This window comes from Pseudochelatococcus lubricantis (assembly GCF_042432495.1).
Taxonomy (GTDB): domain Bacteria; phylum Pseudomonadota; class Alphaproteobacteria; order Rhizobiales; family Beijerinckiaceae; genus Pseudochelatococcus; species Pseudochelatococcus lubricantis.
This window is the reverse complement of sequence record NZ_JBHLXC010000002.1, coordinates 114322-170578: the sequence shown is the minus strand read 5'-3', so window position 1 is coordinate 170578 and position 56257 is coordinate 114322. Positions and strand designations below refer to the sequence as shown.

The following is a 56257-nucleotide window of genomic DNA, read 5'->3' as shown; positions in this document are numbered from 1 at the left end:
CTCACTTGTCGGGATGGTCGCGCCGAGGGAGGCCCGCCTCGCGGCGCCGGTTCGGCCATCCGGCGCCTCCTGTTGCACGGCAGCATAGCATAACCGGCGGGCGCGGGCAGATCCGCCATGCTGCCGGCGTTCAGAACCCCAAACAAAATCTCGCGGCATCCTCAGTCCGGAGGTTTGTCAGGGCTTCTTGGTCTCGTCCGGATTGCCGGCCGGAGTCTGCGCGTATGTGTCACGAATAACAACCATGTCCTTCAAAAACGCAACTGAAAGTTGCATATTGCGTGAAGGTGTGTATATAAACGACGGGTCAAACGACAAATTTCGCAATTTTTCGGTCGTTGACGCAATTTATGCGCTTTTCACCGTCATTATCAATATCGGGTGCCGCGGCGTTCATGTCGACCAACGGACACTGGTTCACTGAGCCTGTCATGTTGGTTTCACTAGAAATCTTGAGAAAGTGACGAATATGGACATCGACGTAAAACAAAAGTATATCGACGGAAGACGTGATCGTATACTGTTGACAACGGATGGCCCGGGGGTTGATGCAAGCGCTATTGAAACCATACGGTGCGTCAATTCCGCGGAATTCAACAAGGCATGTGGATCGGTAGTGTCTGCGACCGCCAGTCCGGACGATCATTCGTTCAGGGCGGACATCGGGCTGACGCCACAACTGTCCGCTGTTGCCGCGACATGCGGCGAGCAGATACGCCATGTCGCCGGGGAGCGGGACATGCGCGAACCGGCCGTGATCCTGCTGTTCCGGCGCGCCGGCGGCATGACGCTGCGGGTCGGCGGCAAGCTGACGCCTCTCGACGTGGCGATCGTCAGCTCCGATACCGACTTCGCCATCCGTGCGGGCGACGTGCATGCGCCCTGTTCCATCGGCTGGATCAGCCTGACGGGCACGTCCGCTCTCGCGGCTCGCATGCGGCAGCCGGTGGTCGTGCCTCACACTGCTGCCGCGCCGGCAGATGACGGCGCCAGCCAGGCTGACGCGGGCACGGCGCTGCGGCAGGTCGGTGGCTCCGTTCTCGCGGCGCTGGCGCACGGCGATCCGGCGCCCGGCGCGGATGTGGCACATCTTGCGGCGCAACTGGCCGGCCTGATCGGCGAGGTGCTGGAGAATTGCGAGAGGACCGGGCGGCAGGCAACGGGAGAGGCCGGTCAGGCCGCGGACGGAGACAGGGACGACCGCGACATCATCGCCGCCGTGCAGCGCTATCTGCGCCAGCATGCGCGCGACGCAGACCTGACGCCCGCCCGCCTTGCGCGCCATTGCGCGGTTTCGGTCCGCAAGCTCTATAATGCCTTCGCGGAGGCCGATCTTTCGCTGCACGGCGCGGTGCTGAGCCACCGGCTGGAAGAGGCGCGCCGCCAGTTGAGCGCCCCCGGCGCGAAGAAGGTCACGTCGATTGCCTTCGACTCCGGCTTCAAGGACATATCGACGTTCTACCGGAATTTCCGCCGCGAATTCGGCTACTCGCCGCGCGGCTCCGTGGCGCCTTCGCCGATACAACGGGGGGCCGCGCCGGATCGCGGCACGGCGCGGCCGGTGGCGGAACCGGCGGGCCGAATCGGCGCGCGGCGCGATGAGGAGGGGGAAACCGTTCCCTTGCCGCGCGAAATGCTGTTCAGGCGCCGCGCTCCCCGCCGCGCCGTCCGCTGCCACCCGATGCCGGAGGGCCGCCGTTTCACCGAATAGGGACCCGTTCCGCTCCCGGTTACTCCATGCCGAAAAGTCTGAAGCGGCGCAGCAGCCATTTCTCGATTTCAAGTACGATCATGATGGCGATGCCCAGCAGAACGAGCAGGCCGCCGTCCTGCCAGGTGACGGGCCGCGTGTCGAAGGCCGCCTGCATGAACGGCGCATAGGTGAAGATGAACTGTCCCAGCGCCACGGCGCCGACGGCGGCGAGCACCGCCCGGGTGCCGAGCGCTCCCCGCAATGTAAAGGAGGAGGTGTTGAGATAGCGCACGTTGAACAGATAGAATGTGTCAAGGATGACCAGCGCGTTGACGCACAAGGTGCGTGTCAGGGCGAGATCGTCGCCGCGCGACAGACTGTAGAAATAGACGGCGAGCAGCGCGATCAGGAACAGGACGGAAACCAGAAGCACTCGCCAGAGCATGAACGGCGACAGCAGTCCCGCACGGGCATCGCGCGGCCTGCGCGCCATCACGCCCGGCTCGGCCGGCTCGAACGCCAGCGCAAGTCCCAGCGTGCCCGCCGTGATGAGGTTGAGCCACAGGATCTGCGCCGGCGTCAGCGGCATGGCGAGGCCGGCCGCGATGGCGAAGACAACGGCGAGGAGTTCGCCGCCGTTGGTGGGCAGCGTCCAGGCGATCATCTTGCGAATGTTGTCGTAGACCGTGCGTCCCTCCGAAACGGCGGCGACGATGGAGGCGAAGTTGTCGTCGAGCAGCACGACCTGCGCCGCCTCCTTGGCGGCCTCTGTGCCCTTGCGGCCCATGGCGATGCCGACGTCGGCCTGCCGCAGGGAGGGCGCGTCGTTGACGCCGTCGCCCGTCATGGCGACAACGGCGCCCGTCGTCTGCAGGGCCTTGACGATGCGCAGCTTGTGCTGCGGGCTCGTCCGCGCGAAAACGTCGGTGCGTGCGGCGAACGCCGGCAGTTCGTCGTCTGACAGGGCCTCGACATCCGCGCCGGTCGCCACGGCCGGGGTCGGCGAGAGACCGAGCTGCCGGGCGATCGCGGCGGCGGTGGCGGCATGGTCGCCCGTGATCATCTTCACCGCGATGCCGGCGGTGTGGCACTCGCGGATGGCGGCGACGGCCTCGTCACGCGGCGGGTCGATGAAGCCGGTGAGGCCGATGAACACCAGCCCGTCGCGCAGGTCATCGAACGTGAGGCGGGAGGCGAGCTTCGGCAGCGGGCGGAAGGCGAAGCCGAGCACACGCTCGCCATGCGCCGCTGCCTTGGCGATTTCCTCATGCCAGTAGTCAGCGTCCATGGCCGCGTGGACGTCGTGCCCGGTTCCGTCGCCGGCCATCTGGCTGGTGCACACCTCGATCAGCCGCTCGGGTGCGCCCTTTATGAAGATGATGCCTCCCCCGCCGGGGGCGTGGTGCAGTGTGGCCATGAAGCGGTGGCCGGAATCGAACGGGATCTCGTCCAGGCGCTCCCACGTCCCGCGCTCCTGCGAAGGGTCTAGGTCGGCCTTGCGGGCGAGCGTCAGCAGCGCGCCCTCCATCGGGTCGCCGTCGACGATCCAGCGGCCGTCGCGCCAGTGGAGTTGCGCGTCGTTGCACAGCGCCCCGGCGAGCAGGAGCCGCCCGACAGGGTCTGTCGCGGCAGGGTGCACGGCCTCGCCGTGGAGCGTGGCGATGCCGCCCTCCGGCGCATAGCCCGCGCCCGCGACGCGCAGAAAGTCTTCGGCAGTGATGATGCTGCGCACCGTCATCTCGTTGCGGGTCAGCGTGCCGGTCTTGTCGGAACAGATGACGGAGGTCGCGCCGAGCGTCTCGACGGCTGGCAGACGGCGGATCACGGCGTTGCGCGCGGCCATGCGCCGCACGCCGATGGCGAGCGTGATGGTGATCACGGCCGGCAGCCCTTCCGGCACCACACCCACGGCCAGCGCCACCACGGCAATGAGCGCATCGGCCCAGCCGAAGCTGCGAGCATGGACGGCGAAGAAGAACAGCACCACGCCGCAGGCCAGCGCCAGCAGCGTGAAACGTCGCGCGAATTCGTTGATCTGGCGCAGCAGGGGGGTCGACATCGGCTCGACATTGGCGAGCAGCGTCGAGATGTGGCCGATCTCGGTGGCGGTGCCTGTCGCCACGACGATGCCCGTACCCTGTCCCGCGGCGACCATGGTGCCGGAGAAGGCGAGGCTGGTGCGGTCGCCCAGCGGCGCGTCGGGGGCGGCGGGTACGTTGTGCTTTTCGGCGGCGATCGATTCGCCCGTCAGGATCGCTTCGTCGATCAGCAGGTTGCGCGCGTGCGTCAGGCGCAGGTCGGCTGGCACCCGGTCGCCTGCCTCCAGCAGCACGATGTCGCCCGGCACGAGTTCATCCGCCGGGACGCTGGTGCGCGCGCCGCCGCGGATGACGTTGGCGCGGGGCGAGATCATGTCCCGGATGGCGCCGAGCGCCGCCTCCGCCTTGCCCTCCTGCACGAAGCCCACGACAGCGTTGACCACCACCACCGCCAGAATCACCGCCGCGTCGATCATATGGCCGAGCACGAGGGCCGCGACCGCCCCCGCCAGCAGGACGTAGATCAGCACGTTGTCGAACTGGGCCAGAAAGCGCAGGATGGGGTTGCGGCGCGGCGGCTTCGGCAGCCGGTTGAAGCCGTGGATGCCGCGCCGGCGGCGAACCTGCGCGTCGTCGAGGCCGTCCTCGCCGACCTCCAGTTCCCTGCGGACCGCCTCGGCCGGCAGGGCGTGCCACTGGGGCGCGGGATCGGCGGGGGCTGCTGGCGGTATGGCGTTCATGAAACCTCGTCGGCATCGATGGGGAGCGGCGGAAGGCTAACGTGTATCGCTTAGGCCGCAATGTTCATGCCAGGATATCGCAACGTCGCCGCAGGCGGATGAACGGGAGATGACAAAGCGGCGCAAGGCGGCTGACGATGGCGGTTGCCCTCGGGCGCCGGAATACTCTATTAGCGTCGGGCGGCATGCCTGACGCGCCTTGCCGCGTTCAGGGTGCTTTTCAATGCGCGCGCTGTCGCGCCCGGACCGGGACAAAATGTCGCTACGTATCGTTTTCATGGGCACGCCGGATTTCGCCGTTCCCACACTCGCCGAGATCGTCGGGCAGGGGCACGAGGTCGTCGCCGTCTATACGCGCGCGCCGGCGAAGCGCGGCCGGGGCCTTGCCGAGCAGCCCTCGCCGGTGCACGCCATGGCGGACAGGTTCGGCTTTCCCGTGTTCACGCCGCGCACACTGCGCGATCCGGAGGCCGTCGAGACCTTCCGGTCGCTGGAGGCAGACGTGGCGGTCGTGGTGGCCTACGGCATGATCCTGCCGCAGGAGGTGCTCGATGCGCCCGCGATAGGCTGCCTCAACCTGCACGCCTCGCTGCTGCCGCGCTGGCGCGGGGCGGCGCCCATCCAGCGGGCGGTGATGGCGGGCGATGCGGAGACGGGCGTCGCGGTGATGAAGATGGAGGCTGGCCTCGACACCGGCCCTGTCGGCATGCTGGAGCGCGTCGCCATCGGCCCGGACGAGACGGCGGGCGAACTGCACGATCGTCTGTCCCGCCTTGGCGCGGACCTCATGGCGCGCGCGCTTGCCGCCCTGTCGCGCGGCGCGCTCGGCTTTGTGCCGCAGCCGGAGGAGGGCGTGGCCTACGCCAGCAAGATCACCAACGAGGAAGCGCGTATCGACTGGTCCTGGCCGGCGAAGAAGGTGCACGACCACGTGCGCGGCCTCTCGCCTTTCCCCGGCGCGTTCGTGCTCGCCGATCTCGGGCGCGGCGCGGAGCGGCTCAAGGTGCTGCGCACCGCCGTCGCCGGGGGGGCGGGCGAGCCCGGCACCTTGTTGGATGACGAATTGACCGTCGCCTGCGGCGAGGGCGCCGTGCGCCTGTTGCAGGTGCAGCGTGCGGGCAAGGGCGTCGTTACGGCGGCCGATTTCCTCAACGGCGTTTCCCTGCGCAAGGGCGCTGTCCTCTCCGCATCGGCGGATGACGGAAAGCCCGACTGAATGCCGCGTTACAGGCTGATCGTGGAATATGACGGCACGCCCTATGTCGGTTGGCAATGGCAGGACAACGGGCGGGCGGTTCAGCAGGCGGTGGAGGAGGCGATCGCCGCCTGCACGAATGAGCGTATGCGCGTGCAATGCGCCGGGCGCACGGACGCGGGCGTGCATGCCACGCATCAGGTGGTGCATGTCGATCTGGTGCGCGATTGGCGCGCCGACCGGCTGCGGGACGCCGTCAACGCGCATCTGAAGCTGCAAGGAGATACGGTGGCCGTGGTTGCCGCCGATGCCGTCGACGAGGCGTTCGACGCGCGTCATTCCGCCATCCGGCGTCACTACCTCTACCGCATCCTGAACCGCCGCCCCCAGCCGGCTTTGGAGCGCAACCGCGTCTGGCACGTGCCGCGGCAGCTCGACGCGCCGGCCATGCATGAGGCGGCGCAACGCCTTGTGGGAAAACACGATTTCACGACATTCCGCGCAGCCGATTGTCAGGCAGCGAGCCCTCTCCGCACGCTGGAGCGGCTCGATGTGGAACGCACGGGCGACGAGATCCGCATCTTCGCCGCCGCCCGTTCATTCCTGCACCATCAGGTGCGCTCGATGGCGGGCACGCTCGAACTCGTGGGCGCGGGAAAATGGACGCCGGACGACGTGACCGACGCGCTCGAAGCCCGCCAGCGCGCCCGCTGTGGCACGATGGCGCCGGCGTGCGGGCTTTATCTGATCGGCGTGGATTATCCGTGAGGGCCAGGGGGCGGCTAGAGTGTGTTCCGTTCAGATGAAATCATCTGAACGATCAGAATTCGCTCAAAATAAGGAAGCGAGAATCTGTCCTGTTTCAACTTAAACAGGACAGATTCTAAGGTCCGAAATAGCGCTCCAGCGCACCGCGGTAGATGGCGGTGAGGCTGGCCAGATCGTCGACCGCCACGAACTCGTCCACCTGATGCATGGTGCCGCCAACGGGGCCAAACTCCACCACGGGGCAACAAGCCTGGATGAAGCGCGCGTCGGAGGTGCCGCCCGTCGTGGAAAGCGCCGGCCTGCGGCCCGTCACCGCTTCGACGGCGGCACTCACGATGTCGACGAACGGGCCGGGGTTGGTGAGGAAGGCGACCGCGTTGCTGTAATCGAAGGTGAGGCTTACCTCGGCGTCGCCCTCGCGCCGCGCGCGGGCGAGGCGCCCTTCGATCTCGGCCTTCAGGCTGTCCAGCGTCCAGCGGTCATTGAAGCGGACATTGAACACCGCCTTCGCCTCGCCGGGGATGAGGTTGGTGGCCGGGTTGCCGACGTCGACGGTCGTGACTTCCAGATTGGACGGATCGAAATGCGCGGTGCCATCGTCAAGCGCCGGCCCGGTGAGGGCTTCTAGCGCGCGCAGCAGCGTTGGCAGCGGATTCAGGGCAAGGTGCGGATAGCCGACATGGCCTTGCCGCCCCGTCACGGTCAGCCGCCCGGTGAGAGAGCCGCGCCGGCCGATCTTGATCATGTCGCCGAGGCTCGCGGGATTGGTTGGCTCGCCCAGGATGCAGTGCGAAAACTGCTCGCCGCGCGCCTTCGCCCATTCCAGCAGCTTCACCGTGCCGTTGACGGCCGGGCCTTCCTCGTCCCCCGTCAGCAGGAAGGCGATGGAGCCGCCGAATGACGGATGGGCGGCGATGAAATCGGTCGCTGCCGTCACCATCGCCGCGACGCCGCCCTTCATGTCGCACGCGCCGCGCCCGTAGAGGCGCCCGTCCACGATCTCGCCCGCGAAGGGATCGTGCCGCCAGCGCGCAACATCGCCCGTCGGCACCACATCCGTATGCCCGGCGAAGACGAGCAGCGGCGCGCCCGTGCCGTAGCGGGCGTAAAGGTTGTCGACGTCCGGCGTGCCGGGGGCGGAGAAGGTCACCCGCTCCACGGAAAAACCGGCGGCGGCGAGGTGGGAGGCGAGCAGCGTGAGCGCGCCGCCCTCCGCCGGCGTGACGGAGGGGCAGCGGATGAGATCCTGCGCGAGCAGGACGGCGGGGTGGATCGCGGCGTCGGACATCGGGAACTCAGTCGCGCAGCAGGTCGTTGATGCTTGTCTTGGCGCGCGTCTGTGCGTCGACGCGCTTGACGATCACCGCCGCGTAGAGGGAGGGGCCGGGCGTGCCGTCGGGCAGGGGCTTGCCGGGCAGACTGCCGGGCACCACCACGGAATAGGGCGGCACCTCGCCGCGGAAAACTTCGCCGGTCTCGCGGTCGATGATCTTTGTCGAGGCGCTGATGAACACGCCCATCGACAGCACCGCGCCCTCGCGGACGATTACGCCCTCGACCACCTCGGACCGGGCGCCGATGAAGCAATCGTCCTCGATGATGACGGGGTTCGCCTGCAACGGCTCCAGCACGCCGCCGATGCCGACGCCGCCGGACAGATGCACGTTCCTGCCGATCTGCGCGCAGGAGCCGACGGTCGCCCAGGTGTCGACCATTGTGCCCTCGCCCACATAGGCGCCGAGATTAACGAAGGAAGGCATCAGCACGACGCCGGGCGCGATATGGGCGCCGTAGCGCACCGTGACGTTCGGCACCGCGCGGAAGCCGGCCTCGCGGAAGGTGGGCGCATCCCAGCCGGCGAACTTTGAGGGCACCTTGTCCCACCACACGGCGCCGCCGGGGCCGCCTTCGATGACGTGCATATCGTTGAGGCGGAAGGAAAGCAGCACCGCCTTCTTCAGCCACTGGTTGACGCGCCACGCGCCGTCGACCTTCTCGGCCACCCGCGCCCGCCCACTGTCGAGCAGGCGCAGCGCCTCCTCCACGCCGTCGCGAATCTCGCCGGCGGTGGCGACGGAGATTTCGGCCCGCTTTTCCCAGGCGCTGTCGATGATGGAGGCGATGGCGTCGTATGTCATGGTTATCCGTGTTCTCGTTGCGGCACGGTCGGGAGCGTGCATCGAAAACGCAAATTTGCCCGCCGCCGCCCGCCTGTCAATGGCCGACGACAGGATCTGGCCACAGGCGGGACCGGGCACGATCTCGCGGAACGGCATGCCGGAATCTCAGCCCCTCGCGGGGCTACCCTCGGCATAGCCTCTCTGTCGATGCTGCCGGCGGTTTTCTCGATCGCCGGTAGGAGGGAAGAGCTGCCGATTACTCGGTAACCGGCAGATCGCTTTCCACGGTTTTCTTGCGGGTGCGCGTCGCCCGCAGCTTGCGCACGGGGGGGGCGGCCTCTTCTTCGCCCACGCTGCCTTCCTCCACACTGGTGACCGCTACGGCCGTGGTGCGGCGGCGGCGGGTGCGCGGCGCGGGCGCCTCGGCGGGCTCTTCCGCGGCGGTGACGGGAGCAGGCGGCGCCGGCTCCGGCGCAGCAACGGCGACCGGCGCGGCAGCCGCCACATCGGCAGTCTGGTCGCGGGGAGCGGCTTCGGGCGCCTCATCGGCGGCGCGGGGGCGCGCGACAACAGGCTGCTCATCGGTCTCGACAGCGGTGGTGCGCACCGGCGTGGTCAGGAAAGCGGGCAGGGAAGGCTGGCGGGCCGCGCCGGCATCCTCGGCGGGTTGCTGCGCATAGCCGTTGATGTTTTCCTCGCGCCTGCGGCGGAAGCGTTCGCGGCGGTCCTGCCGTTCGCTCCTGTCGTGCGCTCCGCGCTCCTGCGGGGCGCCATCCTGCGTGCGGTCCTGTCCCCGGCCGGACCTTTCGCTGCGTTCGCGCTGGGGAACGGGCTGGCCCTCGTCATCGAAGGCGGCAAGACGCGAGTCAGTCTGACGCTGGCCGCCCTGTCGCTGGTCGGAGGCGCGCGTATCGGGCTGGGGCGAGCCGTAGTCCTGCACGCCATAGCCGTAGCCGCCGTCCTCGCCCGCATCCTCCTGATCGTCGTCGAAGGGACGCGGGAAACCGAAGTTCTGCTGATATTGCGCCTGGGCGGCGAGAATGATGCGCAGGTAGTGTTCCGCGTGCTGGAGATAGTTCTCCGCCGCCACCGGATCGCCGGCGACGTGCGCGTCACGCGACAACTGCGTGTATTTCTCGGCGATGTGCTGAGCCGTGCCCCGCACCTTCACGTCCGGCCCATTTGACTCGAACGTCTTCGTCAGCGGGTTGGGAGCCTTGCGGTTGCGGTTGCGCATGCGTCTGTTTTGACCTGGTCTCATCGACTATCTCATTGGGAGCTGTAACTGGGGGACGTCACGTCCCCGCTGCCATCCGGTGGGCCGCGGAAATGCCGATCGCTCGCTGCATCGGTTACTCGTCCGTAACGCCGGTACTTCAACCCTCGCGCTCATGCGGCAAGGGCACCTGGTTGCCCCCGTCGCGCAAGGGCGGCAAAAGGCCTTTGGTTCGTTAATGTTCTTATATCCTCGATACCGCTTTCCAGAATCCGCGCACGCCCGCAAGCATGCGCTCCGGCGATGTCTGGCCCGGCGCGCGGGATGCCACGCAATTCAACAACACGGCGAAATCCGCGACCGCCCGCACGCGCCCTCGGCGGGAAGGCGCGCTGCGACAGTCGAAAACAGCCGGATACGTCGATGGATCACACGAAATCCCGATCTGCTGGAATCATCCATTACGATAGATGCGATCAGTTCAACAGATTGTGCGAAAAGCTGCCCGGAACCTGCACGCAGTGGAGGCGTCCCAGGTAATACAGTCAACAGCCAAGCCTGATTCACGCTTCGACACTACCGGCTTACCCCTGTCCCGCCAAGCGTTTTTTGTCTGGAAAGTATCAAGCAGCCTCATCTTTCATATTAATGTGGCAACAATGACGCGCTCGATTCCAGACAGGTCGGCGAGCGGCGGGTGGGCGGACAGCCCCTGCGCCCGCGCGATATCCGCAACGGACGCCGCCTGTCCACGGCCGAATTCCACGATGACGGCGCCATCCGCGCGCAAGAGCCGGCGCGCATCGGCGAATATCTGCCGGTAGGCATCAAGCCCATCGGCACCGCCATCGAGCGCGAGATGTGGATCGTAATCCCTTACATCGGGTTCCAGCCCTTCCACGTCAAGGGTTTCGATGTAGGGTGGGTTGGAAAGGATCATGTCCGCGCTGCTGTCGGCCAGCGCCGATCCCCACGATCCCGCGATGATCGACAAGCGCTCCGCGACGCCGTTGCGGCGGGCGTTGTCGCGGGCGACCCGCGCGGCATCGGGAGCGAGATCGACGGCGATACCGCGCGCCGCCGGCAGTTCGTGTGCCACCGCGACGGCGATGCAGCCGGAGCCGGTGCCGAGATCGACAAAGGTGACGGGCGAATCGCCACGCGCCGCGGCGATTCGCCCGTGTTCGGCGACGGCCGCCTCGACGACGAATTCCGTCTCCGGGCGCGGCACGAGCGTGGCCGGGGAGAGGGTGAACGGCAGGCCCCAGAATTCCCATTGCCCGAGAATGCGCGCCACCGGCTCGCGGGCGCGGCGGCGGCGCGCCATCGCCGCAAGGCGCGCGAGCGCGGCGTCGCCGAGCGGCGCGTCGGGCCAGGCATAGAGATCGGCCGTCGACAGATTCGCCGCCGCCTTCAGCAGAATGCGCGCGTCGAGGGCGGCGGTGTCGATGCCCGCTTCCCGCAGGTCTGCGGTCAGCCGCTTCAGGGCCTGCGCGCGGGAGGTCGGCTGCGTCATCGGCCGGCGATCATGCCTGCGCCGCGAGCTGTTCGGCCTGATGCTCGGCGATCAGGGCATCGAGCAGCTGGTCGAGGCCGGTGCCCATCATCACCTCGTCCAGCTTGTAGAGGGTGAGGTTGATGCGGTGGTCCGTGACGCGCCCCTGCGGGAAGTTATAGGTGCGGATGCGCTCGGAGCGGTCGCCCGAGCCCACCTGCAGCTTGCGGTCCTGCGCGCGCTCGGCGTCCTTGCGGCTGCGCTCGGCATCATAGAGACGGGCGCGCAGCATGGACATGGCCTTGGCGCGGTTGCGGTGCTGGGAGCGCTCCTCCTGCACCAACACCACGGTGTTGGTGGGGATATGCGTGATGCGGATGGCCGATTCGGTCTTGTTGACGTGCTGGCCGCCCGCGCCGCCGGAGCGCATGGTCTCGATGCGCAGGTCCGATTCGTCGATGGCGACATCCACCTCCTCCGCCTCCGGCAGCACGGCGACCGTGGCGGCGGAGGTGTGGATGCGGCCGGACGCCTCCGTATCCGGCACGCGCTGCACGCGATGCGTGCCGGATTCGAACTTCAGGCGCGCGAACACACCCCGGCCCGTCACCTCCGCGACCACTTCCTTGTAGCCGCCGGCCGTGCCGGGGCTCTCGGACAGAATCTCGACCGACCAGCCCTTCGTGGCGGCATAGCGCGTGTACATGCGCAGCAGGTCTCCCGCGAACAGCGCGGCCTCGTCGCCGCCCGTGCCGCCACGGATTTCAAGGATGGCGCTCTTCTCGTCGGCGCTGTCCTTAGGCAGCAGCATGATCGTCAGCGTGCGCGCAGCTTCCGCAAGTTGCGCCACGGCTGCCGGGCGCTCGTCCGCCGCGAAGGCGCGCATCTCCCGGTCCGTCTTCGGATCGCCGATGAGCGAATCGATCTCCGCGAGGTCGCTCTCCGCCGTCTTGAAGGTGCGGATCGCCTCCACGACGGGGTCTAGCTCCGACAGCTCCCGCGACAGCGAAACGAACGTGTCGGAATCGGCACCGGCCGCCAGCGTCGCCGTCAGCACGGCGTGGCGGTCGAGAATGGCGGCGAGCCGGTCGGCGGGAGGGGTGATGATGTCGGTCATGAATATCTTGTCGGGGAAATGGATGCGGCAGCGTGGAACCGCAAGGGCGGCGGCGCGAAACGGAGACACGCTACACCGGAATCCCCCGCGCGGCTGCAAAGCCCGCCAGCGCCTGGCGCAGCGTGCCCCGGTCGCCCGCCGTCGCCAGCAGCCGGTTCATCTCCGCCGTGATGGCGCCCGTGTCGAGCGACAGCAGCATGGCCTTCACCGGGCCGATGGAGGCCGGTGACATGGAAAGCGACCGGTAGCCCAGGCCGATGAGCGCCATCGCCTCCAGCGGCTTGCCGCCGATCTCGCCGCACAGCGTCACCGGCGTGTTGCCGGCACTGGCGCTGTCGTGAATGACCTTCAGCGCGCGCAGCAGCGGCGTGCTGAGCGGGTCGAAGCGCTCGGCCACCTGCCGGTTCTCGCGGTCGGCGGCGAACAGGAACTGCATCAGGTCGTTGGAGCCGACGGAGAGAAAGTCCGCGACCCGCACCAGTTCCTCGATCTGGAACACCAGCGAGGGCACCTCCACCATCACGCCCACGGCGATGGAGGAGGGCTCGACATGGCCGTGCTTGCGCAGGTAGGACAGCTCGCGCGTGACGATGGCCTTCGCGCGATTGAACTCCTCGACGGTGGCGACCATGGGGAACATCACTTTCAGCGCCCGCCCGCTGCAAGCCTTCAGCAGCGCGCGCACCTGCGCCCGCAGCAGGCCGGGCCGGTCGAGGCCAATGCGGATGGCGCGCCAGCCCAGCGCCGGATTCTCCTCCTCCACCGCCTGCATGTAGGGCAGCACCTTGTCGCCGCCGATATCCAGCGTGCGGAAGGTCACCGGCGCGCCGTTCAGTTCGTCGAGCACCTGCCGGTAGAGCGCCTCCTGCTCGCTGGTGGAGGGCATGCGCTCGGCGATCATGAACTGCAGTTCCGTGCGGAACAGGCCGACGCCGTCGGCATTCGTCTCCGACACGTGCGGCAGGTCGACGAGCAGGCCGGCGTTGAGATTGAGCGATATCCGCTCGCCGTCGAGTGTCAGCGCGGGCAGGTCGCGCAGGCTGCGGTACTGCTCCTGCCGCTTGGCGCGCAGCCGCGCCTTCTCGGCGTAGGCGGACTGGACGTCGGGCTGGGGACGCACCTGCACGTCGCCCGCCGAACCGTCGACGATGACGGCATCGCCCGCCTCCAGCATGCCGGCGATGCCGGCGATCTCGCTGACGGTGGGGATGCCGAGCGCGCGCGCGACGATGGCGATATGGCTCGCCGGTCCGCCTTCCTCCAGCACGAGGCCGCGCAGGCGCGAGCGGTCGTAGTCGAGCAGCGCCGCCGGTCCCATGGAGCGCGCCACCAGGATGGCGTTCTCCGGCAGTTCCTCGCGCGAGGCGCCGAAATGCTCGCCGGCGAGCGCGTGCAGCAGGCGGTCGGACAATTCGTCGAGATCGTGCAGCCGGTCGCGCAGATAGGGGTCCGTCTGGCGCAACATGCGCGCGCGCACGTCCGACTGCACGCGCTCGACGGCGGCCTCGGCCGTGAGGCCGGTGCCCACGACCTCGCGCACGCGCCTGATCCAGCCCTGATCGTTCGCGAACATGCGCACCGTCTCCAGCACGTCGCGGTGCTCGCCATGATGGGCGACGTCGCCGCGCTCCACCAGCCGGTCGATGGTCTCGCGCACGGCAGCGACGCCCTTGTCGATGCGTGCGAGTTCGTGCGCCGGATCGTCCGCGAGAAGATTGTTCACCACGACGCGCGGCTCGTGCAGCACCGCGTGGCCGAGCCCCACGCCGTCTGCCAGCGAAACGCCGCGCAGGTGCAGGGAGCGGCGCACGGCGATGTCGGCGCCCGGTTTCGCCAGCGCCTGCAGCTCGCCGGAGGCGATCATCTCCGCGAGCACCATGGCCGTGGTCTGCAGCGCCTCGATCTCTTCTTCCGTATAGTTGCGCTGGGCGCGGTTCTGGACGACGAGAACGCCGAGCGTGTTGCCGGCGCGCAGGATGGGAACGCCAAGGAAGCTGCGGTACACTTCCTCCCCGGTTTCCGGCTTGTAGGAATAAGCGGGGTGGAGCTGCGCGTCCGCCAGCGCGAGCGGTTCAGCGTCGCGGGCGATGGTGCCGACGATGCCCTCGCCGAGGCGCATGGTCGTCATGTGGACGGCCTCGGGATTGAGGCCCTCCGTGGCGTAAAGCTCCAGCGTGCCGTCGATGCGCAGCACGTAGACCGAGCACACCTCCGCGACCATGTTGGAGGCAATAACGACCACGATCCGGTCCAGCCGCTCCTGCGCACTGACCGGTTCCGCCATGACCTCGCGCAGACGACGCAACAGCAATCGTGGGCTCCCCAACGCTCCCCGCATCAGCCCGTTCCCGAAAAGCCGCTCCCTGTCGCGGGGCGGCACCACACCGGCCCGAAACCGCGACTCACGACGCAGCTCCCCGGCAGCCCATGTGCGGGGTATAACCAAGCTTCATGCAACATCGCAAGCGTCAACGCCCAAAAGAATGATGCGGATTGCAGTTGTGCAATGCAACATTGACCTCTCCAGGACGTCACGCGCGTTTGTCGCACGCAATCGTGCACGTCACACGACAACGGCGCAATCCGCCGCCGGCCCGTTCAGCTTGCGGCCTTCGTTTCCGCCTCGGGCTTCCTGTCGAGTCCGTAGAGCGCGTGGAGCGTGCGCACGGCAAGCTCCGTATATTCGGCATCGATCAGCACCGAGAACTTGATCTCCGATGTGGTGATCGCACGGATGTTGATGCCCTTGTCCGCCAGGGCGCGGAAGGCGCGCGCGGCGACGCCCGCATGGCTGCGCATGCCGATGCCGATGGCGGAAATCTTCACAACGTCGGTTGCGCCCTGCAGGGAGGTGAAGCCGATGGTGGCGCGGTGATCCTCCAGGATCTGGCGCGCCCGCTCATAGCTGGAGGCCGGAACGGTGAAGGTGATGTCGGTTGTCGTCGTGTCGTCGGAAACGACCTGGATGATCATATCGACATTGATATTGGCATCCGCCAGCGGGCCGAAGATCGCCGCGGCGATGCCCGGATGGTCTGCAACGCGCCGCAGCGTGATCTGTGCTTCGTCTCGCGAGAAGGCGATGCCGGTCACGACCTGTTGTTCCAATATATCCTCCTCATCGCAAATCAGGGTGCCGGGCCGGGGCGCGGCCGGATCGTCGAAACTGGAACGCACGAAGGTGCGCACCTTGTAGAGCATGGCGAGTTCCACCGAGCGCACCTGCAGCACTTTCGCGCCGAGCGAGGCCATTTCGAGCATTTCCTCGAAGGAGACGCGGTCGAGCCGGCTGGCGTGGGGCACCACGCGCGGGTCGGTGGTGTAGACGCCGTCGACGTCCGTGTAGATATCGCACCGGTCGGCGTTGATGGCGGCGGCGACGGCCACCGCGCTCGTATCCGAGCCGCCGCGCCCGAGCGTCGTGATGCGCCCGGTCTGCTGGTGAATGCCCTGGAAGCCTGCGATCACCGCGATCTGGTTATTCTTCTCGAACGCCTCGATAAGCGGCGCGCCGTCCATGCCGGTGATGCGGGCGGCGCCGTGGGCGCCGTCGGTCAGGATCGGAATCTGCCAGCCGAGCCACGAGCGCGCATCGAGCCCCATGGATTGCAGCGTGATTGCCAGGAGGCCGGCCGTGATCTGCTCGCCCGACGCGACCACTGCGTCATATTCGCGCGCGTCGTGCAGGGCGGAGGCCTCGCGGCACCACCCCACCAGTTCGTTGGTTTTGCCCGACATGGCCGATACGACGACGGCGACCTGATGGCCTGCATCCACCTCGCGTTTTACATGGAGAGCCACGTTGCGGATTCGTTCAATCGTGGCGACGGACGTACCGCCGAACTTCAACACCAGACGGGCCATGATGGAATCGGGTTCGCTTTCCGTTGGCTTGCACCGCCGCAGCGGCCGGGAAAACCGGGACTGAAGGAACTGGCGCCAGATGGAACCGGAGCCTGTGGAACTGGCATTCAACCGCTGAAAACGGCATGAAAGGCGTGTATAGATGCCGGGGGCGGGCCCGCATGTCAATGGTCCGCATGTGCCGGTCGGACGAACGGCGGGTGACGTCTGACGACGCCCGCCCGGCCGGGCGCGGGACAGGGGCTTGCCCGAGATGCAGCAGGAGGACGCGGTGACTGGCACACGACAGACTGAGGCGGGAACGGTCGATCCCGACGAGGTGGCCCGCTTCGAGCGCCTCGCCGGCACATGGTGGGACCCGCGCGGGCCGATGCGTCCGCTTCACCGCTTCAACCCCGTGCGGGTGGGCTACATCCGCGACCTCGCCGCGAATCGCTTCGGGCGCGACATCCGCGCCGATGCCCCGCTGGCCGGGCTTTCGGTGCTCGACATCGGCTGCGGCGGCGGTGTGCTTTCGGAGCCGCTGGCGCGTCTCGGCGCGTCCGTCACCGGGCTCGATCCGGCAGAGAAGAATCTTGCCGTGGCGCGAGCGCACGCGGCGGGGGAGGGGCTCGCCATCGACTACCGCGCGCAGACGGTGGAGAGCGTGGCCGCCAGCGGCGAGCAATTCGATGTCGTGCTCGCCATGGAGGTGGTGGAGCACGTGGCCGATGTCGAGGCTTTCGTCGCCGCGACCTGCGCCGTCGTGCGGCCGGGCGGTCTGCTCGTCATGGCGACCCTGAACCGCACGGCGAAATCCTTCGCGCTCGCCATCGTGGGAGCGGAGTACGTGCTGCGCTGGCTGCCGCGCGGCACGCATGACTGGCGCCGGTTCATCACGCCCGACGAACTTGCCGCCGCCATCTCCCGGCACGGCCTGGCCGTCACGGACCGCACAGGCGTCGTCTATCGGCCGCTGGGCGATACGTGGCAGACGTCGTCCGACCTGTCGGTGAATTATATGCTGGCGGCGGCGCGCGTCTGAGCGGGCCGCGCCTCGCCCGCCGCTTCCTCCGGCGCCAGGGGCTCTTCCTGGGCCGCCGCGTTTTCGCGTGCCTTGCGCCGCAGCGCCGCGATGGAGGCGTTGAGTTCCGCCCCGTAGATGAAAATGGCGGCGAGCATATAGAGAAATACCAGCACGATCATGCCCGACGCCAACCCCGCGTAGGTCGAGACATAGTTGCGCGCGAAGCTGTCGAGATAAAGGCCGAAGGCCGTGCCGCCGACGAGCCAGAGAACCAGCGTCACCGCGACCCCCGGCAGCACCGACAGCAGCGTGCGCCGTTCGCCGAGCAGGCGGTCCTTCTTGCGGCGCGCGCGTTCGCTGGGCAGCCACAGATGGCCGACGAAGAGCGCGATCACGATCACCAGCGTCGCCACCGAGAAGCGCGCGGCGAATACGAGGCCATGCAGAGGCTGGAGCGCGGGCACGTATTCCACCAGCGTGCGCCATAGCAGCGGCCCTAGTACGACGAGGAACGAGAACACGATCAATGCCGCCGCGCCGCCGATCACATAGGCGAAGGCCTCAAGCCGCGTCAGCCACCACGGGCGTGTCTCCGTCACGTCATAGGCGCGGTTGAGGCCGATGCGCAGCGCCTCCACCCCGTTCGACGAGAAGTAGAGCGCAAGCAAGGCGCCCACGGTGAGCAGGTCGCCGCGCTTGATGGTGAGCACATGGTGGAGTTCGCGCCCGATCGGCCCTGCGACCTCCTGCGGCCAGGCCTCCAGCATCAGGTCGGTGACGGAATCGGCAAGCCCTTCGGCCTGAAACGTACTGGCGAGCGCGGCGATGAGGATGACGAAGGGAAACAGCGACATCAGCGCCGAGAGCGCGATATGGCTCGCGATGGCCCAGCCATCATGGGCGTCGAAGCGGCGGAACGACATCCAGATCAGCTTTGCAAGGCGGGTCACGATGTCCAAACCGACCCCTCCGCGTGCCAGTATCGGGGATGGACGGCGCCTGCCTAGCGCGATCCATCCCCATCAATAGCATATCCGGAACACGAATATGTGGTGCGCGAGGCGCACCGCTCCGTTATCGCCGCAAGGAAACGGAGGTGGGGAGCGAAGGGCGCCGGATCGGAAATGCCTATTTCGCGGCTTCGGTTCCCGCCGCCTGTGCCGCTGCCTCCGCCGCGTCGTGGATTTTCAGCGTTTCGGTGCGCGGCATCGAGATGATGTTGTAGCCGGAATCCACGTAGTGGATCTCGCCCGTGACACCGGAGGACAGGTCCGAAAGCAGGTATGCCGCCGCACCGCCGATTTCCTCGGTGGTGACGGTGCGCCGCAGGGGCGAGTTGGCCTTCTGGTAGGAATACATCAGCCGCGCGTCGGCGATGCCCGCGCCCGCCAGCGTGCGCACCGGGCCGGCCGAGATGGCGTTGACGCGGATGGAATCCGCGCCGAAATCGTTGGCGAGGTAGCGCACGCTCGCCTCCAGCGCCGCCTTGGCAACACCCATGACATTGTAGTTGGGCATGACGCGGGTAGCGCCGCCGTAGGTCAGCGTCATGATGGAACCGCCCGCCGGCATGATCGCGGCCGCGCGCTTCGTCACCTCGGTGAAGGAGAAGCAGGAGATCAGCATCGTGCGCAGAAAGTTCTCGCGCGTGGTGTCGGCATAGCGGCCCTTCAGCTCGCTCTTGTCCGAGAAGGCGATGGCGTGCACCAGAAAATCGATGCCGCCCCACTGCTCCTTCAGCGCGTCGAACACCGCATCCACGGACGCGAGGTCCTCCACGTCGCACGGCAGGATCACGCTTGAGCCGACCGTTTCCGCAAGCGGCGCCACGCGCTTGTGCAGCGCGTTGCCCTGATAGGTGAAGGCCAGTTCCGCCCCGTGTTCGTGCAGCGTCTTCGCGATGCCCCAGGCAATGGAATGATCGTTCGCGACGCCCATGACGAGGCCGCGTTTTCCCTGCATCAGACCTTTTGTCACTAGCATTCCTCCGCCTCAGGCTTCGAGTCGCTTGAAGACGAGGGTAGCGTTGGTGCCGCCGAAGCCGAACGAGTTCGACAGCACGCAATTGAGCGATACGTCGTCAATGCGCTCGCGGACGATCGGCATGTCCGCGAAGGCGGGGTCCAGTTCCTCGATGTTGGCGCTCTTGCAGATGAAACCGTTGTTGAGCATCAGCAGCGAATAGATCGCCTCCTGCACGCCCGCCGCCCCCAGCGAATGGCCGGTGAGAGACTTGGTGGCGGAGATGGGCGGGCAGGCCTCCCCCGCGCCGAACACGCGCCGGATGGCCTCGATTTCCGGCCCGTCGCCGGCCGGCGTGGACGTGGCGTGCGGATTGATGTAGTCGACCGGCACATTGACGGTGGCGAGCGCCTGCCGCATGCAGCGCTCCGCGCCCTCGCCCGAGGGGGCAACCATGTCGTAGCCGTCGGACGTCGCGCCATAGCCGACGATTTCCGCATAGATTTTCGCGCCGCGCGCCCGCGCGTGCTCCAGCTCCTCCAGCACCAGGACGCCGGCGCCGCCGGCGATCACGAAGCCGTCGCGGTGGAGGTCATAGGCGCGGGAGGCGGTCTGCGGCGTGTCGTTGTATTTCGAGGACATGGCGCCCATGGCGTCGAACAGCACGGAGAGCGTCCAGTCGAGTTCCTCGCAGCCGCCCGCGAACATGATGTCCTGCTTGCCGTACTGGATCTGCTCGACGGAGTTGCCGATGCAGTGGCTGGACGTGGCGCAGGCGGACGAGATCGAATAGTTGACGCCCTTGATCTTGAACCAGGTCGCGAGCGTGGCGGAGGCGGTGGAGGACATGGCCTTCGGCACGGCGAAAGGCCCGACGCGCTTGGGGCCCTTGGTGCGGGTGATGTCCGCCGCGTCGACGAGCGTGCGCGCGGAAGGCCCGCCGGAGCCCATGATGATGCCGGTGCGCTCGTTGCTGATGTCGGACGGATCCAGCCCCGAATCGGCGATGGCCTGATCCATGGCGATGTGGTTCCAGCCCGTGCCGCCGCCGTGGAACCGCATGGCGCGCCTGTCGACATGCTCCTCCGGCCGGATGGTGGGGGCGCCGTGCACGCGGCAGCGGAACCCAAGGTCGGCATAGTCCTGCGCGAAGACGATGCCGGAACGCGCTTCGCGCAGCGAAGCCAGCACTTCCTGCGCGTTGTTGCCGATGGATGAGACGATGCCCATCCCCGTCACCACGACACGTCTCATCGCAAACGTTCCCTCTTTCGCAATATTCGGTTCAGTCAAGTCGTTCGCGCGCGGCCAAGGCCCATCCCGGCATCTGCGGGGGAACCTGCGGGCGGTATCCGCCCGCGCCGGCACTTGTCGCAGCATATGGCGCGCGTCGGTGGCGTTGTCCAGCCATCCCGCATCCCGCTCGCGGAAAACCGGCCGGCTGCGTCAGGCGCCGGCTGCGGCCGCATCCGTGGTGAACAGGCCGACGCGCAGGTCCCTGGCGGTGTAGATGCGCTTGCCGTCGGCCTCCAGCCAGCCGTCGGCAATGCCGAGCACCAGCTTCGAGCGGAAGACGCGCTTGAGATCGACGCCGTAGACGACATTACGGATGGTCGGCAGCACCTGATCCGTGAACTTGACCTCGCCCACGCCCAGCGCCCGGCCGCGTCCCGGCGAGCCTAGCCAGCCGAGGAAGAAGCCGACGAGCTGCCAGAGGGCATCGACGCCCAGGCAGCCGGGCATCACCGGGTCGCCCTTGAAGTGGCAGGAAAAGAACCAAAGGTCCGGCCGCACATCGAGTTCCGCCCGTACGCCGCCCTTGCCGTATTCGCCGCCTGCCTCCACGATGGAGGTGATACGGTCGAACATCAGCATCGGCGGCAGGGGCAACTGCGCATTTCCGGCACCGAACAGCTCTCCCCGCCCACAGGCGAGAAGCTGTTCATAATCATAACTCGACTGGCGCTCCATGTCCCCCGGTCGTTCCTTTCATCTTTTCGTCATCGTTCAGGGCGCTAATGCACCGTTGCCCGAACCTTTAGTGACGGTGGGCGGATCAATCCCGACGTGGCCGCACGGCGCGTTCACCTAATGCGCCGATACGTCATCCGTTAGTAACTGGTGAAGCCGCGTCCGCGAACCGATTCCCGATCCCCGACCCAACCCCGTTTCGCGCTTCCTAACATAATGGTCGCCGACCTGAAAGCGGCGACGGGGACTTTAATGTTGTCTACAGGCTTGATTCCGCAAGATCACGACAGCGGCTGCCGCTTGAGATTGTCGCCACCATACCCCATCTCCCGTTACCCGTCGCGAAAACGGCCCGTCCGGCTGCCGGCCAGCTTTCCGCACACGGGCCGGCGCGGCAGGCCGCGCCGGGATCTCGTTACCGCCGGCCGGGAAGGTTGAAGACGCGCGATGGCGTATGAAGAAAACGAGGCGCGGGCTGCTCTGGCCGATCCCGCGGCGGCCGGTGTCGCAGGCGGCGATGCCCTGCCCGGACACAATAACGTTTTCGCGCATGTCGAGACGTGGATTTTCGACCTCGACAACACGCTGTACTCGCATGAGGCAGGGCTGTGGCCGCAGGTCGATACGCAGATCACCCTCTACATGTGCGAGTTGTTCGGCCTCGACGCGATGTCGGCGCGTGCGCTGCAGAAATATTATTATCATCGTTACGGCACGACGCTGCGCGGCCTGATGGCGGAGCACGCCGTCGATCCGCAAGCGTTCCTCGATTTCGCGCACGACATTGACTATTCGGCCGTCGTCCGCGACGAGCGCCTGCGCCGCGCGGTGGCCAATCTGCCGGGGCGCAGGTTCGTCTTCACCAACGGGTCGCGCGCCCACGCGGGTGCCGTCGTCGGGCGGCTGGGCATCGCCGATCTGTTCGAGGATCTGTTCGACATTGTCGACGCCGCATTCGTGCCCAAGCCCGAAGCCGTCACCTACGCGCGCTTCATCGAGAGGCACGGCATCGACCCCACGCGCGCGGCGATGTTCGAGGACCTCTCCGCCAATCTCGCGGTGCCACACGGGCTCGGCATGCAGACTGTGCTCGTGCTGCCCGCGACGCCCGACCCACACCGCGAGGCGCACGAGCAGGGGCGCTCCGCCGAGGCGCATATCGGCCACCAGACGACGGACCTTGCGGCCTTTCTCCATTGCGCGGCGGGCGGCGCGAGTCAGTTATCTGACACCCGTCCGATTTATGACGTGTTGCAGCGCACTGATGGCGTGCGCCAACGGTGATAATAAAGTGGGCGAGAGGCTGGAACTCCCTAGCGGAGAGCTTTCGGCGATCCCTTGTCGCCCGTGTGCCTGTGGCGCGCGGGTGCCTGGCCCGGCAGCCGGCATGAACGGACCGTTCGCGGTGCCCCCTCCCGTTCATGCTGCTGCCGGGCATTCTTCTTGCCCTTCGGTCTTCTCGATCATCGCCCCCGCGCATCGTCGGGGCCAGGCGCCAGTCCGAATTGCGATTGCGGCTGCGAACGTGTATTGGCGCACTGTCTTCCAGTCTGATTGAGAGTAGACTGCCTTCATGTCTGCGCTTATGCACCCTCTCGCTGTCCAGCAGCCCCTCCCGGCGGACGCCCTGTCCGTGCGGTTCTGGGGCGTACGCGGTTCATTGCCGGTGTCCGGGCCCCAGTATGTGGCGTTCGGCGGCAATTCGTGCTGCGTGGAGATCCGCTGCGGTGAGCGGCTGTTCATCGTCGATGCGGGCACCGGCATCCGCCCTCTCGGCGAATATCTCGGCGCGGAGCGCTCCGGCTGCGAGATCGATATCCTGCTGAGCCATCTGCATCTCGACCACGTCATCGGCCTGCCGTTCTTCAGGCCGGCGCTGGTGCGCGGCAACACCATCCGCGTTCATGTCGGCAATCTCGGCGGGGCGGACGGCAGTGCCGCGCTGGGGCGGCTGTTCTCGCCGCCGCTGTTTCCGCTGGGGCTCGACGGGCTGCCGGCGCGCTTCGAGCATGTCGGTTTTCGCGCCGGCGACAGGCTGGCGTTCGTCGACGGCCCTTCCGTCGCCACGTGCCCGCTGCTCCATCCCGATGGCGCGAGCGCCTACCGGTTCGAGTTCGGCGGCCGGCGCGTGTGCTACGTCAGCGATGTCGAGCACAGCCTGGGCTGGCCGCCGGAGGACCTTACCGATTTCGTCTCGAACGCCGACCTGATGATCTTCGACGCCATGTATGCGGCCGATGAATACACGCGGTGCAAGGGCTGGGGGCATTCCACCTGCGAGGCGGGCCTCGCGCTCTGCGCGGCCGGCAAGGTGAAGGCGATGGCGGCGTTCCACCTGCACCCCTGCCACGACGACACGCGCCTGGAAGCCTATGACGCCCGGCTGCGCGCGGCGCTGCCGGGTTCCTTCGTCGCCCGCGACGGGCTCGCCGTGTCGTTTCCCGCGCTCGACCATTTAACTTGACCGGAACGCGGCGCCGGACCGTTTCCGCGTGCGCATGCCCGGTCGCAGACCGGGCATGCGGGCAGGTTCAGCGCAGGCTGTTGACGAAACGCTGGATGCGGTTGCCCGCTTCCTCCAGCTTGTCGTTCGACGTGGCGTAGCTGACGCGGAAGTTCGGGCCGGAGCCGAACGACGAGCCATGCACCGTCGCCACGCCCTCGGTGGCGAGCAGTTCCAGCACGAAGTCCTCGTCCGTCTCGATCTTCTTGCCGGACGGCGCCGTCTTGCCGATCAGCGGGACGATGGACGGATAGACGTAGAACGCGCCCTCCGGCGTCGGGCAGGTGATGCCCGTCGTCTGGTTGAGGATGGAGACGATGAGATCGCGCCGGCCCTGGAATGCATTGCGGAACACCGCGAGGTGGTCCTGCGGCCCGTCGAGCGCCTCCACGGCCGCCCATTGCGAAATCGACGACGTGCCCGACGTCTGCTGGCCCTGCACCGTGTCCATGGCCTTGATGAGCGTCTCCGGGCCGCCGGCGTAGCCGATACGCCAGCCCGTCATCGCGTAGGCCTTCGACACGCCGTTGATGGTCAGCGTGCGCTCGTAGAGGTTGGGCTCGACCTGCGCGGGCGTGACGAATTTGAAGTCGCCGTAGACGAGATGCTCGTACATGTCGTCCGTCATCACCCAGACGTGGGGATGGCGCACCAGCACATCGGTGACCGCCTTCAGTTCGTCCCACGTATAGGCCGCGCCGGAAGGGTTGGAGGGAGAGTTCAACAGCACCCATTTGGTCTTGGGCGTGATGGCGCGCTCCAGATCCTCCGCCTGCAGCTTGAAGCCCTTGTCGATATAGGTATCGACGATGACCGGCGTGCCGCCGCACAGCGCGACGATTTCGGGATAGCTAACCCAGTAGGGCGCGGGAATCACCACCTCGTCGCCGGGGTTCAGCGTGGCGAGGAAGGCGTTGTAGATGACGTGCTTGCCGCCCGTGCCGACGATGGTCTGCGAGGGCTTGTAGTCAAGCTCGTTCTCGCGCTTGAACTTGCGCGCAACCGCCTCGCGGAGCTGCGGAATGCCAGCGACCGGCGTGTACTTGGTCTCGCCCCGGCGAATCGCCTCGATGGCCGCGTTCTTGATGTTGTCGGGCGTATCGAAATCCGGCTCGCCGACGGAAAGCGAGATCACGTCGCGGCCCTGGGCTTTCAGATCGCGGGCTTTCTGCGTCAGCGCGATGGTTGCGGACGGCTTGATGCGTGACAGAGCATCGGCGAGAAAGGCCATGATCATGGGCTCCTTGAGAGAAGGGATGGTGCAGCGCTTGATTGATTTGGGGCGGATCGCCCGCTTCGCGGAGCGCGATCATTCCGAAAAGCGTGGAAACGTAGTCCGCCCGCCGCTCGCTGGCAAGCCTGAAAACCGCCGTATTGCGGCATCGTGGGTGCAGCGACGCGCCTTTCGGTGACGATTCCGTGAAGATGTAGGAACTATTCGTTAACCGCCCCGTTAACATGGCAGGGCATCCACCGGGCGTCTCTGGCATAGTGCAACTTCAGGCACGGCGCGGAGGCAAGACGATTTCGCCCGCTGCGGCAAAATGCCCGGAACGACAGGAGGCGGACATGACAACGAACGACCCGATCCGCATGTCGGATTACCAGCGCCGGCAACGGGCGGCCATCGCACCGGCAGAGGCGGCGCGCCAATTCAGGATATCGGCCGTGCTGGCGCTCGTCCTGATCGCGGCGTCGGCAATCGTCGCAGCTGGAACGCTGTTCGGCCCCGCGCACACTGCGCATACGGAGCCGCCGGCAGGAATCGCCCGCGTTTCCTGATGGCGCCCGGAGGCCAACGCGATTAAACTGACACGCAGGTCCGCGCGATCTGCGAAAGGTTCTTCGATGAGGTTTTCCGGACGGTTTCCGAAGATTGTGGCCGCAGGATTGCTGGCCGCCGCTGCCGTCGCGCTCCCCGATGGCATGGCGATACGGGCGGCCGCGCAGGTCGCACCCGCCGTGACGGAGCGGACGGAAAAGCTCGACATCTCTGTCGAGACCGTGACCTCCGGGCTCGAACATCCCTGGGGCCTCGCCTTTCTGCCATCCGGAGAGTTCCTGGTGAGCGAGCGGCCGGGGCGCCTGCGCCGCGTGAGTCGCGATGGCAAGCTTTCGCCGCCCGTTGGCGGCGTGCCTGCCGTGCTCGCACGGGGGCAGGGAGGGCTGCTCGACATCGCGCTCGATCCCGACTTCGCGCGCAATGGGTACCTGTATTTCGCCTACGTCGAGCCGCGTGAGGGCGGTTCGGGCATTGCCGTCGACCGCGCCGTGCTCAACCGGGAGAAAAACACGCTGGAGCAGGTCGAGGCGATTTTCCGCCAGAAGGATACGGCATCGGGAACGGCGAATTTCGGCGTGCGGCTGGTGCCGGCGGAAGAGGATACGCTGTTCATCACGATCGGTGACCGTTTCGGCACCCGCGACAAGGCGCAGGATGTGAGCAGCCATCTCGGCAAGGTGCTGCGAATCAACACCGACGGCACCATTCCCATCGACAATCCGTTCGTCGGGCAGGATGATGCCCTGCCGGAAATCTGGTCGCTGGGGCACCGCAACGCGCAGGGTGCCGCGCTGCATCCGCAGACCGGCGAATTGTGGACCGCGGAGCACGGTGCGCGCGGTGGCGACGAGATCAATGTCGTCCGCCGGGGCCTGAATTACGGCTGGCCGATCATCACCTACGGCGTCGACTATTCTGGCGCGCCGATCGGCATCGGCACGGCGCGGGAAGGGCTGGAGCAACCCGTCTATTACTGGGTGCCGTCGATCGCCCCTTCCGGCCTCGCTTTTCATGAAGGGGGAGCGATCGCGCCCTGGCGCGGCAGCGTGTTCGTCGGCGCGCTGGCGGGGAAGGCGCTGGTGCGCCTCGAAGTCGCGGACGAGAGCGTCACCCACGAGGAACGGCTGCTGACGGATCTGAACGAACGCATCCGCGACGTGCGCACGGGCCCGGACGGCTATCTATATCTGCTGACAGACGCGGATAACGGCCGCATCCTGCGCATTGTCCCCGCCAGATGAGACGTGGCGGCGATCGGGTTCTTGACAGGCGCGGCGGATGTTCCCTATATGCGCTTGATAAGACGCGCGGCGAGGTCGCGCGGGTTGAGTCGTCGTTATCGGTTCCCGCCTCGCGGAGACGGTGACGGAAGCGGCAGTGTAGCTCAGTTGGTGAGAGCGCCGGATTCATAACCCGGAGGTCGGCAGTTCAAATCTGCCCACTGCTACCATTCCGCTTCGGATTTCGTGCGATTCGCCCTGTTCTCACACACTGATTCTCTTGTTTTCCCCTCCCTGATCGATGCAAGATCGAAGAGCCGTGCCGGCTGGCCGGGCCTCGGCGTGTATGCGTCAACAAACCGTTTCATGGTGCGGGTAAGGGAGCGTATCGACCGCATGGTCGGGCTGCAGGAAGGGGCATGTCGTGGCATCATACGCAATCGTCAGCATAGAGGGCATCGGGGAAAACGACGCGCAGGCACTGAAGGTGGCGGGGATCGCCACCACCGACGCGCTGCTGGAACGCGCGCATGACCCCAAGGGGCGCAGGGAACTGGCAGCGGAGACCGGCATCGACGAGGCGCTGATCCTCAGGTGGGCGAACATCGCGGATCTCCTGCGCATTCACGGCGTTGGCAAGGAATATTCCGACCTGCTGGAAGCCGCGGGCGTCGACACCGTGAAGGAACTCAAGCATCGCAACGCCGTCAACCTGACGAAGGCGCTGGCGGAGGCCAACGAAAAAGGCAACTACGTCCGCGCGCTGCCCACCGAAAAGGTGGTGGCGAAGTGGATCGAACAGGCGAAGGAACTGCCGCCGCTCCTCACCTACTGATGCGGTTTTCGCCCGGTGACAGCCGGAAAAAGGTTGTTAACCGGGCGTTCCCGATGTATGGGTCTGAAGTCCGGAATGCGCTGCCCGCGGGTGGTGGCTGGGGCGCGTTAACCGCGCCCTTTTGGTGTTGTTGCATATGTGGCGCTGTCGCATGCAAAACGACCCCGCCGCCCGAGCGCGCCGCCGGAATCGTTCCCTGCTGTCGGCCATGAGGCGCCGGCCCGCCGTTACGGCGGAAGATCGTGCGGCAAACCAGACCGCGCGGCGCCGGCAGCGTGGGAGCGGCCCGTTATTCGAGCCGCCGGCGCCGTTGGTCAGGAGTTTTCATGTCCGTAACCGCTAACCATGCCCCGACCCGCGACGATTTCGCGGCGCTTCTCGAAGAATCCCTCGGTGGGCATGAGTCCCAGGAAGGGACCGTCGTCAAGGGTATCGTCGTCGCAATCGAGAAAGACGTCGCCGTCATCGACATCGGCCTCAAGACCGAGGGCCGCGTTCCGCTGAAGGAATTCGTCGGCCCCGGCCGCGATCAGACGCTTGAGATCGGCGACGAGGTCGAGGTTTATCTGGAGCGCGTGGAGAATGCGCTCGGCGAGGCCGTGATCTCGCGCGACAAGGCGCGCCGCGAGGAGAGCTGGGTCAAGCTTGAGAAGGCTTTCGAGAACAATGAGAAGGTGACGGGCGTCATCTTCAACCAGGTCAAGGGCGGTTATACGGTTGATCTCGACGGCGCCGTGGCGTTCCTGCCGCGCTCGCAGGTCGACATTCGCCCGGTGCGCGACGTCACGCCGCTGCTCAACGTGCCGCAGCCGTTCCAGATCCTCAAGATGGACCGCCGCCGCGGCAACATCGTCGTCTCGCGCCGCACGGTGCTTGAGGAGACGCGCGCCGAGGCCCGTTCCGAGCTCGTGGCCAACCTCGAAGAGGGGCAGGTCATCGAGGGCGTGGTGAAGAACATCACCGAATACGGCGCCTTCGTCGATCTCGGCGGCATCGATGGCCTGCTGCACGTCACCGACATGGCATGGCGCCGCGTCAACCACCCGACCGACGTCGTCAGCATCGGCCAGTCGGTCAAGGTCAAGATCGTCAAGATCAATCACGAGACGCACCGCATCTCGCTCGGCATCAAGCAGTTGCTGGCCGATCCGTGGGAAGGCATCGCCGAGCGCTATCCGGTCAACAGCCGCTTCAGCGGCCGCGTGACGAACATCACCGACTACGGCGCGTTCGTCGAGCTGGAGCCTGGCATCGAGGGTCTGATCCACGTCTCCGAGATGTCGTGGACCAAGAAGAACGTCCACCCCGGCAAGATCGTCTCCACCTCCCAGGAAGTGGAAGTGCAGATCCTCGAGGTCGATCCCGTCAAGCGCCGCATCTCTCTCGGCCTCAAGCAGACCCTGCAGAATCCGTGGGAAGCCTTCGCCGAGAAGCACCCGATCGGCTCCGAGGTCGAGGGCGAGGTCAAGAACAAGACCGAGTTCGGCCTCTTCATCGGCCTCGACGGGGATGTGGACGGCATGGTCCACCTCACCGATCTCGACTGGAACCGTCCGGGCGAGCAGGTCATCGAGGAGTTCAAGAAGAGCGACGTCGTGCGCGCTGTCGTTCTGGACGTGGATGTCGAGAAGGAGCGCATCTCGCTCGGCATCAAGCAGCTTGAGGGTGACCCCTTCGCTGACGCTTCGGACATCAAGAAGGGTTCGACCGTCACCACCGAGGTGCTGGAGGTCAAGGACGCCGGCATCGAGGTGCGCATCGTCGACACCGACCTGACCTCCTTCATCCGCCGCGCGGAGCTGGCGGGCGACCGCAACGACCAGCGGCCCGAGCGCTTCTCGCCCGGCGAGAAGGTCGATGCCCGCGTGGTGCAGTTCGACCGCAAGGCGCGCCGCATCCAGCTCTCCATCAAGGCGCTGGAGAAGGCTGAGGAGAAGGAAGCCATCGCGCAGTACGGCTCCGCCGATTCGGGTGCGTCGCTCGGCGACATCCTCGGCGCCGCGCTGAAGAAGGCGACCGAAAAGAAGTAAGGCCGGCAAGGCGTTGCGCACGCTTCCATCACGTCTTTCGTGATGGAGGGCGCCCCGCGCCGCAACGAACGGAAGATCGGGACCCGCGCGGAAACGCGCGGGTTTTTCTTTTTGCCGGCGCACCGTCAGGAATCGGCCGCGCCGCATGTGAAATCTTTATGAAGACCGTTTATATCAATTACTTATCAAAAATAGGGTTTCCCTTCGAGCCGGAATTGATCTAGTCTTGCGGCGGATCGAGGGCCGGATGGCGGCCCGCCGTTTCGGGATGGACATGGGTTACGAAGCCGACCTTATCGCCGATCGCCGCCGCTTGCGTGGCCGCGTCACCCTCTGGCGGGCGCTGGCGTTCGTGGCACTGATCGCGGTGGCTGTCGTGGCGGGCTTTTCGCTACGGGAGGGCGGCCTTTCCGCCTCGCGCCCGCACGTCGCGCGGGTGACGATTGACGGCCTCATCACGGGCGACCAGCGCACGCTCGATCTCATCGGCGATGTGCGCAAGAGTTCGGCCGTGCAGGCAGTGATCCTGCGCATCGACAGCCCCGGCGGCACCACGGCGGGGTCCGAGGCACTGCATGAGGCGTTGCGCCGTCTCGCTGCGGAGAAGCCCGTGGTCGCGGTGGTGGACACGCTCGCGGCGTCCGGCGGCTATATCGCGGCACTCGGCGCCGACCGGATCGTGGCGCGCGAGACGTCGCTCGTCGGGTCGATCGGTGTGCTGTTCCAGTTTCCGAATGTAACGGGCCTGCTCGACAGCGTCGGCGTCAGCGTCGAGGAGGTCAAGTCAAGCCCGCTGAAGGCGGCGCCCAACGGGTTCTCGCCCACGTCGCCGGAGGCGCGCGCGGCGCTGGAGAGCCTGGTGCGCGACAGCTTCGACTGGTTCAAGCGCCTCGTGCGCGAACGGCGCGGCTACGATGATGCTGGCCTCGCGCGGGTGGCCGACGGGCGGGTGTTCACCGGGCGGCAAGGCGTCGATCTCCGGCTCGTCGACGAACTCGGCGGCGAGCGCGAGGCGGTGGCCTGGCTGGCCCGCGAGCGCGGCGTTGCCGAGGGCCTGCCGCTGCGGGAATGGAGGCGGAGCCTGCGGGACCGCAGCTTCGGCTTCCTCAGCGGTGCGACACTGGTGGCGCAGGCCGCGGGTTTTGAAAGGCTTGCAGCGTTTTTCGGCGGTCTGGATGCCGGTGCCGGCGTGCGGCGGCTTGACGGCCTGCTTGCGCTCTGGCACCCTGAAGTCGAAAACTAGTATTGTTTCAAGTATATACCCTTGGCAAGCATTTGAGCTAAAGCAAGAGTGGGGTTGATGATCAAATCCGAACTCGTTCTGCGGATTGCGGAGCAAAATCCCCATCTCTACCAGCGTGACGTCGAGAATATCGTCAATGCCATACTGGAAGAGATCACACGTGCGCTGACCCGCGGCGATCGGGTGGAGCTGCGCGGCTTTGGAGCGTTTTCGGTCAAGAAGCGTGAGGCGCGGGTCGGCCGCAATCCGCGCACCGGCGAGACTGTCGAGGTTGACGCCAAGATGATTCCGGTGTTCAAGACCGGAAAGGAAATGCGACTGCGCCTGAACGGGGGGCGGGAAGCGCTCGGCGATGGCGACGAGGCCGCCGAAACCGTCCGTCGTTCGTCGGCAGGCAAGTAGCAGGGCGCAGGCAACAGCAGGGTACGCGCGGTGAAGACGCTAATCAGAATCCTGATCATTCTGCCGCTGACGGTGGTGATTGTCCTGCTGTCGGTCGCCAATCGCACGCCCGTGCAGGTGTCGCTCGATCCATTTTCCGGCGCTGCGCCGCTGGTCGCATTCTCGGCGCCGCTGTTTGTCATCATCCTGACGGCTGTTGCCGTCGGCGTGCTGCTGGGCGGCTTCGCCGTCTGGTGGTCGCAGGGCTATTATCGCCGCGCCGCCCGCCTGCGCGCGCGTGAACTCGATCGCGTGAAGGCGGAGGCCACCGCGCGGCAGGCCGGCAGCGCCCAGGCTGCGGGCGGCGCATCCTCCGGCGGCGCGCTGGCGTTGCCGACGCATGCCAATGCCCGCTGACACGCGGGGTCTGCCGGTGCAGAAAGCCAGCCTGCTGATCAAGATTTGCGGGCTGAACACCCCGCAGGCGGTGGAAGCCGCCGTGGCGGCCGGCGCCGATCTGCTCGGTTTCGTCTTCTTTCCGAAAAGTCCGCGCTATGTCGGCCATCGCGAGGCGGCGGAACTCACCGCGCTGGCGCGGCGCCTCGCGCCCGGCGCCGGGATCGTGGCGCTGACCGTCGACGCATCGGACGCCGATCTTGAGGCAATTATCGATGCCATCGCGCCGGACTGGCTGCAGCTGCATGGCGGCGAAACGCCGGAGCGCGTGGCGGCGGTGCGCGAGCGTTTCAAGGGCGGCGTGATGAAGGCGCTGGGCGTCGGCAGCGCCGGGGATGTCGCGCGGGCACACCGTTTCGCGGAGGGTGCGGACAGCCTGCTGCTCGACGCGAAGCCGGCGGCGGACGCGGTGTTGCCAGGTGGCAACGGCATTCCCTTCGACCACCGTCTCATCGCCGGGGAGCGCTTCGGCGTGCCGTTTCTGCTGTCCGGCGGGCTTCATGCCGACAATGTCGCCGACGCGATCCGCCTCGTGCGCCCCCAAGGCGTCGACGTCTCGTCGGGGGTCGAGTCGGCGCCCGGCGTCAAGGATGCAGCGCGGATAGCGGCGTTCGTCCGCGCGGCGCGGGAAGCATTGGACATGGTCGGGCAATAACAGTATGTCCGACTCCTGAACCAATGGAAGCGACGCTTCCCGAAAAAACTGATCCCGAGGACACGACAGCGTGAGCAACAAGCTGAATTCTTATACGTCGGGGCCGGACGAGCACGGCCATTTCGGCATTTTCGGCGGCCGGTTCGTGGCCGAGACGCTGATGCCGCTCATCCTGTCGCTGGAGAAAGCCTACGAAGAGGCGCGTGCCGACCCCGATTTCGCGCGTGAGCTTGCGCAGTATCAAGCCCATTATGTCGGCCGGCCGAGCCCTCTCTATTACGCCGAGCGCCTGACCGAGGCGGTGCGCGCGGGCGCAGGCGAGGGGAAGGGCGCGAAGATCTATCTGAAGCGCGAGGAACTCAACCACACGGGTTCGCACAAGGTCAACAACGTGCTCGGCCAGATCATGCTGGCGCGGCGCATGGGCAAGACGCGCATCATCGCGGAGACGGGCGCGGGCCAGCATGGCGTGGCGACAGCAACGCTGTGCGCCCGCTTCGGCCTGAAATGCGTCGTCTACATGGGCGCGGTGGACGCCGCCAGGCAGAAGCCGAACGTGTTCCGCATGGAGATGCTGGGCGCGGAAGTGCGGCCCGTGCAGGCGGGCGCGCGCACGTTGAAGGACGCCATGAACGAGGCGCTGCGCGACTGGGTGACGAACGTCGCGGATACATTCTATTGTATCGGCACGGTGGCCGGGCCGCATCCCTATCCCGCCATGGTGCGCGATTTCCAGTCCGTGATCGGGCGTGAGGTGCGTGAGCAGGTGCTGGCGCAGGAGGGGCGGCTGCCCGATTCGCTGGTTGCCTGCATCGGCGGCGGCTCCAACGCCATGGGGCTGTTCCATCCCTTCCTCGACGAGCAGTCGGTGGAGATTTTCGGTGTCGAGGCTGCCGGACACGGCCTCAGCTCCGGCGAGCATGCCGCGTCGATCGCCGGCGGGCGTCCCGGCGTGCTGCATGGCAACCGCACCTACCTGCTGATGGACGACGACGGCCAGATCACGGAGGCGCACTCGATTTCGGCCGGGCTCGACTATCCGGGCATCGGGCCGGAGCACGCCTGGCTGCACGAGACCGGCCGCGTAACCTATCTCTCGGCGACCGACGACGAGGCGGTGGCGGCGTTCCGGCAACTGTCGCTGCTGGAGGGAATCATCCCGGCGCTCGAATCCTCTCACGCACTTGCGCGCGCGGCGGATCTCGCGGCGCAACGGCCGCGCGATCACCTGATGGTCGTCAACCTGTCCGGTCGCGGCGACAAGGACATCGACATGATCGCCGAAAGGCTCAACGCCGCGAAGCGCGAAGGGGAAGCAGAATGAGCCGCATCGACCGTCGTTTCGCAGCGCTGCGCGCCGAGGGCCGGGCGGCGCTGGTAACCTACATCACCGCTGGCGATCCGGATTTCGATACCTCGCTCGCCGCGCTCAGGTCGCTGCCCGAAGCGGGCGCCGACGTCATCGAACTCGGCATGCCGTTCACCGATCCCATGGCCGACGGTCCGGCGATCCAGCTCGCGGCACAGCGCGCGCTCAAGGGCGGGCAGACGCTGGCGCGCACACTCGCGCTGGTGCGGGCCTTCCGCGAGGGTGACGCCGACACGCCGATCATCCTGATGGGGTATTACAACCCGATCTATATTTATGGCGTCGATCGGTTCCTGGCCGACGCCAAGGAGGCGGGCGTAGACGGTTTCATCGTCGTCGACCTGCCGCCGGAGGAGGATGAGGAATTGTGTCTGCCGGCACTGCGGGCAGGGCTCGCCTTCATCCGGCTTGCGACGCCGACGACCGATGACGCGCGCCTGCCCACGGTGCTCGCCAACACGCGCGGATTCGTTTATTACGTGTCCATCACCGGCGTGACCGGCACGGCCGTGCCGGACTTCGAGGCCGTCGCGGCGCAGGTCGCGCGGATCAAGCGCCATACCGACCTGCCGGTTGCGGTGGGCTTCGGCGTGCGCTCCGGCGCGCATGCGGCCGCCATCGCCCGCGGCGCGGATGGCGTCGTCGTCGGTTCGGCGATCGTCGGCGCCCTCGCCAGCTCGCTCGATGCCGAGGGCCATGCGACGGCGCGGACGGTGCCGGCGGTCCACGCGCTGGTGCGGGAACTGGCGGAGGGCGTGCGCTCCGTCGCCAAACAGAACGCCTGAGCGGCGGGTGCGGGTGCGAGCCCGGGAGAGAGTGTTCGATGAACTGGATTTCTGACGTTGTCCGGCCGAAGATCAAGACGCTGTTCCGGCGCGAAGTGCCGGAGAATCTGTGGATCAAGTGCCCGGAAACGGGCCAGATGGTGTTCCACAAGGACGTCGAGGCCAATCTCAACGTCATTCCCGGCTCGAACTACCACATGCGCCTCGGCGCGCAGCAGCGACTGAAAATCACCTTCGACGATGGCGTCTGGGAAGATGTTCCGCTGTCCGACGTGGCGCTCGACCCGCTGAAGTTCCGCGACGAGAAGCGCTATACGGACCGCGTGCGCGACGCGCGCTCCAAGACGGGGCTCGCGGACGCGATCAAGGTCGGCGTCGGCGCCATCGAAGGCTCGCCGGTCACGGTCGCCGTGCAGGACATCAACTTCATCGGCGGTTCGCTCGGCATGGCAGCCGGCGAGGCATTCATCAGGGGTGCGCAGACGGCTGTCGAGCGCAATATGCCGTTCGTCATCTTCACCGCCTCCGGTGGCGCGCGCATGCAGGAGGGCATCCTGTCCCTGATGCAGATGCCGCGCACGACCATCGTGATCGACCGGCTGCGCGAGGCGCGGCTGCCGTATATCGTGGTGCTGACCAACCCGACGACCGGCGGGGTGACGGCCTCCTACGCCATGCTCGGCGACGTGCATATCGCGGAGCCGGGTGCGCTGATCGGCTTCGCCGGCCCGCGCGTGATCGAGCAGACCATCCGCGAGAAGCTGCCGGAAGGGTTCCAGCGCGCGGAATACCTGCATGAACACGGCATGATCGACATGGTCGTGCATCGCCACGAGCTGAAGGCGACCATCGCGCGCCTGTGCCGTTTCCTCACCCGCCAGCCCAAGCCACCGGTGGTCGAGCCGCTGCCGGAGACGGAGGAGGTGGCGGTCGAGGTGGCCGAGGCAGCGGCCATTCCCGCTGTTGTCGAAAACCGGCCGTCCTGAGCCCCGCATTCGCCGGACCGGCCACCACGCGCCGCACCACTGCGGCGCGTGCGGGAGTATCATGAATGGAAGCATCAGAGGTTTTGCTGGCGCGGTTTCTGGCGCTGCATCCCAAGGCAATTGACCTGTCTCTCGAACGCATCGAGCGCCTGCTGGAGAAGCTCGGTCATCCCGAACGGCGGCTGCCGCCGGTCATCCATGTCGGCGGCACCAACGGCAAAGGGTCGACCATCGCCTTCATGCGGGCGATTCTGGAGGCGGCCGGACTCATGGTGCATGTCTACACGTCGCCGCATCTCGTGCGCTTTCACGAGCGCATCCGGATCGCGCGGCCTGGCGGGGGGCGGTTCGTCAGCGAGACCGATCTCGTGGAGGCCTTCCGACACTGCGAGGCGGTGAACGCGGGTGCGCCCATCACGTTTTTCGAGATGACGACGGCGGCGGCGCTGGTGTTGTTCTCGCAGCACCCGGCCGACGTCCTGCTACTGGAGGTCGGGCTCGGCGGGCGTTTCGATACGACGAACGTCGTCAGCCATCCCGCCGCCGCGGTGGTGACGCCGGTGTCGCTTGACCACGCCGATTTTCTGGGCAACCGCGTGACGCTGATCGCCGCCGAGAAGGCCGGCATATTCAAGAAGGGCGCGCCTGCGGTGATCGCGCCGCAGGACCCGGAACCCGCCGCCGTGCTGGAGGCGCAGGCGGAGCGGGTGGGCGCGCGACCGTTCGTCGGCGGGCAGGATTTCACCGTGCATGAGGAAAACGGCCGCCTCGTCTATCAGGACGAGCAGGGCCTGCTCGATCTGCCGCCGCCGCGCCTGCCGGGGCGTCACCAGCACGTGAACGCGGGCACGGCGATCGCGGCACTCCGGGCGGCGGGCTTCGGCAACCTCCCGGCATCGGCCTTCGAGGCGGGTATGCTGCAGGTGGACTGGCCGGCGCGCCTGCAGCGGCTGACACGCGGCCGGCTGATCAGGCTGCTGCCGGACGGCGCCGACTTGTGGCTGGACGGCGGGCACAATCCCGACGGCGGCCGCGTGCTGGCGGAGGCGATGGCGGAACTGGAGGAAAAGAATCCCGCGCCGCTGGTCATCGTCTGCGGCACGCTCGGCACCAAGGATTCAAGCGGTTTCCTGCAGCCGTTCAAGGGGCTGGCCAAGGAGGTGCTGGCCGTGCCGATCCGCGCGCAGGCGGCTGCGCGCCCGGCGGAGGAGGTGGCTGACATCGCCCGCCGGGCCGGGCTGCGGGCGTCGTCCTTCCCCAGCCTGGAAGCGGCGCTGGCATCGACCCGCAATACGGTGTGGGAGCACCCGCCGCGCGTGCTGATCACCGGGTCGCTCTACCTCGCCGGCGATGTGCTGGCCGCGAACGGCACACCGCCAGTGTAGACAGGTTTCGGCGCCGCCATCGAGTGGCATAACGATCGAGTAGAGTAGCATCTGTAACGGAACCGGCGCCGGTCGAGGACGGGCGCCGGATTCGCTTCACGCGAAGGCCGCTAGAGCGTTTTCAAGCAAAGCGGAGATCGGTTTGCGTGAAGAAAGCGCGTAATATCAAAAACTTATAGCATTTCGGCGTTTCAATGAAATGTCGAAATGCTATAGGCCAGCGGGCATCATGCGTTGGTGGTGATCCAGTTGGAGAGGTCGCCCTTGTGCGACGCGCCCACCTTCTGCGCGGCAAGCTTGCCTTCCTTGAACAGGAGCAGCGTCGGAATGGAGCGGATGCCGAACTGGGCTGCCGTGTTGGGATTCTCGTCGACGTTGAGCTTGACGATCTTCACCTTGCCCTCAAGCTCGGTGGAAATCTCTTCGAGCGCCGGCGCGATCGCGCGGCAGGGACCGCACCATTCGGCCCAGAAATCCACGACGACGGGCTCGGCCGACTTCAGCACGTCGGCCTCGAAGCTCGCGTCAGTCACCTTTGCTGTCATGACGGTTATCCTCGATCAGGGTTGCGCGCAGCGAAGCGCATGGTCGTTGTTCAACGTAGGCACCGCCCCGTGGGCGGTCAAGCTGCGTGCTTTCGCCCGGGCCGGGCGGGCGTGTGTTTGCACACTTTTATGGCGCGGCTGCGCGTTGCAGTGCAGACCATCGCCGGCGGCTATGGACGGCGGTCGCCGGCAGATGATATGCGGCGGACAGGGGCGCGTCGCGGCGCCGCGCCTGTTGTGCTGTTCCCGCGTCGGGATACGCAATCCGGGATGACATGATGCGCTTGTCCGTTGATGCCTTGGCCGCCTTGCCAACTGCCGGCCGCTGGGGCGTGTTGCTCGTGGCCTCGGCCCTGCTGGCGGCGGGGCTCGAAGCCATCGGCGCGCCGGCGGCGCTGTTGCTGGGGCCGATGCTGGCGGGCGTCGTCGTCGGCGTTCTGAACGGCAGGCTGCATGTGCCGCCGCTGGCGTTCAGCCTTGCGCAATCGTTGGTCGGCTGCCTGATCGCGGCCGACATCACGCCGGGGATCGTGACGTCTTTCCTGCGGGACTGGCCGCTGTTTCTCGGCGTGGTGGTGGCGACTATCCTGGCCAGCAGCTGGCTCGGCTGGCAGATCAGCCGGACGAACGTTCTTCCCGGCACGACAGGCATATGGGGGTCGTCGCCCGGCGCGGCCTCGGCGATGGTGCTGATGGCGTCTGCTTTCGGCGCGGACGTGCGTCTCGTCGCCTTCATGCAATATCTGCGGGTGATCTGCGTCACGCTGGCCGCCTCGCTCGTCGCGGGGCTCTGGACGCAGACGGGAACCGTGCACGTCAGCAGGGAGTGGTTTCCGGCCCATACGGCCGCCGAATGGGCGACAACGGCCGCGCTGGTGCTCGCGGGCCTCGCCGCCACGCGGCTGCTGCGCTTCCCGTCCGCGTCGTTTCTGCTGCCGATGCTGTTGGGCGGCCTGCTCAACAGCCTCGGCCTCGTCAGCTTCGCCCTGCCGCCGTGGCTGCTGGCGCTGGGCTATGTCGCGCTGGGCTGGAGCATCGGTCTCGGCTTCACCCTTCAGGTACTCGCCGTGGCCATGCGGGCGTTGCCGTGGATTCTGGCCTCGATCGCCTTGCTGATCGCCTTCTGCGGCGGCCTCGCGGCGGTGCTGGTCTATGCGCTGGGGGTTGACCCGCTGACGGCGTATCTGGCGACGAGCCCGGGCGGGCTCGACTCGGTCGCCATCATCGCCGCCGCCAGCAATGTCGATCTCGGTTTCGTGGTGGCCCTGCAGACGGTCCGCTTCGTGATCGTCGTCCTTGCCGGGCCACCGCTGGCGCGGTTCACTGCCCGTCGAGCGTCGTCGGGGGAACGATCGTAGCGACGATGGAGGAATCGAGCGCCTCGTAGTCGTGCAGGCCGATGGTGTCGTAAAGCTCGGCGCGGGTCTGGAACTGGTCGAGGATGGCCTTGACCGAGCCGTCACGCTTCAGCGTGGCGTAGAGCGTCTCCTGCGCCTTGTTGGCGATGCGCAGCGACGACACCGGCCAGATGATCAGCTTGTAGCCGAACTCTTCGAACTCCTTGGCGGTGTAGTAGGGGGTGCGGCCGAATTCCGTCATGTTGGCGAGCAGCGGCACGCCGGGCAGGCGGCGGGCGAACTCGCGGAACAGCTCGGCGTCGTTCAGCGCCTCGGGGAAGATGGCGTCCGCGCCGGCTTCAACATAGAGCTTCGCGCGTGCAACGGCACCCTCGATGCCCTCGCTGGCGGCGGCGTCGGTGCGGGCGATGACGTAAAGGTGGCGGCGCGCCTTCACGGCAGCGGCGACCTTTGTCGCGAAGTCGTGGGCGTCAGCGATTTTCTTGTCGTTGAGGTGGCCGCACTTCTTCGGCAGAATCTGGTCTTCGAGATGGATAGCGCCCGCGCCCGCGTCCTCGAAGGTGCGCACGGCGTGCATCACGTTCAGCGCCTCGCCGTAGCCGGTATCGCCGTCGACCAGCACCGGCAGGCCGGAGGCACGCGCCACCTGGCGGATGAAGAACGCCACTTCGTCGACGGTGATGATGCCGAGATCGGGCAGGCCCATGGAGGCCGTCATCGCCGCACCCGAGAGATAGACGGCGTCGAAGCCGGCATTGCGCGCCTGAATGGAGGCCTGGCCGTTGTGCGCGCCCGGGATCTGCAGGATGCCTTCGCGCTCGACCAGCGCCCGGAAGCGCAGGCCGGCGGGCTCGTTCGGGAGGTCGGAAGCAACAAGATAGGGCATGGTTTCGTTCCTTAAAGCAGTTTGCATTTGATTTAAGTATTAAACTAAATGCAAGTTGCGGAAAACAGCAGAAACTGGAGCGGCTTGCATAACAGCCCCGCTTCAACGATTGTGCAAACCGCCCCGCGGCGCGCCATCATTTCATGGAACGACGACACGCTCCGGAATCCTGATCGGCGGAGGGCTGACGATCGCCGCTTCGCGAGGATCATACACCTTTCCCGGGCCGGAATGAAAACCGGCGGGCCATGCCCGCCGGTCGCTGTTCTTCAGGCTGCGGCGGCGCCGCGCTCCCCGATGGGCACGAATTCAAGATTCTCCGGCCCCGTGTAGTTCGCGGACGGGCGGATGATCTTGTTATCGATGCGCTGCTCGACGATGTGCGCGGCCCAGCCGGAGGTGCGCGAGATCACGAACAGCGGCGTGAACATCGCGGTCGGCACGCCGAGCAGGTGATAGGAAACGGCGCTGAACCAGTCGAGGTTGGGGAACATCTTCTTGATGTCCGCCATCACCGATTCGATGCGTTCCGCAACGTCGAAGAGGGCGGTGGAGCCGGCCTCCTGCGACAGCTTGCGCGCCACTTCCTTGATCACCACGTTGCGCGGATCGGACACCGTGTAGACGGGGTGGCCGAAGCCGATGATCACTTCCTTCGCGTCGACGCGCTTGCGGATGTCGGCCTCGGCCTCGTCCGGATGCGCGTAGCGCTTCTGGATTTCGAACGCCACCTCGTTCGCGCCGCCGTGCTTGGGGCCGCGCAGCGCGCCGATGGCGCCGGTGATGGCGGAGTAGAAGTCCGCCCCCGTGCCGGCGATGGAGCGCGCGGTGAAGGTCGATGCGTTGAACTCATGCTCCGCGTAGAGAATGAGCGAGATATGCATCGCCCTGACCTGCGACTCGGTCGGCTTGCGGCCGTGCAGCAGGTGGAGGAAGTGGCCGCCGACGGAATCGTCGTCCGTCTCCACCTCGATGCGCCGGCCGTTGTGGCTGTAGTGATACCAGTACAGCAGAACGGAGCCGAGCGAGGCGATGAGCCGGTCGGCGATGTCGCGCGCCCCCGGGTGGTTGTGGTCCGCCGCTTCCGGCAGCACGCTGCCGAGAACGGAGACCGCCGTGCGCTGCACGTCCATGGGGTGGGAGGAGGCGGGCAACGCCTCCAGCACCTGACGCAGCGTCGCGGGCAGGCCGCGCAGGCCGCGCAGTTTCGCCTTGTAGGCGTCGAGTTCCTGCCGGGTCGGCAGATGGCCGTGGATCAGCAGGTGGGCGATTTCCTCGAACTCGCTATCCTTGGCCAGATCAAGAATGTCATAGCCACGATAGTGCAGATCGTTGCCGGTGCGCCCCACGGTGCAGAGCGCGGTATTACCGGCGACGACGCCCGACAGCGCGACCGATTTTTTCGGCGCAGGCTTCTTGACTTCTTCTGTCGTGCTCATTGCTCAGTTGTTTCCCTTCCAGTCGAAGATGCCGGTAGCGGGCGTAACCAGCTTGCCGGCGGGCAGGGTGAAGGTAAGGCCGCCGAGTTCCGCGGCGGTCAGCTCCGGCAGGCGCTCCACGAGGGCGAGGAAGCGGTCCTGCTCGGCCGTCTCCAGCACGCCTTCCGTCAGCGTGCGGAACTTCTCGATGTAGTTGGGGCGCTTGAAGGGGCGCGCGCCCAGCGGATGCGCGTCCGCCACGGCGAGTTCGTCCTCGATTACCGTGCCGTCTTCCAGCGTGACGACGACGCGGCCGCCGAACGCCTTTTCCTTCGGGTCATGCGAGTGGTAGCGGCGCGTCCACTCGGGATCTTCCAACGTCGAGATCTTGTGCCACAGGGCGACCGTCCCGGGACGATTGGCGCGCTCGGGCGCATAGCTGCGCTCGTGGTGCCAGCCGCCGTCCTCCAGCGCCACGGCGAAGATGTACATGATGGAGTGGTCGAGCGTCTCGCGGCTCGCCTTGGGGTCCATCTTCTGCGGGTCGTTGGCGCCGGTGCCGATCACGTAGTGCGTGTGGTGGCTGGTGTGGATGACGACGCTCTTCACCTTGGACAGGTCGCCGACCTTCGGGCCGAGGCGGCGGGCGAGGTCGATGAGCGCCTGGCTCTGGTACTCGGCCGAGTGCTCCTTGGTGTAGGTGTCGAGGATGGCGCGCTTGGGCTCGCCCTTGGCCGGCAGCGGCACGACGTATTCGGCCGACGGGCCGGAGAGCAGCCAGGCGATGAAGCCGTCCTCGCCTTCCCATGCCGGCGACGGCGCGCCCTCGCCGCGCAGCGCGCGGTCGACAGCCTCGACGGCCAGCTTGCCGGCGAAGGCCGGGGCATAAGCCTTCCAGCTCGAAATCTCGCCCTTGCGCGACTGGCGGGTCGTGGTGGTGGTGTGCAGCGCCTGCTGGACGGCCTGATAGATGATCTCGGTCGGCAGGTTCAGCAGCGTGCCGATGCCAGCGGCGGCGGACGGGCCGAGGTGGGCGATGTGGTCGATCTTGTGCTCGTGCAGGCAGATGCCCTTCACGAGATCGACCTGGATTTCATAGCCCGTGGCGATGCCGCGGATCAGGTCCGCGCCGTTCTGGCCCGTGTGTTGGGCGACCGCGAGGATGGAGGGGATGTTGTCGCCAGGGTGCGAGTACTCGGCGGCGAGGAACGTGTCGTGGAAGTCAAGCTCGCGCACGGCGACGCCGTTGGCCCAGGCTGCCCATTCCGGCGACACGCGCTGGCTCTGCTCCAGGCCGAACACGGTCGCGCCCGGCTGGTAGGGATGCGCCACGGCCTGTCCGCGGGCGCTCGCCACCGGATGGCGGTTGACGGACGCAGCGGCGACGGCGGCGTTGTCGATGATGCGGTTGCCGATTTCCTCGACCACGGCCGGCTCGACGGCAACCGGGTCAGCGGCGACCTCGGCGATCTTCCATGCGAGCTGATCCTCGCGCGCCAGATGTTCCGACGACTTGTAGGTGCGGACCTTGTGCTGCGTAACCATTGGGTGCTCCTCTGACATTAGTGGGGCCGGGTGACATCGGCGCTGCCGGATGCTCGCAGGCTCGCCGGGCCGGAACCTTGACAAACCGCAAGCGAACGGGCGGCCGCGCAAACCGACGTGCGGGATCGCCGTCACACGCATCACACTTTGCAATATCTGCAATTTCAGGGGCCGGCAAGATGCCGGAAATGCATAGTTTCCAGCGCGTCTGCGTGCTATTTTGCGAATGTTGCAAATCGGGGGAGGCAATCCTTGGGAAGAAGCCTTGTGGCTGTAAGGACTTCAGCAGGCGGAGCACCGGCGGGGCTGCCGGGCGCGAAGCCGGAAGGGGAGAAGCCGCAGGGCGGCAGGCGGCGGGCGGCCAGGCGGGAAGCGAAGAAGAACTTCATCGGCGTGCGCCTGCGGCGCCTGCGCGAGGAGCGGCAGATGACGCAGCAGGCGCTGGCGCTCGCCATCGGTCTGTCGCCGAGCTACCTCAACCAGCTTGAGAACAACCAGCGCCCGGTCACGACGAAGGTGCTGCTGCGGCTCGATGCCGTGTTCGGCGAGCATCTGCAATTGCTGTCGCAGGACGACGAGGCACGCCTTGTCGCCGACCTCGGCGATGTGGTCGCCGATCCGATGCTGGGCGAGTCCATCTCGCGGGCGGAGCTGCACGCGCTTGCGGCCTCCATGCCCGCGGTGGCACGCGCCTTCATCGCCCTGCACACGCGCTGCCGCCAGATGAGCGAGCAGTCGGCGACGCTTGCCGCGCGGCTGGGGGACGAGCGGGCCGACGCGGCTTCGCCTTTCGCGCCTTTCGAGGAAGTGCGCGAGTTCATGTACGAGCGGCACAATCACATCGCGGAACTCGATGTGGCCGCGGAGAGTCTCGCCGTCGCCGCCGGATTGCGCCCGGGCAACGCGGCCGACGAGATCGCGGCGTTGATCGCCCGCCGTCACGGCGTGCGCGTGGAGATCGCGGTCGCCCAAGAGGGGCCGGAGCGCGACATGCAGCGCAGCTACGATCCGGAAACGCGCGTGCTGCGCCTGTCGTCGCGGCTGCGGGCGGGTCAGCAGGCGTTCCAGATCGCGACCCAGCTCGCCCTGCTGGAGCACGACGGTCTGATCGCGGCGCTCGTCGCGCAGGGGCGCTTCACGAGTGCCGAGGCGCGCAAGCTCGCCCGCATCGGCCTCGCCAACTATTTCGCCGGCGCGCTGGTGCTGCCCTACGGCACGTTCCTGCGGGCGGCGGAGGCGCGGCGCTACGACATCGACCTGCTCAGCCATCGGTTCGGCGTCGGTTTCGAGACCATCTGCCACCGTCTCAGCACCTTGCAGCGTCCCGACGCGCGCGGGGTGCCGTTCTTCTTCATCCGGGTGGACAGGGCCGGCAACATCTCGAAGCGCCAGTCCGCCACCGACTTTCACTTCTCGCGCATCGGCGGCACCTGCCCGCTGTGGAACGTCTACGAGGCCTTCGCGCATCCCGGGCGCGTGCTGACCCAGATCGCGCGGATGCCGGACGGGCGCGCCTATCTGTGGATCGCCCGCACGGTCGCGCGCGATCACGGCGGCTACCGCGCGCCCAGCAAGACCTTCGCCGTCGCGCTGGGCTGCGACCTGCGGCACGCGGGCCGGCTCGTCTATTCCGACGGGCTCGACCTCAACAACCCGGCCGCCGCCACGCCGATCGGCGTCGGCTGCAAGGTCTGCGAGCGTCCCGCCTGCCCGCAGCGCGCCTTCCCGCCCATCGGCCGGGCGCTGAAGGTGGACGAGACGCGCCGCCACTTCTCGCCCTATTCGGGCGAGTGAGCCGGGGGCGCCATGCCGCGGGGAGGCAGGCCGCGAGAAGCGGTGCCGTTCATGTCGCGCGGGGGCGGGGCGTCCTCGAAGTCGAGGGCGGCGATCGCCTCGCCGCGCCGCGCCACCTTGTCGGCCGAGACACGGATCTGGCCGACGTCCTCCTGCGCCTGCCGGAAATGCGTGTCGAGCTTGTCCACCCGCTCGCGCAGGCGGCCGATGTCGTCGACGAGGCGGCCGACCTCCGACTGGATGACGCGCGCCTCCTCGCGCATGCGCGTGTCGCGGATCAGCGACTGCACGAGCTGGATCGCCATGGTCAGCAGCGAGGGCGAGACGAAGATCACCCGCGCGCGGTGCGCCCGCTGCACCAGATCGTCGAAATGCTCGTGCAGGTCGGCGTAGATCGACTCGGAGGGCACGAACAGCAGCGCGATGTCCTGCGTCTCCCCCGGCAGCAGGTATTTTTCGGCGACCTCGCGGATGTGGTAGCCGATGTCGTTGCGCACGCGCTGGACAGCGCGCCGCCTCGCCTCGCCGTCGTTCGCCTCGCGGAAGGCAGAGAGGCCCTCCAGCGGGAACTTGGCATCGACGGCGAGCGGCAGGTCGCCCGGCAGGTCGATGAGGCAGTCCGGCCGCTTGCCGTTGGCGAGCGTGGGCTGGAAGCGATAGCCGTTCGCCGGCAGGCCGTCGCGGACGATCGCCTCCATCCGCCCCTGCCCGAAGGCCCCGCGCGCCTGTTTGTTGGCGAGAACATCCTTCAGCCCGAGGACATGGCCGGAGAGTTCGGACAGGTTCTTCTGCGCCGCGTCGATGAGCGCAAGCCGTTCGTTGAGGCTGGCGATATGAGCCGCCGTATGCCTGGCGGAGGCGTCGAGGTTCTGCCCCACACGATGCTGCAGCCCCTCCAGCCGCTCGGACAGGAAGCGCGCCAGATCGTTCTGCCGCGTGCCGAACACCTCGGCGACGGTCTGCATGCGGCCCGTGAGCTGCGCCTGCAGGCCGCGCATCTCGGCCAGCCGTGCGTCGAGTTCCCGCGCCCGCTCGTGGGCGGCGAAGGCCTCCTCGCGCCGCGCCCGCGCCAGCCCGGCGAGCTGCACGGCGATGGCTGCGAGCAGCACGAAGGCCGCCGCGCCCGCCCCCGCGAGGGCATGGAGCAGCGGCACCGGATGGCCGAAGAGGACGATCGCGTCATTCATGTCGCATCTATAGCCGATTCGCGCCGCAGATCGAACGAATAAAGAACATGTTGACCTCGGGGTAAAGAATGCTTATCTCGCTGCCATCAAGGCAGAGGCACGATGACGATCCTTCCCATTCTTGTACTTCCCGACCCCCGGCTGCGGCTGGTTTCCAAGCCGGTCGAGGCGGTGACCGACGATATCCGCACGCTCGTCGCGGACATGTTCGAGACCATGTACGACGCGCCCGGCATCGGGCTGGCGGCGATTCAGGTCGGCGTGCCCAAGCGGCTGCTGGTCGTCGATGTCGGCAGCCGCGAGGAAGAGCGCCAGCCGATGACCGTCATCAACCCCGAGATCGTCTGGGAGTCGGACGACGAGTTCCGCGTTCATCAGGAGGGGTGCCTCTCCATTCCCGAGTACTATGAGGAGGTGGAGCGCCCGGCGCGCGTGCGCGTGCGCTACATGGATCTCGACGGCGCGACGCGGGAGATCGAGGCCGACGGCCTGCTCGCTACCTGCCTGCAGCACGAGATCGATCATCTGAACGGCGTGCTGTTCATCGATCACCTGTCGCGGTTGAAGCGCGAGCGGGTCAGCCGCAAGTTCGCAAAGGCGGCGAAGCATGCCGGCCGGGCCGGCGGCGAGGGCGAGCACACGGAGGCATGACGCAGGAAATGACGGAACTCGACAGTCCGGCGGATGCGATCACGGGCGGGCGCCGGCCTTCCGCGGGCTCTCTGCCATTCGCCTGGCGCCCCATGGAGCCCAACGACCTTGACGGCGTGCATGCCGCCGGCGAGCGCGTGCATCCCGGCTATCCGGAGCGCATCGAGGTGTTCGCGGAGCGGCTGCGACTCTATCCGGAAGGCTGCCATGTGCTGGAGATGGACGGCGGGACGGCCGGCTACGTCATCAGCCATCCGTGGCATCCGATGATGCCGCCCAAGCTCGACAGCCTCGTGGTGGCGATGCCAACCTTCCCGGCGACGTTCTACATCCACGATCTCGCCCTGCTGCCGCAGGCGCGCGGCAGCGGCGCGGGCGCGCGGGCGGTCGCGCATCTGGCGGAACACACGCGCGCCATCGGCCTCGCCGACCTGTCGCTCGTGGCGGTGAACGCCTCCGCGCCGTTCTGGCGGCGGCAGGGGTTCGAGATCGTCGAGGATGCGCGTCTCGCCGCGTCGCTCAAAAGCTACGACACCGACGCGCGCTTCATGATGCGCCGGCTTGAGGCGGTTTTGCCGCTGTAGGCGGCGATTCGGGTTTGTAATCCGGAAAAAAATCTTTATAAGACGCTGGCGCCCGCGAGACACCCTTGGAGGCACGGGCGCTTTCGTGAGCCGGAGACCACCGGGCCGTGCATGTGCGCGGCCATTTGCATTTCCGGCAGTCGTTTACATTTTCGTTTGTCAAGGATGATCAATATGTCCGCTGCCCATTCGGCAAAGCCGCTCAAGGCTACGGCGCGCGCAGGGGTCGGCAAGGGGGCCGCCCGTGCAATCCGCCGTCAGGGTCAGGTTCCCGCCGTGATCTACGGCCTCGGCGCCCCCGCCCAACCCGTCGCGCTCGACTTCAACGAGACGAAGCGTCTCATCTACGCCGGCGGCTTCCTCAGCACGCTGTTCGAGATCGACGTCGACGGCAAGAAGACCACCGTCATTCCGCGCGATTACCAGCTCGACAAGGTGAAGGATTTCCCGATCCATGTCGACTTCCTGCGCGTGGCACGCGGCGCGAAGATCGAGGTCGAGGTGCCGCTGCACTTCGTCAACGAGGAAGCCGCTCCGGGCCTCAAGAACGGTGGCACGCTGAACATCGTTCACCACAAGATCGCGCTGGTCGTGGCGGCTGACGCCATCCCGGACAGCGTCGAGGTGGACGTCGGCAATCTGGAGATCGGTGACTCGGTCCACGCCGAGACCCTGAAGCTGCCGGAAGGCGCCGAGTTCGGCGCGATCGAGCGCGACTTCACGGTCGTCACCGTCGTTCCGCCCACGGTTTCCGAGGCGGCGGAGACGGAAGCGGCCAGCTAATAATCCGGCTGGACCGGAGACGGACGCTCGCGGATCGTGGCATGCGCGGGCGCCCGTCCCCCGGACGCGGCGGCGGAGCGTCATCGAGGGGGCGTCATGCAGCTCATTGTTGGACTGGGCAATCCCGGCGAACGTTATGCGCGCAACCGCCACAACATCGGCTTCATGGCTGTGGAGGCCATCGCCCGCGGGCACAATGCCGCGCCCTGGCGCAAGCGCTTCCATGGGCTGACGTCGGAGGCGGTGATCGGCGGCGAGCGCGTGCTGCTGCTGCTGCCGCAGACGTTCATGAACGAATCCGGCATCGCAGTCGCGGAGGCGGCGCAGTTCTACAAGATACCGCTGTCGGGCGTCGCGGTGCTGCACGACGAACTCGACCTCGCCCCGGCGAAGCTGCGCGTCAAGACGGGCGGCGGCAACGCGGGTCACAACGGCCTGCGCTCGATCACGGCACACATCGGCAACGATTACCGGCGCGTGCGCCTCGGCATCGGCCATCCGGGCGACAAGTCGCGGGTGCACGCCTATGTGCTGGGCGACTTCGGCAAAGGTGAGTGCGCGTGGGTGGACGACCTGGCCCGCGCCATCGCCGACAACGCGGCGCTGCTGGCGAAGGGCGACGATCCCACCTTCCAGAACCGTGTGCATCTGGCCATGGAGGCGCGGGGCTGGACGGACGTGAAGAGCGTCACGGAGCGTACCCCCGGCTGACCTGCGGGCTGCCCCGCCGGGTTGATTTGCCCGGTTGACCCGGGACGCGCCATAGGGCACTCAGGCCGGGATATCTTTGGCATCGATGCCCGTGCCCGGGCATCTCAGAAAGGCGGCCGCCGCACGGCGTCGCGGGCGAGGATCATGGGTTTCAAATGCGGCATCGTCGGCCTGCCGAACGTCGGCAAGTCCACGCTCTTCAACGCGCTGACGCAGACGGCGGCGGCGCAGGCAGCCAACTATCCTTTCTGCACCATCGAGCCCAACGTGGGCGACGTGGCGGTGCCGGATGCGCGCCTTGACGTGCTGGCGGAAATCGCCGGCTCCGCACAGATCATCCCCACCCGGCTGACCTTCGTCGACATCGCGGGCCTTGTGCGCGGCGCCTCGCGCGGGGAGGGGCTCGGCAACCAGTTCCTCGCCAATATCCGCGAGGTCGATGCCATCGCGCATGTCGTGCGCTGCTTCGAGGACGGCGATATTACCCATGTCGAGGGCCGCATCGACCCGATCAACGACATCGAGACCATCGAGACGGAGCTGATGCTCGCCGATCTCGACAGCCTCGAAAAGCGGGTCATCGCGCTGGAGAAGAAGGCGCGCGGGCAGGACAAGGAGGCGAAGGAGGCGCTCGACCTCATCAACCGCACGCTGCCGCTGCTGCGCGACGGCAAGCCTGCCCGCCTCGTGGAGCGGAAACCGGAGGAGGAACGCACCTTCGCCCAGCTCGGCCTGCTGACCTCGAAGCCCGTGCTCTATGTCTGCAACGTGGATGAGGGCTCGGCCGAGGCGGGCAACGATTTCTCCGCCCGTGTCTTCGAACGCGCGAAGGCGGAAGGCGCTGTCGCCGTCGTCGTCTCGGCCCGGATCGAGAGCGAGATCGCCGTGCTGCCGCCAGAGGAGCAGAAGGAATATCTGGAGGCCATCGGCCTGACGGAGCCCGGCCTCAACCGCGTCATCCGCGCCGGCTACAAGCTGCTCGGCCTGCTGACCTATTTCACCATCGGCCCCAAGGAGGCCCGCGCCTGGACGATCACGGCCGGCACGCGCGCACCGGCGGCGGCGGGTGTCATCCATTCCGATTTCGAGAAGGGCTTCATCCGCTCCGAAACCGTCGGCTATGACGACTATGTCGCCTGCAAGGGCGAGGCCGGCGCGCGCGAGGCCGGCAAGTTCCGCCTCGAAGGCAAGGATTACATCGTCGCGGACGGCGACGTGCTGCACTTCCGCTTCAATACCTGACGGCCGCGTGCCAGCCTCATGCGCAGGTCGCCTTCCCGAAAACGGGAAGGCGACCCTCTCGCCGGGCACGGCTCCGGCTCAGCGCATTTGCTCTACGTCTTGACACCGCTATTCGTGACCTCAGGCTCCGGAGCAGGCGGCGAAAGGCTCTTCTGCACCTTCTTGCAGATGCCCACGACAACCGGGCACACAAGGCCGGCTATCGGGCCCGAGACCAGCAGCGGCAGGAATCCGAGCCATCCCAGGGTCGCGAAAAGAACCATTCCTATCCACGCCACCACTTCCATCGAAGACGCGAACTTTTTCATGAACTCCGTCCGCGCGGGCGACTTGGCCGCCCAGGTGACGAGCTTCCGGGCACACGTCGTCACGAAAGACTCGATCCACCTTGGAAAGATCGAATTCGCGTCGTTTTCAGGAAGCTTGACGTCCACCGCAGCTTTCGGCTTGATCTCCGAGGGTGCCGTGAGGCTGAGACCGCCCGATGTCGAGATATCGGACAGGTTCTTGAACAAGTTCTTGTTGCTGTTGAGCGGCGAGTTCCTGTCACTGAATATGCCAGATTTTGCATGGCTCTCTTGAATCGCAACGTTTATCTTTCGCCTGCGGGGCGAAGAAGCGGCTTTTTGCTGCTGTGCAGCCGCCAGTCTCTCCGCCTGCCCGGTCTCGAACACGGCATCGCGCCCGCTCGTCTCCATATAGCGCAGTTGCTGTTCGGATAGCGTCTGGACGCACTTGTTCTGCCGGTGCAGAGGCGTACCCTCTGACTTCGTCACGCCAACCGCCCGGTCCCTGAAGCTGTCCCTGCCGTTGTTCGTTACGATGATTTTCGTGCCGAGCCGTGCCGCGATGCCCGATGGGCTGTCGCCATTCGTGGGATTGGAGCTGACTGTCTGTCGGGAGGCGGTTCTGGGCAGGGCGGGCATCCCTTGCGCGGGGCCGGATGCGACGTCCCGATAATGCGGATACATCAAACGCGCTGAAAAATTATGAACATTGGACATGACTGTCCTCCGAAGTAATAAAGATCTATAAAATTGTTCTGGGCATACCTTTTGCGCAACGTTATGTCGAAAAAAGACAGTGACGGGATTCTTAATTTCTACAGGAAGCCAAAACGCCTGAAAAAGACGCCTCCGCCGCTCCCCACACCTCCATCTTGACCCTCTGAGGCCTGTAAATATCGAATTATGCTTATGGTTTATTATGATTCTTCTTAATTATACTGCGGAACGGAACTCATATGAAACATTTATGTAGTCTAGCTCCAATATGACGAAAAACGCAAGCATGCTGTGTGCGGTTCAGCACACTCTGTCAAAATAATAACATTGATTCATATATTCTATAGAATGTATATAATTTTTGTCAAGCCGGCGAACGATGCGTCTGACAGCGCTATGCGGCCGCGGCGTGCTGCGCTTCTTTACGCCGCGAAGTAAAGAGCGATCGTGTAGACCAGCACGTAGAGAGCGTACGTCTGTCCATTGCCGCTATAGAGCAGCCGGACGTTGCCGGCCAGCCGGAGCGTGACGCCGGCCAGACCGTCCCACAACGCGCTGAAGCCGGGCACGTTGACCCTCCCGAGCACCCCCTTGAAGAACATCAGGAAGCCGGAGATCGGGGAGGTTCCGCCCGTTTCGTCGCGCGCGGGGGCGTAACGGCGGTACACCAGCACGGCAAGGCCGAACAGCGCCAGCGAGATGACCACGGCCATGCTCATGACCGGCAGCGGATTGAGCGCGTCGTAGATTTGCTCCAGCGACCGCCCTTCCCAGATCAGCGAGGCGGCGAAATAGGGATCGATGGCCAGCGACAGCGGCTCCATGAGCAGCTTCGGGTAGAACGACAGCACGAGGATGCCCGCCACCAGCAGGGCTTGCGGAACGACGAGCGCGGCGGGCGCTTCCGCCACCTGCGCATAGGCGGCGCCCCGGTCGCGCAGGAAGAGGCCGTATGCGAAGCGTGCCATGTAGAGGAAGCCGGCGAAGGTCGCGAGGAAGCCGACGGCGGCGAGCGCATACCATTCCCTGTCCATCATGGTGCCGATCAGCAGCCATTTGGAGCCGAAGCCCGCGAGCGGCGGCAGGCCCGCCATCGCGGTCAGCGCGATGACCGAGGCGGCGAACGTCCACGGCATGCGGCCGGCCAGCCCGCCGAGGCTGCTGAAATTGCCAGCCCCCGTGCGCAGGATCACGCCCGCGACGGCAAGGAACAGGACGCCCTTCACCAGCAGGTGGCTCGCGACCAGATAGAGGGCCGTCACCCAGCCGATATGGCTCATCAGCGCGATGGCGGCGACGATGTAGCCGATCTGGCTGACGCTCGAATAGGCCAGCATCCGCTTGACGTTGTCCTGAAAGAGGGCGAGCCCGGCGCAGATGAGCGTCGTCGCGAAGCCGATCCACGCGAGCAGATGCGCGAGGTCCAGCCCGGATTGCGAGCGAATGGCGAGATAGGTGATGCTCAGCAGCCCGAAGATCGCCACCTTGCTGATCACCGCCGAAAGCAGCGCCGTGAGGTCGTCGTCCGCCAGCGCGTAGGTGCCGGGCACCCAGACATGGACGCCCAGCACGCCCGCCTTCACCAGACAGCCGGCGGCCAGCAGCACGAAGGCGAGGTTCGCGTCAGCGTCGAGCATGCGCAGCACGCCGAGATCCACGGTGCCGCTGACGCCGTAGATCTGGCCGAAGCCCGCAAGCAGGAGGAAGGCCGCGGCAAGCGAGAACAGCAGGTAGCGCAGCGTCTGCGAGCCTGTTCTGCCGCCATGCGCGATCAGGAAATAGGACCCGATCGTGACGAACTCCCAGCACACCAGGAATTCGAGGCCCGTCATCGCCCCCGTCAGCGCCGGCATCGACAGCAGCGTCACGGCGAGCAGCGGATAGTAGTAGGGCCGGGGCTCGGCGCGGTAGAGCGCGCCCAGCCCCACCACCAAACCGCCGCCGATAAACAGCGCGCCGAACAGCCAGGCGATGCCGTAGACCCCGGGCAACAGCCACGGCCCGATCACGGCGACGCTGAGCAGTGCGAGGGCGGCCTTCACACGGCCGGACGGATGCAGCAGCCGCTCGACGAGGGCGAGCGCCGCGCCGGCGGCCAGCGGCGCGAAAATCCACAGCGAAAAGGGTGCGGCGAGAAAGGCGGCGAGGCCGCCGCCCGCGAGCAGCAGCAGGATGGCGCCAGCCACGGGCGCCACCTGGAGCGGGCCCGTCACCGTCAGCGTCTCGTCCGTGCGCGTGTGGAGCGAGCGCCCGAGCCAGCGGAACATGTAGGCCGCCTCAAGCAGCGAGCCGACGAGCACGGCGGCGATCGTCCAGCCATAGCCCGCTGCGGATAGCTGCATCACCAGTTCCCACTTCGCGAAGAAGCCGGGGAAGGGCGGCAGGCCGGAAATCGCCACCACCAGCGCCGCGAACGACGCGACGAGCACCCTCCGGCGGGCGACGGGCGACCATCCGGCCGTCGACTGCCGCCCGACGAGGTCCGCCAGCCAGAACAGGCCCGCCTTCGCCAGCAGGTGGTTGAGGAACAGGCCGCCCACCACCAGTGGTATCGCCGGGACGGCGCCGTTCTTTTCGAGCAGCGCGAGCGCCAGCGTCAAAAGGCCCATCTGCCCGACGGAGGAGTAGCCGAGCATCCGCTGCACCCGCACCTGCCGCAGGCCGAGGAGATTGGAGGCGACGAAGGTGAGACCGCCGGAAAAGGCGATCAGATCGAGCCACGGCGCGAACAGCGGCAGCAGCTTGTAGAGCGCGAAGAACACGCCGGCCGAGACGCCCACCGACACGAAGGCCGCGATGCCGCCGGGCGCCGTCTCGTAGACGTCGATGCCCCAGCCGTTGGCGGGGAACGGTTTCAGCTCCACGAGCAGCGCGGCGAGCAGCAGGATCAGCGCCGTCGTCGCGATGGGGCCGGCGGGCGGTTCGGGCAGGCTTGCGAGCGCGTCGATGTTCAGCGTGCCGGTCGTGAAATAGAGCAGCGCGGTCGCCAGCAGGAAGAAGGTCGAGGCGATGACGGTGGCGACGATGTACTTGAACGCTGCCGCCAGCGACCGCGCGGTGCCCGCAAGGCCGAGCAGCCCGTAGGTGGCGATGGACACGATCTCCAGAAACACGAACAGGTTGAAGAGATCGCGCGTCATCACCATGCCGTTGATGCCCATCACGCCGATCAGGTAGAGCAGCATGGCGCCGTAGTGCTCGCGCAGGCGCGGCCACAGGTGGATGGCCCCGAGCAGCGACACGACGTTGACGGAAAAGGCGAAGAACCCCTCCACGACGCCGAGACGCAGGCTGATCGACACGGGCGGCGCGGTGCCGGCGGTGAGGACCTCGATGGCGGGCGCGCCCGACAGCACCTCGACGAAGCTCACGCCGCTGACGACGGCTATGCCGGCGAGCGCGAAAAAGAACACCAGCGGCAAGCGGGACTTCGCCAGCCTGTAGAGCAGCGGGATGAGGAAGCCGCCACCGAGCCCGAGGATGTAGATGTTCAGCGGATGGAACAGGACACTCACCACTTCGACTCCGTGAAGGCATCGATGGAGAGCGTACCCTTCGCTTTATACAGCCTGATGGCATAGGCGAGCATGATGGCGGTGACCGAGAAGCCGATGACGATCGCCGTCACCACCAGCGCGGAGGGAATGGGGTCGACCGCGTTCAGCGCCGCCTCGCCCGGCCCCATCGTGTCGTCGAGGATGGGGGCGGTGGCGCCGGTGACGTAGCCCGTGGCGACGAGTACGATATGGATGCCGGTGTCGACCAGCGAAAAGCTGATGATGATGCGCAGGATGTTGCGATGCGACAGCAGCCCCCAGAGGCCGATGAGCACGAGCCCGAAGCCGACGGCCAGGGCGAGATGGGAAACCGGAAAGTCCATCGCGGAACTCCTCAGGCGCGGAATCTGTCGACGATGACGGACAACTCCGCGCCCACCTTGACGCCGAGCAGGATGGAGATCGCGGGGATAGCGCCCGCGCTGACGAACGCGCCGAACTCGCCCGCCGGCAGGAAGCGGCTGTCGAGGAAGCCGCCGGCGAAGAAGACGCCGAGCAGGCCGAGCGATACATAGAGGACGCCGGCAAGCGACTCCGTGATCGCGAGCGCGCCGAGCGGCAGCGTCGTCAGCGGGCGCGCGAGCAACAGCAGCACCACGCCCGAGGCGACGATCGCGCCACCCTGAAAGCCGCCGCCTGCCGACAGATGGCCGTTGGCGATCACGTAGGCGCCGAAGAGGAAGATCAGCGGCAGCAGCGTGGCGGCACCTGTTTCCACGATCTCGCCCGAGGAGCGCGCCGGCGGGCGGGCCAGCAACTGGCCGGTGGGCGCGGGGGCGGGACGCAGCAGCAGCCCGACGCTCGCCGCCACCATGAACAGCACCGCGACCTCGCCCAGCGTGTCGAAGCCGCGCCAGGTGATGAGGATGCCGGTCACGATGTTCGGCAGGCCGAGTTCGAGCGGCGTCTGGGTCACGTAGAACTCGGCGAGCGGGCGCAGAAACTGGCGTTCGTCATAAGCACAGACGATGCCGGCGAAGATCACGCCGAACAGCGCCACGACAATTGCATTGAAGATCTGGCGTCTCATGTCCGGCGTCTCATGTCATGGCGCTTGCGCCGGGGCGCTGCCGGCATTGCCGCTGCCGTCCGCCGCCTCGTCCTCGCGCAGCGCGTCCGCGCCCGTCGTCGGCGCCATGGGCGTGCGGGCGCGGTGGGCGGCGCGTGAGAGGGCGTGAGAGGAAACGGGATTCGTCATCAGCACGAAGCCGGCGATGACGAGCAGCTTCAGCGCCCAGTCGGGATGATGGATGCCGAGGCCCGCGAGCACCAGCAGGTTGCCGAGCGTCGTGGCCTTGGTGCCGGCCTGGATGCGGGTGAAGGGGTCCGGCATGCGCAGCACGCCGAGCCCGGCCGAAAACAGGAAGAACGCGCCGAGCAGGACGACGAAACTGCCGACAATCTCCATCGCCGCGCCCATGGTTCAGGCCTTTCCCGCGCCGGTCTTGTGGATGGTGTAGAGCAGGATGAAGGTCGCGAGGCCGGAGCCGATCGCCGCTTCCGCCATCGCCACGTCGGGCGCGGCGAGCAGGATGTAGATCACCGAGGCCGACAGGCTGGCCAGCCCCGCGCTCACGGCCGCCGCCAGCACGTTGCGCAGCGCCACCGCGAGCACGCCGCTCACCAGAATGCCGAGGGAGACGAGAATGGTGAGCAGGCTGAGCATCACAGCCCCCTTTCCAGATAGCGCGCGATGGCGAGCACCGCGAGGAAGCTCAGGAGGCCGTAGACGAGCGCGACATCGATATACGCGAAGCGGCCCGACAGATGGGCGTAGAGCGCGATCAGCGAAATCGTGATCACCGTGAGCATGTCGATGGCGACGATCCGGTCGACGATGGTGCGCCCGATCACGAGCCGCGCCATGGAAAGGGCGATGCCGAGAAAGATCAGCACGCCGGAGATGGTCAGCAGGGCATCAGCCAAAGGCCGCCTCCAGATGCTTCTCGAAGGGGCCGACGATCTGGCGGGTGGCCTCTTCCCGGTCGCTCGTGCGCACGTCGAGCCAGTGGACATAGAGCACGCTGCCCTCCAGCCCGAGCACCAGCGAGCCGGGCGTCAGCGCGATGGAATTGGCAAGCGCGAGCCGCCCCAGCGGCGAGGCGAGGCGCGTCTCGACCTTGACGACGCCGGGATGGATATCGATGTGGCGGGCGTAGACGTAACGCAGCATGC

Annotated in this window: 52 protein-coding genes and 1 tRNA gene (1 of these 53 cut by a window edge); 27 read left to right on the top strand and 26 right to left on the bottom strand. The window is 66.8% G+C overall.

The genetic code is table 11. From position 1 onward, the window contains the following. The first annotated feature begins 616 nt into the window (after window positions 1-616). Window positions 617-1711, top strand: coding sequence for a helix-turn-helix transcriptional regulator (locus tag ACFFJ7_RS03660; protein WP_377590791.1), 1095 nt, complete (start codon window positions 617-619; stop codon window positions 1709-1711). Between the two features lie 19 nt (window positions 1712-1730). On the opposite strand, the gene ACFFJ7_RS03655 is transcribed toward ACFFJ7_RS03660, so the two are convergent. After that, complete coding sequence (locus ACFFJ7_RS03655) at window positions 1731-4472, bottom strand: HAD-IC family P-type ATPase (RefSeq protein WP_377590790.1); 2742 nt, start codon at window positions 4470-4472, stop codon at window positions 1731-1733. A 256-nt stretch (window positions 4473-4728) separates the two neighbouring features. Between ACFFJ7_RS03655 and fmt the strand changes: the two genes are divergently transcribed. Together fmt and truA are read left to right on the top strand one after the other, a co-directional pair. Further along, complete coding sequence (gene fmt / locus ACFFJ7_RS03650; RefSeq protein ID WP_377590789.1) at window positions 4729-5688, top strand: methionyl-tRNA formyltransferase; 960 nt, start codon at window positions 4729-4731, stop codon at window positions 5686-5688. After that, window positions 5689-6435: a tRNA pseudouridine(38-40) synthase TruA gene (gene truA / locus ACFFJ7_RS03645; RefSeq protein WP_377590788.1), complete on the top strand. Its 747-nt coding sequence runs from the start codon at window positions 5689-5691 to the stop codon at window positions 6433-6435. Window positions 6436-6550: 115 nt separating this feature from the next. Here truA and dapE read toward each other — a convergent pair whose 3' ends face one another. From dapE to ACFFJ7_RS03610, 7 genes are all read right to left on the bottom strand, one after another. Then, window positions 6551-7723 (bottom strand): succinyl-diaminopimelate desuccinylase, encoded by a 1173-nt coding sequence (gene dapE, locus ACFFJ7_RS03640; protein WP_377590787.1) that lies wholly within the window; start codon window positions 7721-7723, stop codon window positions 6551-6553. A 7-nt stretch (window positions 7724-7730) separates the two neighbouring features. After that, window positions 7731-8573, bottom strand: coding sequence for a 2,3,4,5-tetrahydropyridine-2,6-dicarboxylate N-succinyltransferase (gene dapD, locus ACFFJ7_RS03635; protein WP_377590786.1), 843 nt, complete (start codon window positions 8571-8573; stop codon window positions 7731-7733). A gap of 238 nt (window positions 8574-8811) precedes the next feature. Next, on the bottom strand, window positions 8812-9816 hold the full coding sequence (locus tag ACFFJ7_RS03630; RefSeq protein WP_377590785.1) for a DUF4167 domain-containing protein: 1005 nt from the start codon (window positions 9814-9816) through the stop codon (window positions 8812-8814). Window positions 9817-10411: 595 nt separating this feature from the next. Continuing rightward, window positions 10412-11287, bottom strand: coding sequence for a peptide chain release factor N(5)-glutamine methyltransferase (gene prmC, locus ACFFJ7_RS03625; protein WP_377590784.1), 876 nt, complete (start codon window positions 11285-11287; stop codon window positions 10412-10414). Window positions 11288-11297: 10 nt separating this feature from the next. Continuing rightward, window positions 11298-12374: a peptide chain release factor 1 gene (gene prfA, locus ACFFJ7_RS03620; protein WP_377592061.1), complete on the bottom strand. Its 1077-nt coding sequence runs from the start codon at window positions 12372-12374 to the stop codon at window positions 11298-11300. 79 nt (window positions 12375-12453) lie between these two features. Next, complete coding sequence (ptsP, locus tag ACFFJ7_RS03615) at window positions 12454-14721, bottom strand: phosphoenolpyruvate--protein phosphotransferase (protein ID WP_166954592.1); 2268 nt, start codon at window positions 14719-14721, stop codon at window positions 12454-12456. A 260-nt stretch (window positions 14722-14981) separates the two neighbouring features. Continuing rightward, window positions 14982-16247 (bottom strand): aspartate kinase, encoded by a 1266-nt coding sequence (locus tag ACFFJ7_RS03610; protein ID WP_166954594.1) that lies wholly within the window; start codon window positions 16245-16247, stop codon window positions 14982-14984. Window positions 16248-16500: 253 nt separating this feature from the next. Between ACFFJ7_RS03610 and ubiG the strand changes: the two genes are divergently transcribed. Continuing rightward, entirely contained in the window at window positions 16501-17271 is a 771-nt protein-coding gene (gene ubiG, locus ACFFJ7_RS03605) for a bifunctional 2-polyprenyl-6-hydroxyphenol methylase/3-demethylubiquinol 3-O-methyltransferase UbiG (RefSeq protein WP_166954596.1), read from the top strand. On the opposite strand, the gene ACFFJ7_RS03600 is transcribed toward ubiG, so the two are convergent. The 4 genes from ACFFJ7_RS03600 to fabA form a co-directional block, all read right to left on the bottom strand. Next, window positions 17244-18203 carry a YihY/virulence factor BrkB family protein gene (locus ACFFJ7_RS03600; RefSeq protein WP_377592060.1) on the bottom strand — a complete coding sequence of 320 codons (960 nt, stop codon included), beginning with the start codon at window positions 18201-18203 and terminating at the stop codon, window positions 17244-17246. The genes ubiG and ACFFJ7_RS03600 overlap by 28 nt on opposite strands. 178 nt (window positions 18204-18381) lie before the next feature. Beyond that, window positions 18382-19215 (bottom strand): enoyl-ACP reductase FabI, encoded by an 834-nt coding sequence (gene fabI / locus ACFFJ7_RS03595; protein ID WP_377592059.1) that lies wholly within the window; start codon window positions 19213-19215, stop codon window positions 18382-18384. Window positions 19216-19245: 30 nt separating this feature from the next. Then, complete coding sequence (gene fabB / locus ACFFJ7_RS03590; RefSeq protein ID WP_377590783.1) at window positions 19246-20469, bottom strand: beta-ketoacyl-ACP synthase I; 1224 nt, start codon at window positions 20467-20469, stop codon at window positions 19246-19248. Between the two features lie 192 nt (window positions 20470-20661). Continuing rightward, a complete protein-coding gene (fabA, locus tag ACFFJ7_RS03585; RefSeq protein WP_166954602.1) occupies window positions 20662-21186 on the bottom strand; it encodes a 3-hydroxyacyl-[acyl-carrier-protein] dehydratase FabA in 525 nt (174 codons plus the stop codon). 447 nt (window positions 21187-21633) lie between these two features. Between fabA and ACFFJ7_RS03580 the strand changes: the two genes are divergently transcribed. Next, on the top strand, window positions 21634-22470 hold the full coding sequence (locus tag ACFFJ7_RS03580) for a pyrimidine 5'-nucleotidase (RefSeq protein WP_377590782.1): 837 nt from the start codon (window positions 21634-21636) through the stop codon (window positions 22468-22470). 289 nt (window positions 22471-22759) lie between these two features. After that, window positions 22760-23650 (top strand): MBL fold metallo-hydrolase, encoded by an 891-nt coding sequence (locus ACFFJ7_RS03575; RefSeq protein ID WP_377590781.1) that lies wholly within the window; start codon window positions 22760-22762, stop codon window positions 23648-23650. Between the two features lie 67 nt (window positions 23651-23717). Here ACFFJ7_RS03575 and ACFFJ7_RS03570 read toward each other — a convergent pair whose 3' ends face one another. Further along, window positions 23718-24920, bottom strand: coding sequence for a pyridoxal phosphate-dependent aminotransferase (locus ACFFJ7_RS03570; RefSeq protein WP_166954606.1), 1203 nt, complete (start codon window positions 24918-24920; stop codon window positions 23718-23720). Here ACFFJ7_RS03570 and ACFFJ7_RS03565 point away from each other — a divergent pair. The 14 genes from ACFFJ7_RS03565 (at window position 24919) to ACFFJ7_RS03500 (ending at window position 36817) form a co-directional block, all read left to right on the top strand. After that, window positions 24919-25101 (top strand): hypothetical protein, encoded by a 183-nt coding sequence (locus ACFFJ7_RS03565; protein WP_377590780.1) that lies wholly within the window; start codon window positions 24919-24921, stop codon window positions 25099-25101. The two genes, ACFFJ7_RS03570 and ACFFJ7_RS03565, sit on opposite strands and share 2 nt — an antisense overlap. A 157-nt stretch (window positions 25102-25258) precedes the next feature. Then, the gene (locus tag ACFFJ7_RS03560; protein WP_166954608.1) at window positions 25259-25471 is read left to right on the top strand and encodes a hypothetical protein; all 213 of its coding nucleotides are present in this window, start codon (window positions 25259-25261) and stop codon (window positions 25469-25471) included. A gap of 66 nt (window positions 25472-25537) precedes the next feature. Then, window positions 25538-26713, top strand: a complete 1176-nt coding sequence (locus ACFFJ7_RS03555; protein ID WP_377590779.1) for a PQQ-dependent sugar dehydrogenase — start codon at window positions 25538-25540, stop codon at window positions 26711-26713. Window positions 26714-26845: 132 nt separating this feature from the next. Beyond that, window positions 26846-26922, top strand: a tRNA-Met gene (locus ACFFJ7_RS03550). Window positions 26923-27116: 194 nt separating this feature from the next. Then, a complete protein-coding gene (locus tag ACFFJ7_RS03545; RefSeq protein WP_166954610.1) occupies window positions 27117-27527 on the top strand; it encodes a DUF4332 domain-containing protein in 411 nt (136 codons plus the stop codon). Window positions 27528-27853: 326 nt separating this feature from the next. Next, complete coding sequence (gene rpsA, locus ACFFJ7_RS03540; protein WP_166954612.1) at window positions 27854-29557, top strand: 30S ribosomal protein S1; 1704 nt, start codon at window positions 27854-27856, stop codon at window positions 29555-29557. 274 nt (window positions 29558-29831) lie between these two features. Then, window positions 29832-30800, top strand: coding sequence for a signal peptide peptidase SppA (gene sppA, locus ACFFJ7_RS03535; protein ID WP_166954614.1), 969 nt, complete (start codon window positions 29832-29834; stop codon window positions 30798-30800). Between the two features lie 57 nt (window positions 30801-30857). After that, window positions 30858-31202, top strand: a complete 345-nt coding sequence (gene ihfB / locus ACFFJ7_RS03530) for an integration host factor subunit beta (protein WP_166954616.1) — start codon at window positions 30858-30860, stop codon at window positions 31200-31202. 30 nt (window positions 31203-31232) lie between these two features. Then, on the top strand, window positions 31233-31598 hold the full coding sequence (locus tag ACFFJ7_RS03525) for a lipopolysaccharide assembly protein LapA domain-containing protein (RefSeq protein ID WP_166954619.1): 366 nt from the start codon (window positions 31233-31235) through the stop codon (window positions 31596-31598). After that, window positions 31582-32292 carry a phosphoribosylanthranilate isomerase gene (locus ACFFJ7_RS03520; protein WP_377590778.1) on the top strand — a complete coding sequence of 237 codons (711 nt, stop codon included), beginning with the start codon at window positions 31582-31584 and terminating at the stop codon, window positions 32290-32292. The genes ACFFJ7_RS03525 and ACFFJ7_RS03520 overlap by 17 nt, the downstream gene beginning before the upstream one ends. A 70-nt stretch (window positions 32293-32362) precedes the next feature. Further along, window positions 32363-33616, top strand: a complete 1254-nt coding sequence (trpB, locus tag ACFFJ7_RS03515) for a tryptophan synthase subunit beta (protein ID WP_377590777.1) — start codon at window positions 32363-32365, stop codon at window positions 33614-33616. Further along, complete coding sequence (trpA, locus tag ACFFJ7_RS03510) at window positions 33613-34446, top strand: tryptophan synthase subunit alpha (RefSeq protein ID WP_377590776.1); 834 nt, start codon at window positions 33613-33615, stop codon at window positions 34444-34446. The genes trpB and trpA overlap by 4 nt, the downstream gene beginning before the upstream one ends. Window positions 34447-34484: 38 nt before the next feature. Continuing rightward, the gene (gene accD / locus ACFFJ7_RS03505; protein WP_166954625.1) at window positions 34485-35432 is read left to right on the top strand and encodes an acetyl-CoA carboxylase, carboxyltransferase subunit beta; all 948 of its coding nucleotides are present in this window, start codon (window positions 34485-34487) and stop codon (window positions 35430-35432) included. Window positions 35433-35497: 65 nt separating this feature from the next. Further along, window positions 35498-36817, top strand: coding sequence for a bifunctional folylpolyglutamate synthase/dihydrofolate synthase (locus ACFFJ7_RS03500; RefSeq protein ID WP_377590775.1), 1320 nt, complete (start codon window positions 35498-35500; stop codon window positions 36815-36817). Window positions 36818-37044: 227 nt separating this feature from the next. Here ACFFJ7_RS03500 and trxA read toward each other — a convergent pair whose 3' ends face one another. Beyond that, on the bottom strand, window positions 37045-37362 hold the full coding sequence (gene trxA, locus ACFFJ7_RS03495) for a thioredoxin (RefSeq protein WP_166954629.1): 318 nt from the start codon (window positions 37360-37362) through the stop codon (window positions 37045-37047). A 278-nt stretch (window positions 37363-37640) separates the two neighbouring features. Between trxA and ACFFJ7_RS03490 the strand changes: the two genes are divergently transcribed. Continuing rightward, window positions 37641-38720 (top strand): AbrB family protein, encoded by a 1080-nt coding sequence (locus tag ACFFJ7_RS03490; RefSeq protein ID WP_166954631.1) that lies wholly within the window; start codon window positions 37641-37643, stop codon window positions 38718-38720. Here ACFFJ7_RS03490 and prpB read toward each other — a convergent pair. From prpB to ACFFJ7_RS03475, 3 genes are all read right to left on the bottom strand, one after another. After that, window positions 38683-39606 (bottom strand): methylisocitrate lyase, encoded by a 924-nt coding sequence (prpB, locus tag ACFFJ7_RS03485; RefSeq protein ID WP_377590774.1) that lies wholly within the window; start codon window positions 39604-39606, stop codon window positions 38683-38685. The genes ACFFJ7_RS03490 and prpB overlap by 38 nt on opposite strands. Before the next feature lie 269 nt (window positions 39607-39875). Beyond that, a complete protein-coding gene (prpC, locus tag ACFFJ7_RS03480) occupies window positions 39876-41045 on the bottom strand; it encodes a bifunctional 2-methylcitrate synthase/citrate synthase (protein WP_166954635.1) in 1170 nt (389 codons plus the stop codon). Window positions 41046-41048: 3 nt separating this feature from the next. Next, entirely contained in the window at window positions 41049-42569 is a 1521-nt protein-coding gene (locus ACFFJ7_RS03475; RefSeq protein ID WP_377590773.1) for an MmgE/PrpD family protein, read from the bottom strand. A 393-nt stretch (window positions 42570-42962) separates the two neighbouring features. Here ACFFJ7_RS03475 and ACFFJ7_RS03470 point away from each other — a divergent pair, with 393 nt between their 5' ends. Then, window positions 42963-44363 (top strand): short-chain fatty acyl-CoA regulator family protein, encoded by a 1401-nt coding sequence (locus ACFFJ7_RS03470; RefSeq protein ID WP_343042603.1) that lies wholly within the window; start codon window positions 42963-42965, stop codon window positions 44361-44363. Here ACFFJ7_RS03470 and ACFFJ7_RS03465 read toward each other — a convergent pair. Then, window positions 44348-45550: a DNA recombination protein RmuC gene (locus ACFFJ7_RS03465; protein ID WP_377590772.1), complete on the bottom strand. Its 1203-nt coding sequence runs from the start codon at window positions 45548-45550 to the stop codon at window positions 44348-44350. The two genes, ACFFJ7_RS03470 and ACFFJ7_RS03465, sit on opposite strands and share 16 nt — an antisense overlap. A 102-nt stretch (window positions 45551-45652) precedes the next feature. Between ACFFJ7_RS03465 and def the strand changes: the two genes are divergently transcribed. The 5 genes from def to ychF all read left to right on the top strand — a co-directional run bounded on the left by def (window position 45653) and on the right by ychF (window position 49521). Then, a complete protein-coding gene (gene def / locus ACFFJ7_RS03460; RefSeq protein ID WP_166954642.1) occupies window positions 45653-46201 on the top strand; it encodes a peptide deformylase in 549 nt (182 codons plus the stop codon). Continuing rightward, window positions 46198-46785 (top strand): GNAT family N-acetyltransferase, encoded by a 588-nt coding sequence (locus ACFFJ7_RS03455; RefSeq protein WP_377590771.1) that lies wholly within the window; start codon window positions 46198-46200, stop codon window positions 46783-46785. Before def ends, ACFFJ7_RS03455 begins: the two co-directional genes overlap by 4 nt. Window positions 46786-46959: 174 nt before the next feature. After that, complete coding sequence (locus tag ACFFJ7_RS03450) at window positions 46960-47568, top strand: 50S ribosomal protein L25/general stress protein Ctc (protein WP_166954644.1); 609 nt, start codon at window positions 46960-46962, stop codon at window positions 47566-47568. Window positions 47569-47664: 96 nt separating this feature from the next. Continuing rightward, window positions 47665-48279, top strand: coding sequence for an aminoacyl-tRNA hydrolase (gene pth, locus ACFFJ7_RS03445; RefSeq protein WP_377590770.1), 615 nt, complete (start codon window positions 47665-47667; stop codon window positions 48277-48279). A gap of 144 nt (window positions 48280-48423) precedes the next feature. Continuing rightward, the gene (gene ychF / locus ACFFJ7_RS03440; RefSeq protein ID WP_377590769.1) at window positions 48424-49521 is read left to right on the top strand and encodes a redox-regulated ATPase YchF; all 1098 of its coding nucleotides are present in this window, start codon (window positions 48424-48426) and stop codon (window positions 49519-49521) included. Between the two features lie 92 nt (window positions 49522-49613). Here ychF and ACFFJ7_RS03435 read toward each other — a convergent pair whose 3' ends face one another. The 8 genes from ACFFJ7_RS03435 to ACFFJ7_RS03400 all read right to left on the bottom strand — a co-directional run. Then, window positions 49614-50525, bottom strand: a complete 912-nt coding sequence (locus tag ACFFJ7_RS03435; protein WP_377590768.1) for a hypothetical protein — start codon at window positions 50523-50525, stop codon at window positions 49614-49616. A gap of 422 nt (window positions 50526-50947) precedes the next feature. Further along, window positions 50948-54040 (bottom strand): proton-conducting transporter transmembrane domain-containing protein, encoded by a 3093-nt coding sequence (locus ACFFJ7_RS03430; protein WP_377590767.1) that lies wholly within the window; start codon window positions 54038-54040, stop codon window positions 50948-50950. Next, entirely contained in the window at window positions 54037-54405 is a 369-nt protein-coding gene (locus tag ACFFJ7_RS03425) for a sodium:proton antiporter (protein WP_166954655.1), read from the bottom strand. Before ACFFJ7_RS03425 ends, ACFFJ7_RS03430 begins: the two co-directional genes overlap by 4 nt. An 11-nt stretch (window positions 54406-54416) precedes the next feature. Then, window positions 54417-55112, bottom strand: coding sequence for a hydrogen gas-evolving membrane-bound hydrogenase subunit E (mbhE, locus tag ACFFJ7_RS03420; protein WP_166954657.1), 696 nt, complete (start codon window positions 55110-55112; stop codon window positions 54417-54419). Between the two features lie 15 nt (window positions 55113-55127). Next, complete coding sequence (gene mnhG, locus ACFFJ7_RS03415; RefSeq protein WP_246225381.1) at window positions 55128-55502, bottom strand: monovalent cation/H(+) antiporter subunit G; 375 nt, start codon at window positions 55500-55502, stop codon at window positions 55128-55130. Window positions 55503-55505: 3 nt separating this feature from the next. Then, window positions 55506-55748, bottom strand: a complete 243-nt coding sequence (locus tag ACFFJ7_RS03410) for a hydrogenase subunit MbhD domain-containing protein (protein ID WP_166954659.1) — start codon at window positions 55746-55748, stop codon at window positions 55506-55508. Further along, window positions 55748-56008 (bottom strand): MrpF/PhaF family protein, encoded by a 261-nt coding sequence (locus ACFFJ7_RS03405; protein ID WP_166954661.1) that lies wholly within the window; start codon window positions 56006-56008, stop codon window positions 55748-55750. The genes ACFFJ7_RS03410 and ACFFJ7_RS03405 overlap by 1 nt, the downstream gene beginning before the upstream one ends. Continuing rightward, on the bottom strand, window positions 56001-56257 hold the final stretch of the coding sequence (locus tag ACFFJ7_RS03400) for a Na+/H+ antiporter subunit E (RefSeq protein WP_377590766.1). It continues 274 nt past the right edge of the window; 257 of the gene's 531 nt are visible here — the last part of the coding sequence; its start codon lies beyond the right edge, outside the window; the stop codon is at window positions 56001-56003. Before ACFFJ7_RS03400 ends, ACFFJ7_RS03405 begins: the two co-directional genes overlap by 8 nt.

Excerpts from the sequence above, each read along its gene's own strand:
- rpsA (WP_166954612.1), top strand. The coding sequence starts at position 27,854 with ATGTCCGTAACCGCTAACCATGCCCCGACCCGCGACGATTTCGCGGCG.
- fabB (WP_377590783.1), bottom strand. The coding sequence starts at position 20,469 with ATGAGACGTGTCGTGGTGACGGGGATGGGCATCGTCTCATCCATCGGC.
- ACFFJ7_RS03475 (WP_377590773.1), bottom strand. The coding sequence starts at position 42,569 with ATGGTTACGCAGCACAAGGTCCGCACCTACAAGTCGTCGGAACATCTG.
- ACFFJ7_RS03575 (WP_377590781.1), top strand. The coding sequence starts at position 22,760 with ATGTCTGCGCTTATGCACCCTCTCGCTGTCCAGCAGCCCCTCCCGGCG.
- ACFFJ7_RS03570 (WP_166954606.1), bottom strand. The coding sequence starts at position 24,920 with ATGGCCTTTCTCGCCGATGCTCTGTCACGCATCAAGCCGTCCGCAACC.
- def (WP_166954642.1), top strand. The coding sequence starts at position 45,653 with ATGACGATCCTTCCCATTCTTGTACTTCCCGACCCCCGGCTGCGGCTG.
- fabI (WP_377592059.1), bottom strand. The coding sequence starts at position 19,215 with ATGCAGGGAAAACGCGGCCTCGTCATGGGCGTCGCGAACGATCATTCC.
- ACFFJ7_RS03455 (WP_377590771.1), top strand. The coding sequence starts at position 46,198 with ATGACGCAGGAAATGACGGAACTCGACAGTCCGGCGGATGCGATCACG.
- accD (WP_166954625.1), top strand. The coding sequence starts at position 34,485 with ATGAACTGGATTTCTGACGTTGTCCGGCCGAAGATCAAGACGCTGTTC.
- ACFFJ7_RS03630 (WP_377590785.1), bottom strand. The coding sequence starts at position 9,816 with ATGAGACCAGGTCAAAACAGACGCATGCGCAACCGCAACCGCAAGGCT.
- dapD (WP_377590786.1), bottom strand. The coding sequence starts at position 8,573 with ATGACATACGACGCCATCGCCTCCATCATCGACAGCGCCTGGGAAAAG.
- dapE (WP_377590787.1), bottom strand. The coding sequence starts at position 7,723 with ATGTCCGACGCCGCGATCCACCCCGCCGTCCTGCTCGCGCAGGATCTC.
- ACFFJ7_RS03435 (WP_377590768.1), bottom strand. The coding sequence starts at position 50,525 with ATGTCCAATGTTCATAATTTTTCAGCGCGTTTGATGTATCCGCATTAT.
- ACFFJ7_RS03565 (WP_377590780.1), top strand. The coding sequence starts at position 24,919 with ATGATCATGGGCTCCTTGAGAGAAGGGATGGTGCAGCGCTTGATTGAT.
- truA (WP_377590788.1), top strand. The coding sequence starts at position 5,689 with ATGCCGCGTTACAGGCTGATCGTGGAATATGACGGCACGCCCTATGTC.
- ubiG (WP_166954596.1), top strand. The coding sequence starts at position 16,501 with ATGCAGCAGGAGGACGCGGTGACTGGCACACGACAGACTGAGGCGGGA.
- ACFFJ7_RS03450 (WP_166954644.1), top strand. The coding sequence starts at position 46,960 with ATGTCCGCTGCCCATTCGGCAAAGCCGCTCAAGGCTACGGCGCGCGCA.
- fmt (WP_377590789.1), top strand. The coding sequence starts at position 4,729 with ATGTCGCTACGTATCGTTTTCATGGGCACGCCGGATTTCGCCGTTCCC.
- ACFFJ7_RS03610 (WP_166954594.1), bottom strand. The coding sequence starts at position 16,247 with ATGGCCCGTCTGGTGTTGAAGTTCGGCGGTACGTCCGTCGCCACGATT.
- ACFFJ7_RS03555 (WP_377590779.1), top strand. The coding sequence starts at position 25,538 with ATGAGGTTTTCCGGACGGTTTCCGAAGATTGTGGCCGCAGGATTGCTG.
- ychF (WP_377590769.1), top strand. The coding sequence starts at position 48,424 with ATGGGTTTCAAATGCGGCATCGTCGGCCTGCCGAACGTCGGCAAGTCC.
- ACFFJ7_RS03490 (WP_166954631.1), top strand. The coding sequence starts at position 37,641 with ATGCGCTTGTCCGTTGATGCCTTGGCCGCCTTGCCAACTGCCGGCCGC.
- ACFFJ7_RS03520 (WP_377590778.1), top strand. The coding sequence starts at position 31,582 with ATGCCAATGCCCGCTGACACGCGGGGTCTGCCGGTGCAGAAAGCCAGC.
- ihfB (WP_166954616.1), top strand. The coding sequence starts at position 30,858 with ATGATCAAATCCGAACTCGTTCTGCGGATTGCGGAGCAAAATCCCCAT.
- prpC (WP_166954635.1), bottom strand. The coding sequence starts at position 41,045 with ATGAGCACGACAGAAGAAGTCAAGAAGCCTGCGCCGAAAAAATCGGTC.
- ACFFJ7_RS03500 (WP_377590775.1), top strand. The coding sequence starts at position 35,498 with ATGGAAGCATCAGAGGTTTTGCTGGCGCGGTTTCTGGCGCTGCATCCC.
- ACFFJ7_RS03425 (WP_166954655.1), bottom strand. The coding sequence starts at position 54,405 with ATGGACTTTCCGGTTTCCCATCTCGCCCTGGCCGTCGGCTTCGGGCTC.
- ACFFJ7_RS03580 (WP_377590782.1), top strand. The coding sequence starts at position 21,634 with ATGGCGTATGAAGAAAACGAGGCGCGGGCTGCTCTGGCCGATCCCGCG.
- prpB (WP_377590774.1), bottom strand. The coding sequence starts at position 39,606 with ATGCCCTATCTTGTTGCTTCCGACCTCCCGAACGAGCCCGCCGGCCTG.
- mnhG (WP_246225381.1), bottom strand. The coding sequence starts at position 55,502 with ATGGGCGCGGCGATGGAGATTGTCGGCAGTTTCGTCGTCCTGCTCGGC.
- ptsP (WP_166954592.1), bottom strand. The coding sequence starts at position 14,721 with ATGCGGGGAGCGTTGGGGAGCCCACGATTGCTGTTGCGTCGTCTGCGC.
- trpA (WP_377590776.1), top strand. The coding sequence starts at position 33,613 with ATGAGCCGCATCGACCGTCGTTTCGCAGCGCTGCGCGCCGAGGGCCGG.
- ACFFJ7_RS03655 (WP_377590790.1), bottom strand. The coding sequence starts at position 4,472 with ATGAACGCCATACCGCCAGCAGCCCCCGCCGATCCCGCGCCCCAGTGG.
- pth (WP_377590770.1), top strand. The coding sequence starts at position 47,665 with ATGCAGCTCATTGTTGGACTGGGCAATCCCGGCGAACGTTATGCGCGC.
- fabA (WP_166954602.1), bottom strand. The coding sequence starts at position 21,186 with ATGGAGCGCCAGTCGAGTTATGATTATGAACAGCTTCTCGCCTGTGGG.
- ACFFJ7_RS03465 (WP_377590772.1), bottom strand. The coding sequence starts at position 45,550 with ATGAATGACGCGATCGTCCTCTTCGGCCATCCGGTGCCGCTGCTCCAT.
- ACFFJ7_RS03560 (WP_166954608.1), top strand. The coding sequence starts at position 25,259 with ATGACAACGAACGACCCGATCCGCATGTCGGATTACCAGCGCCGGCAA.
- trxA (WP_166954629.1), bottom strand. The coding sequence starts at position 37,362 with ATGACAGCAAAGGTGACTGACGCGAGCTTCGAGGCCGACGTGCTGAAG.
- prmC (WP_377590784.1), bottom strand. The coding sequence starts at position 11,287 with ATGACGCAGCCGACCTCCCGCGCGCAGGCCCTGAAGCGGCTGACCGCA.
- mbhE (WP_166954657.1), bottom strand. The coding sequence starts at position 55,112 with ATGAGACGCCAGATCTTCAATGCAATTGTCGTGGCGCTGTTCGGCGTG.
- sppA (WP_166954614.1), top strand. The coding sequence starts at position 29,832 with ATGGGTTACGAAGCCGACCTTATCGCCGATCGCCGCCGCTTGCGTGGC.
- ACFFJ7_RS03410 (WP_166954659.1), bottom strand. The coding sequence starts at position 55,748 with ATGCTCAGCCTGCTCACCATTCTCGTCTCCCTCGGCATTCTGGTGAGC.